The organism is Swingsia samuiensis (genome assembly GCF_006542355.1).
Classification (GTDB): Bacteria; Pseudomonadota; Alphaproteobacteria; order Acetobacterales; family Acetobacteraceae; genus Gluconobacter; species Gluconobacter samuiensis.
Window position 1 is genome coordinate 1,826,815 of sequence record NZ_CP038141.1, and the last position, 56,720, is coordinate 1,883,534.

At 45.3% G+C, this 56,720-nt stretch carries 56 protein-coding genes and 2 tRNA genes (2 of these 58 only partly in view); 28 read left to right on the top strand and 30 right to left on the bottom strand.

All coding sequences use genetic code 11. From position 1 onward, the window contains the following. Positions 1-145, top strand: the end of a protein-coding gene (locus E3D00_RS08655; protein ID WP_181441957.1) for a response regulator. The gene continues 287 nt to the left of window position 1, outside the view; 145 of the gene's 432 nt are visible here — the last part of the coding sequence; its start codon lies beyond the left edge, outside the window; its stop codon occupies positions 143-145. 11 nt (positions 146-156) lie between these two features. On the opposite strand, the gene E3D00_RS08660 is transcribed toward E3D00_RS08655, so the two are convergent. The 3 genes from E3D00_RS08660 to E3D00_RS08670 form a co-directional block, all read right to left on the bottom strand. Beyond that, positions 157-233: transfer RNA gene (locus tag E3D00_RS08660), tRNA-Arg, on the bottom strand. 33 nt (positions 234-266) lie between these two features. After that, positions 267-343: transfer RNA gene (locus E3D00_RS08665), tRNA-Arg, on the bottom strand. 60 nt (positions 344-403) lie between these two features. Next, positions 404-778, bottom strand: a complete 375-nt coding sequence (locus E3D00_RS08670) for a hypothetical protein (protein WP_141461745.1) — start codon at positions 776-778, stop codon at positions 404-406. Between the two features lie 96 nt (positions 779-874). Between E3D00_RS08670 and guaA the strand changes: the two genes are divergently transcribed. Next, positions 875-2,476, top strand: coding sequence for a glutamine-hydrolyzing GMP synthase (guaA, locus tag E3D00_RS08675; RefSeq protein WP_408909370.1), 1,602 nt, complete (start codon positions 875-877; stop codon positions 2,474-2,476). A gap of 60 nt (positions 2,477-2,536) precedes the next feature. On the opposite strand, the gene E3D00_RS08680 is transcribed toward guaA, so the two are convergent. From E3D00_RS08680 to E3D00_RS08690, 3 genes are read right to left on the bottom strand one after another with little or no spacing between them, the layout of a single operon-like run. After that, the gene (locus tag E3D00_RS08680; RefSeq protein WP_141461750.1) at positions 2,537-3,010 is read right to left on the bottom strand and encodes a hypothetical protein; all 474 of its coding nucleotides are present in this window, start codon (positions 3,008-3,010) and stop codon (positions 2,537-2,539) included. 4 nt (positions 3,011-3,014) lie between these two features. Beyond that, positions 3,015-3,488 (bottom strand): hypothetical protein, encoded by a 474-nt coding sequence (locus E3D00_RS08685; protein WP_141461752.1) that lies wholly within the window; start codon positions 3,486-3,488, stop codon positions 3,015-3,017. Beyond that, positions 3,485-4,207, bottom strand: a complete 723-nt coding sequence (locus E3D00_RS08690) for a hypothetical protein (protein WP_141461753.1) — start codon at positions 4,205-4,207, stop codon at positions 3,485-3,487. The genes E3D00_RS08685 and E3D00_RS08690 overlap by 4 nt, the downstream gene beginning before the upstream one ends. A 473-nt stretch (positions 4,208-4,680) precedes the next feature. Here E3D00_RS08690 and E3D00_RS08695 point away from each other — a divergent pair, with 473 nt between their 5' ends. Further along, positions 4,681-6,057: a DUF2130 domain-containing protein gene (locus E3D00_RS08695; protein ID WP_141461755.1), complete on the top strand. Its 1,377-nt coding sequence runs from the start codon at positions 4,681-4,683 to the stop codon at positions 6,055-6,057. 38 nt (positions 6,058-6,095) lie between these two features. On the opposite strand, the gene E3D00_RS08700 is transcribed toward E3D00_RS08695, so the two are convergent. The 4 genes from E3D00_RS08700 to argH all read right to left on the bottom strand — a co-directional run bounded on the left by E3D00_RS08700 (position 6,096) and on the right by argH (position 8,913). Beyond that, positions 6,096-6,524, bottom strand: coding sequence for a CHRD domain-containing protein (locus E3D00_RS08700; protein ID WP_141461757.1), 429 nt, complete (start codon positions 6,522-6,524; stop codon positions 6,096-6,098). 35 nt (positions 6,525-6,559) lie between these two features. Next, positions 6,560-7,132, bottom strand: coding sequence for an HNH endonuclease (locus E3D00_RS08705; protein ID WP_141461759.1), 573 nt, complete (start codon positions 7,130-7,132; stop codon positions 6,560-6,562). A gap of 203 nt (positions 7,133-7,335) precedes the next feature. Beyond that, a complete protein-coding gene (locus E3D00_RS10555) occupies positions 7,336-7,473 on the bottom strand; it encodes a hypothetical protein (RefSeq protein WP_181441958.1) in 138 nt (45 codons plus the stop codon). A 3-nt stretch (positions 7,474-7,476) separates the two neighbouring features. Continuing rightward, entirely contained in the window at positions 7,477-8,913 is a 1,437-nt protein-coding gene (argH, locus tag E3D00_RS08710; RefSeq protein WP_141461761.1) for an argininosuccinate lyase, read from the bottom strand. Between the two features lie 15 nt (positions 8,914-8,928). Between argH and E3D00_RS08715 the strand changes: the two genes are divergently transcribed. The 15 genes from E3D00_RS08715 (at position 8,929) to E3D00_RS08790 (ending at position 24,761) form a co-directional block, all read left to right on the top strand. Continuing rightward, positions 8,929-9,501, top strand: a complete 573-nt coding sequence (locus E3D00_RS08715; protein WP_141461763.1) for a TlpA family protein disulfide reductase — start codon at positions 8,929-8,931, stop codon at positions 9,499-9,501. A gap of 54 nt (positions 9,502-9,555) precedes the next feature. After that, positions 9,556-10,323: an N-formylglutamate amidohydrolase gene (locus E3D00_RS08720; RefSeq protein ID WP_141461765.1), complete on the top strand. Its 768-nt coding sequence runs from the start codon at positions 9,556-9,558 to the stop codon at positions 10,321-10,323. Then, the gene (locus E3D00_RS08725; protein ID WP_141461767.1) at positions 10,316-11,146 is read left to right on the top strand and encodes a shikimate dehydrogenase; all 831 of its coding nucleotides are present in this window, start codon (positions 10,316-10,318) and stop codon (positions 11,144-11,146) included. The genes E3D00_RS08720 and E3D00_RS08725 overlap by 8 nt, the downstream gene beginning before the upstream one ends. Positions 11,147-11,149: 3 nt before the next feature. After that, on the top strand, positions 11,150-11,755 hold the full coding sequence (gene coaE / locus E3D00_RS08730; RefSeq protein WP_141461769.1) for a dephospho-CoA kinase: 606 nt from the start codon (positions 11,150-11,152) through the stop codon (positions 11,753-11,755). Continuing rightward, a complete protein-coding gene (gene dnaQ / locus E3D00_RS08735) occupies positions 11,752-12,441 on the top strand; it encodes a DNA polymerase III subunit epsilon (RefSeq protein WP_141461772.1) in 690 nt (229 codons plus the stop codon). Before coaE ends, dnaQ begins: the two co-directional genes overlap by 4 nt. Continuing rightward, positions 12,438-13,349, top strand: coding sequence for a glycosyltransferase family 9 protein (locus E3D00_RS08740; RefSeq protein WP_141461773.1), 912 nt, complete (start codon positions 12,438-12,440; stop codon positions 13,347-13,349). The genes dnaQ and E3D00_RS08740 overlap by 4 nt, the downstream gene beginning before the upstream one ends. A gap of 64 nt (positions 13,350-13,413) precedes the next feature. Next, complete coding sequence (locus E3D00_RS08745; protein ID WP_408909371.1) at positions 13,414-14,415, top strand: glycosyltransferase; 1,002 nt, start codon at positions 13,414-13,416, stop codon at positions 14,413-14,415. Positions 14,416-14,418: 3 nt separating this feature from the next. Then, positions 14,419-16,176, top strand: a complete 1,758-nt coding sequence (asnB, locus tag E3D00_RS08750) for an asparagine synthase (glutamine-hydrolyzing) (protein WP_141461778.1) — start codon at positions 14,419-14,421, stop codon at positions 16,174-16,176. Between the two features lie 28 nt (positions 16,177-16,204). Further along, on the top strand, positions 16,205-17,524 hold the full coding sequence (locus tag E3D00_RS08755; RefSeq protein WP_141461780.1) for a dihydroorotase: 1,320 nt from the start codon (positions 16,205-16,207) through the stop codon (positions 17,522-17,524). A 46-nt stretch (positions 17,525-17,570) separates the two neighbouring features. Further along, on the top strand, positions 17,571-17,942 hold the full coding sequence (locus E3D00_RS08760) for a hypothetical protein (protein WP_141461783.1): 372 nt from the start codon (positions 17,571-17,573) through the stop codon (positions 17,940-17,942). Between the two features lie 455 nt (positions 17,943-18,397). Beyond that, complete coding sequence (locus E3D00_RS08770) at positions 18,398-19,078, top strand: tetratricopeptide repeat protein (protein ID WP_246091417.1); 681 nt, start codon at positions 18,398-18,400, stop codon at positions 19,076-19,078. After that, positions 19,078-20,460, top strand: coding sequence for a PQQ-binding-like beta-propeller repeat protein (locus E3D00_RS08775; protein WP_141461788.1), 1,383 nt, complete (start codon positions 19,078-19,080; stop codon positions 20,458-20,460). Before E3D00_RS08770 ends, E3D00_RS08775 begins: the two co-directional genes overlap by 1 nt. Positions 20,461-20,464: 4 nt before the next feature. After that, complete coding sequence (der, locus tag E3D00_RS08780; RefSeq protein ID WP_141461790.1) at positions 20,465-21,826, top strand: ribosome biogenesis GTPase Der; 1,362 nt, start codon at positions 20,465-20,467, stop codon at positions 21,824-21,826. 129 nt (positions 21,827-21,955) lie between these two features. Then, a complete protein-coding gene (locus E3D00_RS08785; protein WP_141461792.1) occupies positions 21,956-23,368 on the top strand; it encodes a sugar porter family MFS transporter in 1,413 nt (470 codons plus the stop codon). Between the two features lie 7 nt (positions 23,369-23,375). Further along, complete coding sequence (locus E3D00_RS08790; RefSeq protein ID WP_141461794.1) at positions 23,376-24,761, top strand: MFS transporter; 1,386 nt, start codon at positions 23,376-23,378, stop codon at positions 24,759-24,761. Here E3D00_RS08790 and E3D00_RS08795 read toward each other — a convergent pair. Together E3D00_RS08795 and ubiA are read right to left on the bottom strand one after the other, a co-directional pair. Next, positions 24,732-25,403 (bottom strand): class I SAM-dependent methyltransferase, encoded by a 672-nt coding sequence (locus E3D00_RS08795; protein WP_141461796.1) that lies wholly within the window; start codon positions 25,401-25,403, stop codon positions 24,732-24,734. The genes E3D00_RS08790 and E3D00_RS08795 overlap by 30 nt on opposite strands. Next, positions 25,404-26,315 (bottom strand): 4-hydroxybenzoate octaprenyltransferase, encoded by a 912-nt coding sequence (ubiA, locus tag E3D00_RS08800; RefSeq protein WP_141461798.1) that lies wholly within the window; start codon positions 26,313-26,315, stop codon positions 25,404-25,406. It abuts the gene before it with no gap. Between the two features lie 64 nt (positions 26,316-26,379). On the opposite strand from ubiA, the gene E3D00_RS08805 reads away from it, so the two are divergent. From E3D00_RS08805 to E3D00_RS08815, 3 genes are all read left to right on the top strand, one after another. Beyond that, positions 26,380-27,087 carry a 16S rRNA (uracil(1498)-N(3))-methyltransferase gene (locus E3D00_RS08805; RefSeq protein ID WP_141461800.1) on the top strand — a complete coding sequence of 236 codons (708 nt, stop codon included), beginning with the start codon at positions 26,380-26,382 and terminating at the stop codon, positions 27,085-27,087. Between the two features lie 79 nt (positions 27,088-27,166). Next, a complete protein-coding gene (locus E3D00_RS08810; RefSeq protein ID WP_141461802.1) occupies positions 27,167-28,543 on the top strand; it encodes a glutamate--cysteine ligase in 1,377 nt (458 codons plus the stop codon). Between the two features lie 41 nt (positions 28,544-28,584). After that, positions 28,585-29,217 (top strand): LolA family protein, encoded by a 633-nt coding sequence (locus tag E3D00_RS08815; protein WP_141461804.1) that lies wholly within the window; start codon positions 28,585-28,587, stop codon positions 29,215-29,217. 10 nt (positions 29,218-29,227) lie between these two features. Here E3D00_RS08815 and rsmI read toward each other — a convergent pair whose 3' ends face one another. Further along, positions 29,228-30,175, bottom strand: coding sequence for a 16S rRNA (cytidine(1402)-2'-O)-methyltransferase (rsmI, locus tag E3D00_RS08820; RefSeq protein ID WP_181441959.1), 948 nt, complete (start codon positions 30,173-30,175; stop codon positions 29,228-29,230). Between the two features lie 35 nt (positions 30,176-30,210). Here rsmI and E3D00_RS08825 point away from each other — a divergent pair, with 35 nt between their 5' ends. Continuing rightward, a complete protein-coding gene (locus E3D00_RS08825; protein ID WP_141461806.1) occupies positions 30,211-31,569 on the top strand; it encodes a penicillin-binding protein activator in 1,359 nt (452 codons plus the stop codon). A 51-nt stretch (positions 31,570-31,620) separates the two neighbouring features. On the opposite strand, the gene E3D00_RS08830 is transcribed toward E3D00_RS08825, so the two are convergent. From E3D00_RS08830 to pdxH, 7 genes are all read right to left on the bottom strand, one after another. Then, positions 31,621-31,998, bottom strand: coding sequence for a hypothetical protein (locus E3D00_RS08830; RefSeq protein WP_141461807.1), 378 nt, complete (start codon positions 31,996-31,998; stop codon positions 31,621-31,623). A 177-nt stretch (positions 31,999-32,175) separates the two neighbouring features. Then, a complete protein-coding gene (locus tag E3D00_RS08835) occupies positions 32,176-33,078 on the bottom strand; it encodes a lysophospholipid acyltransferase family protein (protein ID WP_141461810.1) in 903 nt (300 codons plus the stop codon). Continuing rightward, positions 33,075-34,058 carry a tetraacyldisaccharide 4'-kinase gene (lpxK, locus tag E3D00_RS08840; protein ID WP_141461812.1) on the bottom strand — a complete coding sequence of 328 codons (984 nt, stop codon included), beginning with the start codon at positions 34,056-34,058 and terminating at the stop codon, positions 33,075-33,077. Before lpxK ends, E3D00_RS08835 begins: the two co-directional genes overlap by 4 nt. Continuing rightward, positions 34,055-35,932, bottom strand: coding sequence for a glycosyltransferase N-terminal domain-containing protein (locus E3D00_RS08845; RefSeq protein ID WP_141461814.1), 1,878 nt, complete (start codon positions 35,930-35,932; stop codon positions 34,055-34,057). Before E3D00_RS08845 ends, lpxK begins: the two co-directional genes overlap by 4 nt. A 42-nt stretch (positions 35,933-35,974) precedes the next feature. Further along, positions 35,975-36,694, bottom strand: coding sequence for a polysaccharide lyase family 7 protein (locus E3D00_RS08850; protein WP_141461816.1), 720 nt, complete (start codon positions 36,692-36,694; stop codon positions 35,975-35,977). A gap of 76 nt (positions 36,695-36,770) precedes the next feature. Continuing rightward, the gene (locus E3D00_RS08855; RefSeq protein WP_141461818.1) at positions 36,771-37,661 is read right to left on the bottom strand and encodes a universal stress protein; all 891 of its coding nucleotides are present in this window, start codon (positions 37,659-37,661) and stop codon (positions 36,771-36,773) included. Positions 37,662-37,701: 40 nt separating this feature from the next. Further along, entirely contained in the window at positions 37,702-38,304 is a 603-nt protein-coding gene (gene pdxH, locus E3D00_RS08860; protein WP_141461820.1) for a pyridoxamine 5'-phosphate oxidase, read from the bottom strand. 245 nt (positions 38,305-38,549) lie between these two features. Between pdxH and fabI the strand changes: the two genes are divergently transcribed. Together fabI and aroC are read left to right on the top strand one after the other, a co-directional pair. Then, positions 38,550-39,401 (top strand): enoyl-ACP reductase FabI, encoded by an 852-nt coding sequence (gene fabI / locus E3D00_RS08865; protein WP_141461822.1) that lies wholly within the window; start codon positions 38,550-38,552, stop codon positions 39,399-39,401. Between the two features lies 1 nt (position 39,402). Next, complete coding sequence (gene aroC / locus E3D00_RS08870) at positions 39,403-40,479, top strand: chorismate synthase (protein ID WP_141461824.1); 1,077 nt, start codon at positions 39,403-39,405, stop codon at positions 40,477-40,479. A 21-nt stretch (positions 40,480-40,500) separates the two neighbouring features. On the opposite strand, the gene E3D00_RS08875 is transcribed toward aroC, so the two are convergent. Then, entirely contained in the window at positions 40,501-40,932 is a 432-nt protein-coding gene (locus E3D00_RS08875; RefSeq protein WP_141461826.1) for an OsmC family protein, read from the bottom strand. A 428-nt stretch (positions 40,933-41,360) separates the two neighbouring features. Here E3D00_RS08875 and E3D00_RS08880 point away from each other — a divergent pair, with 428 nt between their 5' ends. Continuing rightward, positions 41,361-43,214: a ribonucleoside-diphosphate reductase subunit alpha gene (locus E3D00_RS08880; RefSeq protein ID WP_246091536.1), complete on the top strand. Its 1,854-nt coding sequence runs from the start codon at positions 41,361-41,363 to the stop codon at positions 43,212-43,214. Between the two features lie 114 nt (positions 43,215-43,328). After that, positions 43,329-44,357, top strand: coding sequence for a ribonucleotide-diphosphate reductase subunit beta (locus E3D00_RS08885; protein WP_141461829.1), 1,029 nt, complete (start codon positions 43,329-43,331; stop codon positions 44,355-44,357). A gap of 12 nt (positions 44,358-44,369) precedes the next feature. On the opposite strand, the gene E3D00_RS08890 is transcribed toward E3D00_RS08885, so the two are convergent. Further along, positions 44,370-45,041, bottom strand: coding sequence for a tRNA1(Val) (adenine(37)-N6)-methyltransferase (locus E3D00_RS08890; protein WP_246091418.1), 672 nt, complete (start codon positions 45,039-45,041; stop codon positions 44,370-44,372). 331 nt (positions 45,042-45,372) lie between these two features. Here E3D00_RS08890 and E3D00_RS08895 point away from each other — a divergent pair, with 331 nt between their 5' ends. After that, positions 45,373-46,428: a polyprenyl synthetase family protein gene (locus E3D00_RS08895; RefSeq protein ID WP_141461833.1), complete on the top strand. Its 1,056-nt coding sequence runs from the start codon at positions 45,373-45,375 to the stop codon at positions 46,426-46,428. Positions 46,429-46,485: 57 nt separating this feature from the next. Here E3D00_RS08895 and E3D00_RS08900 read toward each other — a convergent pair whose 3' ends face one another. Both E3D00_RS08900 and E3D00_RS08905 read right to left on the bottom strand, forming a co-directional pair. Beyond that, the gene (locus tag E3D00_RS08900) at positions 46,486-47,253 is read right to left on the bottom strand and encodes a glutamate racemase (protein WP_246091537.1); all 768 of its coding nucleotides are present in this window, start codon (positions 47,251-47,253) and stop codon (positions 46,486-46,488) included. A 71-nt stretch (positions 47,254-47,324) separates the two neighbouring features. Then, the gene (locus E3D00_RS08905) at positions 47,325-48,068 is read right to left on the bottom strand and encodes an orotate phosphoribosyltransferase (protein WP_141461837.1); all 744 of its coding nucleotides are present in this window, start codon (positions 48,066-48,068) and stop codon (positions 47,325-47,327) included. 176 nt (positions 48,069-48,244) lie between these two features. Between E3D00_RS08905 and E3D00_RS08910 the strand changes: the two genes are divergently transcribed. Continuing rightward, positions 48,245-48,481 carry a hypothetical protein gene (locus tag E3D00_RS08910; RefSeq protein ID WP_141461840.1) on the top strand — a complete coding sequence of 79 codons (237 nt, stop codon included), beginning with the start codon at positions 48,245-48,247 and terminating at the stop codon, positions 48,479-48,481. A gap of 16 nt (positions 48,482-48,497) precedes the next feature. Here E3D00_RS08910 and E3D00_RS08915 read toward each other — a convergent pair whose 3' ends face one another. From E3D00_RS08915 to E3D00_RS08940, 6 genes are all read right to left on the bottom strand, one after another. After that, positions 48,498-49,802: a citrate synthase gene (locus E3D00_RS08915; protein WP_141461842.1), complete on the bottom strand. Its 1,305-nt coding sequence runs from the start codon at positions 49,800-49,802 to the stop codon at positions 48,498-48,500. A gap of 228 nt (positions 49,803-50,030) precedes the next feature. Further along, complete coding sequence (locus E3D00_RS08920; RefSeq protein ID WP_141461844.1) at positions 50,031-50,345, bottom strand: chorismate mutase; 315 nt, start codon at positions 50,343-50,345, stop codon at positions 50,031-50,033. Beyond that, entirely contained in the window at positions 50,335-51,021 is a 687-nt protein-coding gene (locus tag E3D00_RS08925) for a metallophosphoesterase (RefSeq protein WP_141461846.1), read from the bottom strand. Before E3D00_RS08925 ends, E3D00_RS08920 begins: the two co-directional genes overlap by 11 nt. 115 nt (positions 51,022-51,136) lie before the next feature. Continuing rightward, positions 51,137-55,666: an AAA family ATPase gene (locus tag E3D00_RS08930; protein ID WP_141461848.1), complete on the bottom strand. Its 4,530-nt coding sequence runs from the start codon at positions 55,664-55,666 to the stop codon at positions 51,137-51,139. 32 nt (positions 55,667-55,698) lie between these two features. Further along, positions 55,699-56,337, bottom strand: coding sequence for a thioredoxin domain-containing protein (locus tag E3D00_RS08935; RefSeq protein WP_141461850.1), 639 nt, complete (start codon positions 56,335-56,337; stop codon positions 55,699-55,701). Next, positions 56,338-56,720, bottom strand: the 3' portion of a protein-coding gene (locus E3D00_RS08940) for a thioredoxin domain-containing protein (protein WP_141461852.1). The gene runs 238 nt beyond the window's last position; 383 of the gene's 621 nt are visible here — the last part of the coding sequence; its start codon lies off the right edge, out of view; the stop codon is at positions 56,338-56,340.

Below are 56,720 nucleotides of genomic sequence, written 5' to 3' on the forward strand. Positions count from 1 at the left end.
CAAGAAATGGCCAACAATAGGAATTATATTAACAACCGGGTATGGCCTTCATCATGAGATGAAGGAGGGAGCACCGAAGCTAGCCTTCGTTCCCAAGCCCTATGAATGGGAAAACCTATATCAGGTTATTGAGAAATTGTGTTGATTTTGTTTGATTGGCGCACCCGAAAGGACTCGAACCTCTAACCCCCAGATTCGTAGTCTGGTGCTCTATCCAGTTGAGCTACGGGTGCGTATCGAATTTTAAGCTATTACATAATAGCAGTTGGCGCACCCGAAAGGACTCGAACCTCTAACCCCCAGATTCGTAGTCTGGTGCTCTATCCAGTTGAGCTACGGGTGCAACGTGAGCGGGTTTATATCGGGGGTTTAAAAATATGACAACCCCCATTAACAATATTTTTTAACGTCGGGTCATTGTAATGTGAGCCCGGCAGCTTTGTGAGCCAAAAATACCACCGATTGCTTGTCCAACAGGATATCCATTGAAAACGATAGCTGTTTGATGATGATTAATGTCTTTCATAGGGAGTTCGGCATGATAGTGTTGACTACCAGGTGTGTAGGTTCCGCGAAGAATCTGGGAATTATCTCCTGGGGTAAAAATAATTTCTTTCCCTTCAATCGCTAATGTAGAAGGTGCTGTTGTAGGGCATGATCCTTGGTCTGTAATGAGAGTGCCAGCCCAGCGTCCTTCAGGGTTTTTCCCAGGGTCTGGGGTTGCACATGCTGCGAGAAGCACCATTGTAGAGAAGGAAAGAAAGGTTGTTAAACGCATCTTATTGTTGCTCCTTGTTTGAAGAGTGGTGACGTATAGAGCACAACCGCTTATAGGGTTGCATTAAAAGTCATAACCCCCGGAACGTGTGAGGCCATTACATTGACCCAGAAGGATTCTAAATCTGTTACTAAGCTTGATGAAACCCTTCATGAAGATCGGATACTTATTCTAGACTTCGGAAGCCAAGTAACACAACTTATTGCCCGTCGAGTACGGGAAAGCGGTGTATATTGTGAAATTTGGCCTTTCACCGCGACAGATGACAAAATTAAGGAATTTAATCCTCGTGGGATTATCCTTTCGGGAAGTCCTGCTAGCGTTCATGATGAAAATGCGCCTGCCGTTCCTGAAAGTGTTTTTTCACTAAATCGACCCGTTCTCGGCATTTGCTACGGTCAGCAAGCAATGTGCCAACTCCTAGGTGGGAAAGTGGAGACACATGAACATCGTGAGTTTGGACGCGCTTATATAGATATTGCTGAAGATTGTGCTTTGTTTCGCGGGGTTTGGGCTCGAGGCAAGCGTGAGCAAGTCTGGATGAGCCATGGTGACCGTGTCACAGAACTACCTCCCGGGTTTCGTGCTGTTGCTCATTCAGAAGGAGCGCCTTTCGCTATTATTGCGGATGAGGGACGCCGTTTATATGGTGTGCAGTTCCACCCTGAAGTAGTGCATACACCGCATGGAGCGGCTTTAATACGGAACTTCACCCATGATGTCGTCGGTTGTAACGGGACATGGAGTATGGCTGGTTTCCGTGATTTAGAAATTGAACGGATTCGTAAGCAAGTTGGTGATGGAAAAGTTATTTGCGGCCTATCCGGAGGAGTGGATAGTTCTGTTGCTGCAAAGCTTATTCACGAAGCAATTGGTGATCAGCTAACGTGTATCTTTGTTGATCCGGGCATTTTAAGAGCCGGTGAAGCTGATGAAGTTGTAAAAACATTCCGTGGGAAGTTTAACATTCCTTTGGTTCATCGTGATGCATCTGATTTGTTCTTAAAGGAACTGGCGGGTGTAACCGATCCTGAAGTTAAAAGAAAAACGATCGGCCGTTTGTTTGTTGAGGTTTTTGAAGAAGAAGCTGCAAAGCTGGGTGGAGCACAATTCCTTGCTCAAGGAACGTTATATCCAGATGTTATTGAAAGTGTAAGCTTCACAGGCGGTCCATCAGTCACCATTAAATCTCATCATAATGTTGGTGGCTTACCTGAGCGCATGAATATGCAGCTTGTTGAGCCTTTGAGAGAACTCTTTAAAGATGAGGTAAGAGCTCTTGGGCGTGAATTGGGAATTCCAGAGAATATTGTAGGACGTCATCCATTCCCAGGACCGGGCCTCGCTATTCGTATTCCTGGGGATATTACAAAAGAGAAGTTGGATCTTTTAAGAAAAGTCGATGCGATTTATCTTGAAGAGATTAGAAATGCCGGCCTTTATGACGCCATCTGGCAGGCTTTTGCCGTTCTTCTTCCTGTAAGAACTGTTGGTGTTATGGGGGATGGCCGCACGTATGATCAAGCGTGTGCACTGCGCGCTGTTACCAGCACAGATGGAATGACTGCTGAAGTTTATCCTTTTGATTTTGCTTTTTTAAATCGGGTTGCAGGGCGTATTGTTAACGAAGTCCGTGGGATTAACCGCGTAACATACGATATTACGTCTAAACCTCCCGGCACCATTGAATGGGAATGATCTGATCTTTTCTAGAAGTTTTATAAAAAAGCCCGTTTTGAGCGGGCTTTTTTCGTTTATTTATCTTGGTTGAGCAAGCCATGAGATGCGTTTTGTTTTTAATGCAAAAGGGATGGAAAGAACGCTAGCAACAGAGAATTCACGAGCAATCATTACGGTAATACGAAAATGTTGTAATGTGGCTGCGTGAGGTGGGAAAAATTGGATAGAGAAAGAGATGATTAAACTCAGTAAAGAAAAAATTATCTCAAGAGACGGAAGAATTTGAAGCTGAGTTAAACGTTGAAGTCTTTTTTTGGTATCGTGAGTTTGTAAAGCACGTCTAAACAAGAATTGAAAAATGTAAACAAAGCAAAGGCTTAAAATAAACCCTGCCAATACAGAGTATTTTTTATCGTGAGGAAATATATAAGTATAAATAGTAGAACCCATGCTGATCAGAGCAAGGCCACCAGTCAATGTAATCCCTAAAGCTAAAATAAGATTTTCGCTTCGGGTCATATTGACTTGATCATCTAAGAAAATATTTTTCATTTTTTTATCTTGGTTGAGCGAGCCATGAAATACGTTTTGTTTTTAATGCAAAAGGGATGGAAAGAACGCTAGCAACAGAGAATACACGAGCAAGAAGTATGGCAAGATGAAAATGTTTTAATGTGTCCGTGTGAGGTGGAAAAAAATTGATAGAGAAAGAGATGATTAAACTCAGTAAAGAAAAAATTATCTCAAGAGACGGAAGGATTTGAAGTTGAGTTAACCGTTGAAGTCTTTTTTCGGTATCGTGAGTTTGTAAAGCACGTCTAAGAAGGAATTGAAAAGTGTAAATAAAGCAAAGACTTAAAATAAATCCTGCAAATAGGGAGTATTTCTGGTCGTTAGGGAATATATAAGCGTAAATAGCAGAACCTATGCTGGTCAAAGATAGATTGCCAGTAAAAACAATTCCCAAAGTAAAGATAAGATTTTCGCTTCGGGTCATATTGACTTGATCATCTAGGAAAATATTTTTCATTTGTGTACTGATCCTATATGGAAACCAAGTCTGTGAAGATTACGAGCAATTATATCGTGGTTTTCCGGGTTTAATTCGTCCTTCGACATGAGATAGAGGGAGGGGGGAACAGTTAGCCGAGGGGTTACTTCATGAAGCGCTAGTTTTTTCAGCTCTCGTTGAAGGGCTTGTGATTCATTAATGGCGCGTTGATGAGCCCGCTCAGCCAACTCAGCATATTTTTTGGCATATTCAGCAGAACGAGCGCGAGCAGCAGAATTGGGTGCACTATAAGATTCTTGCTGTGCTCGTGTTGCATTTTGCTCTGCTCTCTTCATTACGTTTTGAGCCGACTTAGTAGCAGTTTGAGAGGCGTTTATTATCTCAGGTACATCTTGGGCTATTTTATAGATACCAAGAGCAGCATCAGGGATGGATGCTAGGATTGCTGTCCAACGAAGAAGAGCAGTTCTTTGCTTGAATGTTTCAGCATCTTCTTCATCCCCTGAGACTTCAAGTGCCCAAGCACCTCCATCTGTGAGAAGTAAAATAGCAGCTCCTATGGTTGCCACGATAGCGAGCCAGCCAGACGCAGCGGTTATTACTCCAATAGATAAACCGACAGCAACTACGTCTAGAGCAACTCCTATTGTGTCATTTTCATCGTCATTAAATGCTCGTTTAATGACTGGGATAGAGGTGATACTTTTTGTCAAAGCATTGCCAAGTTCCATATCCATTTCACCGCGGATTCTTGATGTCTCTACTTCATCATCGATAATTTCTTGGATCCAGCCTTTTATTTTTCCCCAAAATGTGGGGTGGATAGGAGGAGTCGGTTTTGATGGAGTAGGAATGGGTTTCCATTCAACAATGACGGTTTCCCCAAAGCCGGCTCCATCGAAAAGAGGAGACCTTAAAACGCAGAGATTATCACCATTAGCCCAAGTTATTCCGACTGACCGATCTAGGGCGCTATCAATAAATTGGCTAAGTTTGGTTGTGGCAATTTGTTAAGTTTGAAAAGGTCCCCAAAGAGGGGAGTTGGATAAAGGGGGTTCTGCCATTGATTGCTGCTTTATAAATAATGTATTTAGAGAAGTAATAATGCATAATTTGTGATAAATGGAATGCGATCAGGGATAAAATATATGTGATTGCGAATTATTATTTCTTTAATAAAAGTACGTCATATAGAAAAGGTTAGATTGAAATGAATGAGATTATTTGTCCGCATTGTAAAAAAGCATTTAAGGTAGATGAAACAGGTTATGCGGATATTTTAAAACAAGTCCGAGATCATGATTTTAACGAGCAATTGCAAGAACGGCTTCGTGTGGCTGAAAAAGACAAAGAACAGGCGGTAGAACTTGCGCGTGTTCAAACAACAGCTGCTAAAGATGTAGTGATACAGGAGTTAAAAAATAAACTTCAGTCAGAGGAAAGTGAACGAAAATTTGCGCTGGCAGAAGCTTTGGGAGGGCTTGAGAAACAGCGTGATGCATTAAAAAATGAACTTGATCGTGTTAAACATGAACATCAAAATACGGCTCAATTAGCGGCGATGAACTTAGAGAATGCTTTGCAGAAAGCAGGTGCCGTTAAAGATGCAGAAATACAGGATTTGAAGGCAAAGTTGGATGCCAGTAAGGCTTCTCAAGAATTAGCACTAGTTAAAGCCGTACAACCAATTGAGAAAGAGCGGGACGCCCTGAAAACGAGCCTGCAAAAAGTAGAGTTTGAGAAATCTCTTTCTGAAAATGCACTGAAAGAAAGATACGAGCTTCAGATTAAAGATCGGGATGACGCAATCGAACGGTTGAGAGATATGAAAGCGCGTTTATCGACCAAAATGGTCGGAGAAACTCTCGAGCAGCATTGTGAGATCGAATTTAATCGCATTCGTGCAACGGCATTTCCACGGGCGTATTTTGAAAAAGATAATAATGCACGCAGTGGGAGTAAGGGAGATTATATTTTTCGGGATATGGACGAGAATGAGACTGAAATCGTCTCGATTATGTTTGAAATGAAGAATGAAAGTGATCAGACGGCTACGAAGAAAAAGAATGAAGATTTCTTTAAAGAATTAGATAAAGATCGCGACGAGAAGAAGTGCGAATATGCGGTTCTTGTATCATTATTAGAACCAGAGAATGATTTATATAACTCTGGGATTGTTGATGTGTCTCACCGTTACTCAAAAATGTATGTCATTAGACCGCAGTTTTTTATCCCGATGATTACGTTGTTACGGAATGCTTCTATTAAATCACTAGAATACAAAACCGAACTTGCTTTAATGAGAAAGCAAAATGTTGATATTACTGATTTTGAGAAGAAGCTGGATGAATTTAAAGGTGCTTTTTCAAAGAATTATGATCTGGCTTCACGGCGGTTCCAGTCGGCTATTGAGGAAATTGATAAGTCGATTAATCATCTACAAAAAACAAAGGATGCTTTATTAGGAGCCGATAGAAACTTACGCCTTGCGAATGATAAAGCGCAGGATGTAACAATCAAAAAATTGACCCGAGGGAATAAAACAATGGCGGATAAGTTTTCTGATTTAAAGAAAAGAGATTTTTAACGAAGTATGACCCGCTGGTGAAGCGGGTCATAAAGACGTTATTTTGTAGAAATTGGAGTAAGTTGGGCGCGTGCTTCACCGGTCGTGTAACGTGAAGTGTGCAGGTTGATATAGCTTTTGCCAGAGATGACTATTTTTTGTTGGTCTGGTGTCAGGTGCACGGTTCCATCCATATGGCGCCTAAAAGGGCCGGGGAGCGGGGAGATGACTTTTCCATCAATATTGGCTTCAGCGGGGCCGTGCAAATGAGCTGTGGTGATAGGACCAGATAAACCTTCGGCTTTTATGTTATACATCAAAGTGTTTTGGTCGGTATCTAATGTTGCAAAAACAGAGCCTGAAACAGGTGTCGTTGCATTATGTTCTGTTTTAAAGGGACCAAAAAGCTGGACGGTCTCAGCAGAAGCATAAAAAGGAACTGCTGCAAAACTTGCAATAAGAATTGTAGAAAATAAACGACTTAGCATGGCATATGGCCTAATTTATATGTGACATAGAAACATTATGTTTCTAGTTCAGTATTCCAATAAAGGTAATCGCGCCAACTTTCATGTAAATAATGCGGAGGAAAGGTTTTTCCATTCTCTTGTAGGCGCCGGCTACTCGGACAAATCGGTTTTTGCCGAGGGAACATTTTTATTTCTTGAGGCAGCTTAGAGCCTTTTAACAGGTTACAAGGGCTGCATGCTGTGACGACATTGTCCCAAGTTGTTTTGCCTCCTTTAGAACGCGGAATAACATGGTCGAATGTCAGTTCCTGTGTCGGGAAGTGATCATTGCAATATTGGCACGTAAAATTATCACGAAGGAAAACATTAAAACGTGTGAAAGCAGGCTTTCGAGAGGTTGGAACATAGTCTTTTAAGGCAATAACACTTGGAAGCCTCATGTTGAGACTTGGAGAGTGAACCGTTGCGTCTTCATATTCAGAAAGAACAGAAACGCGATCGAGAAAAACGGCTTTAATAGCTTCCTGCCAAGACCATACAGAAAGAGGAAAGTAGGATAAGGGCCGAAAATCGGCATTAAGGACAAGAGCCGGAAAATGCTGACTATTGGCTGACACCACGCGCATCCTTTTAATAAGGACGACACATATTTGCTCGGTGTAAAACAGTAGACCGAAAAACAGTGTCGTCGGCTTCTCTGCTGTGAGTATTTCAGTAAAATACGTTCTCGGCAAGATGGATTACAAGGGGTGAGGCTCCTTAAAGGCGTAGCTCTTTGATATGCCTTAACAAAAAAGGAGAGCTAATGAGCTCTCCTTAGAATGTTTGGCTATTGTGCTGGGTAGTTACGTGGGTAAATAACTTCAGAAGCCGGGCCCGCTGGCTCGGGTGCGTTCTTTTTTCCGCAAGCGCTGAGAGATAGACCAAGGCTTGTTAAGGCTAAACTAACAAGTAAAAGCTTTTTCATAAATTATCCTAACTTTTCGAGCCATGCTTGTGCTTGGTGTTGAACGTTTTTCGGAGCTGTTCCACCAAAGCTGGTGCGAGAGGCTAATGAAGATTCAACCGTTAATACATCAAAAATGCCAGCATGAATATTTGGTTCAACATCCTGCATTTCTTGTAACGAAAGGTCTGCTAGATCGCATTTCTTTTTCTCTGCTAAGCCGACAAGTCGCCCTGTGACGTGGTGAGCTGTACGGAAAGGAACGCGGAGTTCTCTGACCAGCCAATCGGCTAAGTCGGTTGCTGTGGAGAAGCCCATTCCTGCGACTTCACGCATGCGTGCTTCGTTTGGCTTTAAATCGCGGATCATCCCATCCATTGCGGCTAGGGAGAGTGTCATGGCCTCTGTTGCATCAAAAACAGGCTCTTTATCTTCTTGGCTGTCTTTCGCATATGCAAGCGGAAGGCCCTTCATAACTGTTATCAGGGCGGTGAAGTCACCAAGGATACGCCCAATTTTTGCACGAACCAGTTCTGCCGCATCTGGATTGCGTTTTTGAGGCATAATGGAAGAGCCAGTCGTGAACGCATCAGAAAGTGTGATAAAGCCAAAAGGAGCCGAGGCCCACATCACAATTTCTTCTGATAAACGTGATAGATGCATGGCTTGCAAGGACAGAGCAGAAAGAAACTCTAAGGCGAAGTCCCGGTCTGAAACAGAATCCAGAGAATTGGCGGTTGGGCGATCAAAGCCGAGTTCTGTTGCTGTCATCTTACGATCTATAGGAAAAGATGTTCCTGCAAGAGCCGCAGAACCTAATGGGCATTCATTCAATCGTTGGCGTGCATCATGTAACCGGGTGCTATCACGAGAGAGCATTTCAACGTAAGCAAGTAGGTGGTGCCCGAACGTAACGGGTTGAGCTACTTGCAAATGTGTGAACCCAGGCATTGGTGTTGCGTGATATTCCAAAGCGCGGGTAGCAAGGCTACGCATCAAAGCTGAGGTTTGGTCTAACAACCCGTCAATGGCATCACGAACCCATAGGCGAAAATCAGTAGCAACCTGATCATTGCGGGATCTGGCGGTGTGAAGGCGTTTTCCAGCTTCTCCAATACGCTCGGAAAGACGCGCTTCGATATTCATGTGGATATCTTCAAGCGCGGGTGAGAAAGTAAAATCACCATTAATAATTTCTTGCGCAATGTCACTGAGTCCCTGCTGAATTTCAGCAAGTTCTGTTTCATTTAAAAGGCCAACTTTATGAAGCATGGCAGCATGCGCGAGAGAGCCTTTAATGTCTTGCCGCCATAAAATTTTATCGAAACCAACGGACGCATTAATTTCCGTCATAATGGCTGCAGGGCCAGAAGCGAACCGTCCTCCCCATTGAGGATTGGCTGTATTGGCATCAAAGTTTGGAGAAAGAGCAATTTCGTTTTCGACAGGAGCGTTTTTCATGATAACCATAATAGGATGAAACAGAAGCAGATCGACCGGCGAGCTTTTCTTATTGGAGGGGCAAGCCTAGCCGCAGCGGCGCCGCTATGCAATTCCGCACATGCGGATGATAGTCAACCCAAGTCTATTTTATCTGCATTGCAGTTCAATTCGCCTTTTGTGCCTTCGTTTGACTTGGCTGTTCAAAATATAAAGGGGGAGCAAAAATTGCTATCCTCTTGGCAAGGTAAACCTTTAATTTTGCATGCATGGGCGACATGGTGTGCTCCATGTAAAAAGGAATTACCCGCTTTGGATGGCTTTATCGCCAAGTGGGGAAGTGTTTGCCCTGTGCTGCCTATTGCTTTAGCGAGTCACGATTCTCAAAAAGTATCAGAGTTTTTGAACAGAGAGGGGCTTTCCCATATTGGATCATGGACTGCTGATTGGCAGAAACTTGGCCAATGGGCGAAGGTGAGTGAGGTTAGTTTGCCAACGACCTTCCTTGTTGATGCGAAGGGGGCTATCCGGTCATCCTTTCCGGGTGATATTAATTGGGGAGTTCCAGATGCTGGAGAGCAGATTCATCAGGTTTTGAGGCAGCTCTAAGGTGTAAATTTAAATATTATTAAAGAATTTTTTCGTGATGAGATGAAGGTTTTTATGTCGAATACATTACTGAGTTCTATTGATCCTGCACCCTATTTGATGTTTCCCGAAAGGAAACCCTCTCCGTTTGTATTAGTAAGCGACCATGCGGGGCGAAAAGTCCCTGAAAAATTAGGTGATTTAGGTGTCGGTAAAGAAGATTGGGACCGGCATATAGCATGGGATATTGGCATTGGTGAGGTTGGTCAGCTTCTGCATAAAGCTCTTGGCTCCGTATTGATTGAGCAGGTTTATTCACGGTTGGTCATCGATTGTAATCGAGCGCCAGGTCATAAAACTTCAATCCCGCATGTGAGCGATGAAACGGCTGTTCCAGGGAATATTCATGCACCTGAAACATGCCGTCAGATGCGAGAGAAAGAGATTTTGCACCCTTATCATGATGTGATTGAAGAAGTGTTGTCGCAGCGTGGTCAAAAGCCAACAGCCTTAATTGCTTTGCATAGCTTTACCCCTCAATTTGGTGGTAAGAAAAGGCCATGGGATATAGGGATTTTACATAATCGAGATAAAAGAATGTCTCAGATTATGCTCAATCTTTTGCGTGAAGACCCTGAGTTATGTGTGGGGGATAATGAGCCGTATGTTTTGACGGATACAAGCGATTATACCGTTCCATATCATGCGGAAACGAAGGGGTTACCTTATTTGGAAATTGAAATCCGTCAGGATCTTATTGGAGATAAGGCTGGGCAGCATTTATGGGCAGAGCGTTTAGCCTACTTGTTGCCAATGGTTTGGGAGAGAATGGCTCATGATTGATGGACGTACAAAACTGGCGGGCGTGATGGGGTGGCCGGTGGGGCATTCTCGATCTCCTATGCTTCATAATTACTGGTGTCGTATTAATGGAGTGAACGGAGCGTATCTGCCTCTTCCCACTCAACCAGAGCATTTTAGCGCTGCGTTGAAAGGGTTGATGGCTGCTGGCTTTAGGGGGGTGAATGTTACAATCCCACATAAAGAAGCCGCGATGCGTTTATGTGATGATTTGACAGATACTGCTAAGCGGGCAGGCGCTGTGAACACGGTTTTTTTTGAGAATGGGCGTATTATTGGAGAATGTACGGATGGAACGGGGTTTTGTGAGAATTTAATTGCACACGGTGTAAAAATTCAGGGCCGAGTGATGATCTTGGGAGCGGGCGGTGCAGCGCGTGCTGTGGCAGCGGCCTTGTTGGACCGAGGGTGTGAGGTTGTCATAGCGAATAGAACGCTAGAGCGTGCCGAGGCCCTGACTGCTGCCATGCAGGGTGGAGAGGCTGTATCATGGTATGATTGGCCTGCGCTGTTGAGTGGGTGCTCGCTTTTGGTGAACGCAACGTCTTTAGGAATGGAAGGGGGATCAGAGTTTGATTGGTTGCCTTTGTTAAGTCAGGCAGGTCCCCATCTTTGTGTTGCAGATATTGTGTATACTCCTCGGGAGACACCGTTCCTGATGGCGGCTCAAAGTAAGAGATTAAAAACAGTCGATGGATTAGGGATGTTGATTTATCAGGCGCGTGTTGGTTTTCGCGTTTGGTTTGGTGTTGAGCCGAAAGTTGACGAGGACACTTTTGAGCTTCTAGCTGCGAGCTTACGTTAAGAGATGCAGGTTATTGGTCTGACAGGCGGGATGGCAGCAGGGAAAAGTACAGTTGCATCGTTGTTTCGTCAGGCACATATCCCTGTATTTGATGCGGATGCTGTTGTTCGAAAGTTACAGGGGCCAAGGGGTAGGGCCTTTCCGTTTATTGCGCAGCATTTTCCCAAAGCGGTTAAAAACAATCAACTTGATCGAACCGTTTTGAGAGAAGAAGTTTTGTCTCGTCCTGAGGCGCTTGGGATACTGGAGAAAATAATTCACCCTTTAGTCCGTCAAGAACGTGAGTTATTTTTAAGACGTTGTCGCGCAAGAGGAAAACGAGAATGTGTGTTGGATATTCCATTACTAATGGAAATAAATGCAGATCAGGAATGTGATTGGGTTGTTGTTGTGGAAGCGCCATATTCTACGCGTTTGGCGCGTATTCGACAGCGGGGTAAAGGCAATGTACGGATGTCGGAAAAGCAGGCTCAGGGTTTTTTGAAGCGACAAATGTCTGATGAGGAACGCCGCCGTCGGGCTGATTTTGTGATTAAAACAGGATTATCAAAAGCGAATACGGTAAAACAGGTTGCTCGCTTTTTGCATCATATACGAGAGATAGCATGAAACGCTCTATTTTATTTGATACAGAAACAACGGGGTTTGATCCTGAGCAGGGTGATCGGATTATTGAGATTGCGGCTTTGGAACTGATAGATGATTTGCCTTCAGGAAAACAGTTTCATGTCTTGATTCATCCTGAACGTGATATTCCTGAAGAAGCCACAAAAGTTCATGGGTTTCGGATTGAGGATTTGGAAGGGAAACCCAAATTCGCAGAAATAGCAGAAGAGTTTTTAGGCTTTATTGGAGCCTCTCCCATGATCGCTCATAATGCGCGTTTTGACTTTAAGTTTGTTAATGCAGAGCTATCACGGGCTGGTTTTTCTGAGTTGGATTATAAAAGCCGAGCGGTTGATACGGTTGAGATGGCTCGTAAGAAATTCCCGGGGCTCCCAGCAAGCTTGGATGCGTTGTGCCGACGCTTTAATATAGATCTTTCTGAACGAGGAACACATAATGCATTGCTTGACTGCCGTTTGTTGGCCGATGTTTATCTGGAATTAATTGGCGGTCGTCAAAGAGGGCTGGGCTTGTCTGGCCCGGCACGCAACAGGAGGTCCTTGCAGGGGCAAGACACTTTGAGTGATCGGATACCAAGACAGATGACGCCACCAACCGCCGAAGAAATTGCGATGCATGAAGCCTTTATTGATACGCTGAAAGACCCGGTTTGGCGTCGATCTGAATGAGAATTCTTTTTATTGCCTCTAATCGTTTAGGGGATGCTGTTATTTCGACGGGTATTTTGGATGCGTTACAAAAACGTTATCCTAAAGCGCTGTTTACCATAGTATGCGGCCCTGTCGCTGCCGGTGTATTTGAAGCTCATCCGCAATGTGAGCGGCTTATTGTTATGGAAAAACAAAAATATGATCGGCATTGGATCGATTTATGGATGCAATGTATTTCCATCGCTTGGGTTTTAACGGTTGATTTGAGGGGGTCTCTTTTAAGCGCTTTTTTATGGTCACGTCAGCGCATCATTGTAAGAGGTGGACGGCGAAAAGGACGAAAAATTGAGCAGCTTGCTCGTGCCTTGAAGTATGATACGGTTCCAATGCCACGGGTATGGATTTCACAACGCCAAAAAGAATATGCTGCCCGTATTCTGCCAGAAGGAAAGTGGCTTGCATTGGGGCCAACTGCGAATTGGGATGGGAAAATCTGGCCAGCTAATCGCTTTGTTGGGTTGGCTCAAGCGTTGCAAGAAAAGGGGTATCGTACGGTTGTGATCTACGGCCCGGGAGACCGGGAGCGTAGGATAGCACGTGCTGTTTTGCAGGATTTACCCCCAGATGCGATTGATTTAGGAGGAGACCATACAATTGGTGAGGTGGCGGCCCTTTTACAAAAATGTCAGTTGTTTGTAGGGAATGATTCAGGCTTGATGCATCTGGCCGCAGCAGCCGGTGTGCCAACGCTTGGTTTGTTTGGGCCATCAAAAATGTCTGAATACGCACCAGCGGGGGAAAGAGCGTATGCTATTGCAGCACCCGGTTTGGAGGGTGAGGCACCTATAGATGGATTGCAGATTAAAAATGTTGTGCAAGTGGCCTGCGATATTTTGAATAATCAGGCACAGTCTTTTAAAACGTAATGTGACCTAAGAGTTGATGGAAGATCAGATTTTGTCAAAACGGAGAGCCCGCGTAGCACATGTTATGGCTGGTTCAGCACATGGTGGAGCTGAATTGTTTTTTGAACGTCTGTTGGCAGCACAGGCGCAGGATCAACGGTTTGTTAAAGCTTTTATAAGGCGCAATAAAGAGCGTGAAAATCGGTTGCATGCAGCGCAGGTGACAACTCAAACATTTCGGTTTGGGGGAGCGCTGGATGTTGGGACAAAATATCAGTTAAAATCAGCATTTCATAAATTTAAACCAGATATTGCGATCGCATGGATGAGCCGTGCGGCAAAAAAAATGCCATCTGGGTCTTGGGTGACAGCTGGGCGGCTTGGAGGGTATTATGACCTATCGAATTATAAAAATTGTCGGCATTTAATAGGGAATACAAGGGGTTTGGCACGGTGGATGCGTGAGCAGGGCTGGCCATCGCAATATGTTCATTATCTGCCTAATTTTGCAAAAGATTTATCAAGAAGTGTTCCGGCGCGACCAGATTTTCTGCCTTCAGACGTTCCTTTTGTGTTGGCGTTAGGGCGCTTGCATCAGAATAAGGCTTTCGATGTTTTAATTCGAGCAATGACTTTTCTGCCCAAGGTTCATCTGGTTATAGCTGGAGAGGGGCCGGAACGAAAAAATTTAGAAGAATTAATCATGAGAGAGAAATTAGCAGACCGGGTGTATCTTCCCGGGTGGGTGCAAGACACGAGTTCTTGGTTACGTGCGTGTGATGTTATGGTATGTTCTTCGCGCATTGAGCCTTTAGGTAACGTGGTGGTTGAAGGGCTTTCGGCGGGAGTGCCTGTTGTTGGAAGTAATATTCAAGGGCCGCAGGAAATTTTAGCTGAAACAGGAGATGGTTTATTAGCTGAGGTAGAAAATGAACGATCTTTTGCTCAGCAAATTCAAAAAATCCTGCATGACCCTGTGTTGGCGCAAACACTCCGGCATAATGGTCGTGTCCGTTTTGAACGTGAGTTTTCACAAGACGTTGTTATGAAGCACTGGTCTGAATTTCTGGACAAAGAAGTGAGCTGATTAATGTGTGGAATTGCCGGAATTTCTTGTCTGCCAGGCTTTAAGCCCTCTGAAGAAGCTCTGGAGAAGATGTCTCAAGCGCTTTTCCACCGAGGCCCTGATGGGGGTGGTCGTTTTGACTCGTCTAGTGCTGCATTAAGGCACAGACGTTTGTCAATCGTTGATATAGAAGGGGGGGCACAACCTTTTTTGTATCAAAACGGTGCTCTCGTTGCGAATGGCGAGATCTATAATGATCCAGAAATTCGGGAACAATTTTCCGATAGTTCTTTTTCTTCACATAGTGATTGTGAACCCCCTTTGCATCTGATGTTAAAAGATGGAGTGGGATATACGCATGCCTTACGCGGGATGTATGCTATTGCGGCATTAAAAGACGAGAAAGAACAACATGAGTTGCTTCTCTCGCGTGACCCTTTTGGCATTAAGCCTTTATATTTTGCTCATTATGATGAGGGAATTGCGTTTGCTTCAGAAGCTCAGGCTTTGCTTGTTGCAGGATTTGGCCAAAGAGAGGTTCGGGCGCAGGCGCGTAATGAGTTGCTGCAATTACAATTTACCGTTGGGCAAGAGACAATTTTCCCGGGGATACGTCGCTTGTTACCGGGAGAAACTATTCGTATTGTTAATGGTAAAATAGTAGAAAATTATCGTCGGAAGGCTACTTCTGAAGCCAAAAAGTTTGTTGGGCCTATGTCCGATCAGCAAGCGTTGCAGGAATTGGATAAAGCGCTTCTAGATAGTGTGCATGCTCATTTGCGGGCGGATGTTCCACGAGGTTTGTTTCTCTCTGGAGGGATTGATAGTTCAGCAATTTTAGTGGCGGGCCATAAACTTGGTCTTACACATCCCAGAACGTGGACTGCCCGTTTTGATGCGGGTTCTAATGATGAAACAGAGGCTGCAGCCGCTCTTGCTGCATCTGTAGGGGCCGAGCATCACGTCTTTACGATTACCGAACAGATGGTGTGGGATAATTTGCCAGCAATTGTAGCTTGTATGGATGATCCTGTTGCTGATTACGCGATTATTCCCACATGGCTTCTTGCGCGGGAAGCTCGAAAAGCAGTTACGGTTATTTTAAGTGGTGAAGGAGGGGATGAGCTTTTTGCAGGCTATGGTCGCTATCGTCGTGCATTAAAGCCATGGTGGAAAGGCGGCCGTAAAACTTGGAAAACGGGAACCTTTGGGGCCACCTTTCCCAAGAAGGAGCGCCAATGGCGAGAAGGGCTCGCGAGAAAGGGTTTTTCACAAAAAACCTCTCGTTTGAATGCAGTTCAGGCATTGGATATTGAAGAATGGCTCCCGAATGATCTCCTCCTAAAGTTGGATCGCTGCTTAATGGCTCATAGTCTAGAAGGGCGTACTCCTTTGTTGGATCCAGTTATTGCGAAGGCAGTATGGTCATTGCCAGATCAATTCAAAATCCGAGGCAAGTACGGAAAATGGTTGTTGCGCCAATGGTTGGCTCTCAATGCTCCCCACAGTAACCCTTTTGCAGAGAAGAAGGGATTTACGGTGCCTATTGGGGTGTGGATTGAGAAGAAAGCCGCTCAATTAGCTCCATTCGTTGCGCGACATCCAAGCTTGAAAGGCGTTATGACTGAGCAGGATATAACGCAGGTGTTTGAGCGAGCCTCTCAGCGGCGTTACGGTCGCCAGGCTTGGAGTTTATTGTTTTACGTATTGTGGTTTCGTCATCATGTTGAAGGGGTTCCTGTGGAGGGGGATACTTTTGATGTGTTGTCTTGTGCGGTTTAATATTTTTTAAGAGAGATAAGGAAAAAAGATGCATTACGATTTGATCATACGTGGTGGAAAATGTGTTTTCCCATGGGGTGAGAGTGAAGCAGATATTGGGGTTCATAACGGCCGAATAGCGTCTTTATCTGTGTCGCATCAGGATGAAGCTGATCAGATTATTGATGCAAAAGGGTTACATGTTCTCCCTGGTTTGATCGATAGCCATGTTCATTTGCGTGACCCTGGGAATGCAGCTGTTGAAACATTGGAGACGGGGACCCGCGCGGCTGCATTAGGAGGGGTAACAACCGTTTTTGATATGCCCAATACGTCTCCGAGTGTGACAGATAAGAAAATGTTGGATTGGAAACGTGAGCATATTAGCCAAGTCGCTCATGTTGATGTGGGTATGTATATTGGTGCAACCCGAGAGAACACACCAGATTTAGCTATGTTGGAGCAACAGCCCGGTGTGTGTGCCATTAAGGTTTTTGCAGGGTCTTCTACCGGCGATTTAATGATTGAAGATGATGCTGGGATTGAAGCTGTTATGCGGTCTGGCCATCGTCGAGTGTGCTTTCATTCAGAAGACGAATATCGTTTGCAAGAACGCAAATCGATGTTTCATGAAGGCCAGCCTTACGAGATGCATAGTGTATGGCGGGACGTGGAGTGCGCTTTCTTAGGAACACGCCGTATTATGGCGATAGCGCGTAAGACAGGCCGTCCAGCGCATATTTTACATACATCCACGGCTGAAGAATTAGAGTATTTGGCTGAATATAGAGATGTTTCCACTGTTGAGGTGCTGGTTAATCATCTTACGCAAGTTGGGCCGGAATGTTACGAAAAGCTGGGAGGCCTCGCTGTAATGAATCCTCCTTTGCGGGATCGTTATCATTACGAAGCAAGTTGGAAGGCCGTGCAGGATGGTCGTGTGGATGTGGTTTCATCCGATCATGCTCCGCACCCTCTGGAAGCAAAAAAACGCCCATGGCCGACATGTCCCGCCGGGTTAACAGGCGTACAGACGATTGTTCCTGTGATGTTGGACCATGTGAATGCAGGGCGTTTGTCCTTGGCGCGTCTTGTGGATGTGATGGCTGCTGGTCCTGCTCGTGTTTATGGACTGCAAACAAAAGGTCGTTTGGCGGTTGGGTTTGATGCAGACTTCACTTTGGTCGATATGAAGGCCCAGCGCGAAATTACCAATGATTGGATTGTCTCCCCGGCGGGTTGGACGCCTTTTGATGGGACCACAGTTCAAGGGTGGCCTATGGCGACCATTGTTCGTGGAACGGTTGTTATGAAAAATAATGAGGTTATTGGTAACGCGACGGGACGCTTTGCCAAATTTGCGCCTTGATCTGCGCTTAGGCGCACATATTTTTGATGCGAGAAAGTAGAATATTATGATTCGACGTGTGGTAGTGGTGTGTGGATTGGCATTATTAATGTCTGGTAGTTCTTTCGCGGCCGAATCAAACTGGTCTGCCTCTAAATGTGGTGCAGAACCTGCTATGCCAGTTATTAAAGTTGGTACGGTTGCGCAGTATAATGAGAGCGTTGATCGTGTGACGGCATACGAGAAGCAGGCACGGACGTATAATGCTTGTGTTTCAACTCAGGCAAATCGGGAAGAAACCGCAATCAGCCAAGAGGCTAGTGCGCGAATCTCTCATATTCATGCAGGAAGTGCTGCTGTGCAGGCTCGCATTGCTGCAACTTTTCAAAAACTTTCTGCAACATTAACGGCGGCAGGTCGTAAACTCGGACATCATTAAGAGATTAAAGCCCCATTCTTTCTTGATTTTGTAAAGGAGTCAGGGAAGTGGGGCCTTCATAAGTTTGATGGGCAACGTTTGGCATGAGGTCTGGTCTTGCCCAACAAGTTGTTCCTTCAAAGCCTGTTGTACAGTATGGCTGTGGTGGTGGTGGCCCGACAGGGCGAGAGCAGAAGCTTTCATCGTCATAAAGATACGCGGTATTACAGTCTTTTTGCGTTAAGGCCGAAGCTATTCGGTCAGGCGCACACCCGCTTAAAGGCATTAAAAGTGCAAAAAGAGAGGGTATGGGTTTAAACTTCATATGAAAGAGTATGGGATGTAAACGTTAAAGAGTGCTTAAAATTATTTATTTAAGCATGAAATGTCGGTTTAATGCTGGAAGCGTTTGCCGCAAACGGCTGGCTCTTGTATGGTCGGCATAATTTATTGAGACTGATCCAACAGGGGACCTAGTGGCGGACGATTTCATCACCGAGGTGAACGAAGAGCTTCGACTACAACGTATTCGTGCAGCAACCCGTCGATTTGGCGTCGTTATTGCAGGCGTTGTTGTGATTGGGGCAATTGGGGGCGGCATTTGGGGGTGGAAAGTTCATTCCCAGAAACAAATGCAGCAAGTTGCCTCTCAGCAATATTTCACTGCAATGGCTTCTTTAGCGGATGCAAATCACGATAAGGCTACAATTATACAGGCTGAAAACACTTTTCAGAATCTGGCTCTTCATGGCCCGACAGGTGTTCGTTCTTACGCTGCTTTACGCCTTGCAGACTTGAAAATGCACAATCATGATTCGGCGGCTGCATTAACCATGTGGAATAATGTGGCGCATGATACGAGTGCAGAGAAACCATTGAGAGATCTGGCGCGGTATATGGCGCTGAATGCCCAAATTAATACGGCACCGGCAAAAGACTTAAGAAGCGGCTTTGAAGCTTTGATTCAGAGCGGTGGAGCATGGGTCTTTTTAGCACAGGAAGGCTTGGTTGCGTTGGACTTGCGTCCGGATGCTACCTCTGGTCAAAAGAAAGAAGCGCGTCGTTTATTGACGCAACTTGTTGAAAGTAGTGAAGCGCCTGAGGGTGTGCGTAATCGTGCACAGGCTCTTCTTGAAACCCTTGGAGATGCTGGTTGATGCGTGATCGTTCATCTATGGACCGTCGTTCATGGTTAAAAGCTGCTTGTTCAGGTGTTGCTTTGACAGCACTTGGTGGGTGTGGCCTATTTGAGAGCGATAAAAAGCCTGTATTAGCAGGACGTCGCGTTGATGTTCTTTCAACAGGTGCTGGTTTAACTGTAGACCCAGAAGACCATACCCCCATTAATCTTCCTGCTGTTCAACCGGTGGATCATTGGTTCCAGTCTGGGTATGGGGCAGATCATGAAGCGGTTAATGCTGCTGGGGGAGGGTTTCATTTAAAATGGAGCCGTTCGATTGGTGCAGAGGTTAGCCCCGATAACTTTCTCTCCAGTATTGCAATATTGCCTAATAACCGTGGGGCGATCCAATCTCCTCCTGTTATTGGGAATGGTCGTATCTTCACTACAGATGCACAAGGTGTTGTAAAAGCATGGACGTGGCCGGGAATGAACCGGTTATGGACCCGTCAGCCAGCGCCTCATGGTTCCCGTTCGACTAATATTGGTGGGGGGACCGCGCTTGATGGGGACACCCTTTATATTGTGGATGGTGTAGCCCAAGCTGTAGCGGTGGATGCAGCGACGGGTAAGCAAAAATGGGCTGTTGACCTAGGAACGCCTGGGCGCTCTGCTCCAACAGTTGCTGATGGCTTGGTTGTGTTTGGCACGATTGATGAGCGTCTTTTTGCCTTGGATGCTGCGACAGGCCGTCAAATATGGACCTATCAAGCGACGACGGCAGATACCGTCATTTTCGGTCAGTCTTCCCCTGCTATCCAGAATGGTGTGATTCTGGCCGGCTTTGGAAGTGGTGATTTAGTGGCATTGCGTGCCACCTCTGGCGAAGTTGTGTGGAGCGATAGTCTTGGTGGTTCCAATGGTATGGGAGCAATGCTTGATTTCTCCTGTATTCGTGGGGCACCTGTCATTAAAGATGGCACGGCTTATGCTATTTCCATGTCACGTGTTCTTGTAGCGATTGATATGCATTCAGGCCGCCGCTTATGGGAGCGTGAAGTAAGTGGACAGACACCACTATGCATCTGCGGTGACTGGATTTTTGTGCTTTCGACAGACCAACAACTTGCATGTCTCGATCGTTTGTCTGGGCATGTGCGCTGGATTACGCAGTTGCGTCGTTTCCGTAAGGAACAAGCTCAAAAAGGAGTTGTGGACTGGGTTGGTCCTCTCCTTGTAAATGGTAAGCTCGTTTGCTTCTCAACACTTCCAGAAGAAGGAATGGTTGTTGTCGATGCAGTGACGGGAAATATTGATTTAAAACAGAAGACACCAGCTTCATGTGAAGTGCAGCCAATCGTATGCGATGGGCTTGTTCTGGCATTGTCGCAGGATGCTGTCTTGCGAGCATATGGCTGAGAGAATGGATGCTGAAAATTTACCGGTTGTTGTTATCGCCGGTCGACCGAATGTTGGGAAATCGACACTTTTTAATCGTTTGATTGGTCGCCGGCAGGCGATCGTCTCTGATATGCCGGGTGTTACGCGTGACCGCAAAGAGGGGGAAGCTCTTATGCGTGGTCGCCGTGTACGCGTTATTGATACAGCGGGTTTGGAAGAGGCTGCTCCTGATACGCTATTTGGTCGGATGCGTTCATCATCAGAAACAGCGGTTGAGATTGCAGATCTTGTTTTGTTTTGTGTTGATGCGCGAGCTGGCATAACGCCGGCCGATGCTCATTTTGCAAATTGGTTGCGCCGACAGGGTCGTCCTGTTTTGTTGCTTGCCAACAAAGCCGAGGGTAAAGCCGGAACAGATGCCGCCTTAGAAGCTTTTTCTTTAGGGTTGGGGACACCTCTTGCTCTATCTGCTGAGCATGGTGAAGGCATCGGTGATTTGATGGGAGAGATTGTCGATCGTCTTCCTCAAGCGCCCCGTGCCAAAAGTCGTGACGAGGATGAAGAGCGCCCTGCGGGGCCTTTGCGCTTGGCAATTATCGGCCGCCCGAATGCGGGTAAATCGACTCTCTTAAATACCTTGATTGGCGAAGAGAGGATGATTACAGGCCCAGAGGCAGGTCTTACACGTGATGCCATTGCAGTTGATCTGCATGACGAGCATGGTGAGATTCGTCTTGTGGATACCGCAGGAATTAGAAAGCGAGCCAGAGTAGACGAGGCTTTGGAGCGGATGTCTGTATCGGCTTCGATTGAAGCCTTAAAAATGGCAGAAGTTGTTGTCTTAACGATCGATGCAACGCTAGGTGTTCACGAGCAGGATTTGCAGCTTGCACGCTTGATTGAAAGAGAAGGCCGCGCGTGTGTTATTGCGTTAAATAAGTGGGATGCAGTGGAGAACCGCTCCGCAACACGTCAGGCTATTGCTGATCGGTTGGAAATATCTCTTGCGCAAATGCGTGGTATTCCTGTCGTTACTTTTTCGGCGCTCACAGGTGCAGGGGTAAATAAGCTTTTGCCTGCGGTAAGGAAAGTTTACGAAGTTTGGAACGCACGTGTTACAACTGGTGAGCTTAATCGCTGGTTTGAAGAGGCGTTAGAAAAGCACCAACCTCCCTTGGTTGACGGGCGTCGGTTGAAGTTGCGGTACATGACGCAGGTAAAGTCTCGGCCTCCAACCTTTGTCTTATTCGGTACGCGTGCAGAACTTTTGCCAGATGCGTATAAGCGTTATTTAATAAACGGGTTAAGGGAAACTTTTCATTTGCCAGGCGTTCCCATTCGTTTGCAAATGCGCGGAACTAAAAATCCTTATGCAGATAAATAAGATATTTAAGGAGCTGAAATAACTTTAGCTCCTTTGCTGCGTGCGTTTCTATTGTCTTGTGAAAAGTTTTCTTTATAGAAACTCTTAAGAAGATTGATAGAATTTAATTAACAAAAGGCAAAAAAAGTCATGGTAGGGATTGCTACAGTTCGTAGTGATAGCTCTTCTGAGGATCTGCAACCTAGTACAACTAGGGCGACAATACTTGGAATTCTTGCTGCATTAGCTGGGTTGATGTTTGGTTTGGATACAGGGGTGGTTGCTGGTGCGCTTCCCTTTATCGCTACAGATTTTCATGCCAGTGATGCATTACAGGGGTGGATTGTTTCATCCATGATGGCAGGAGCGGCATTTGGCTCATTAATTGCCGGTCGTGTTTCTGCTCGTTTTGGGCGCACAGGCGCCATGTTGTTTGCCGCGATATTGTTCCTCGCTGGAACATTGTTTTGTGCGTGTGCAACTTTGCCTTCTATTTTAATTATAGGACGTATTTTCTTGGGGTTTGCCGTAGGAATTGCGGCCTTTGCTGCGCCTTTGTATATCTCCGAGATTACCGTAGAATCTGCACGCGGCGCCATGATTTCGTTTTATCAGCTCATGGTTTCGCTGGGTATTTTTCTTGCTTTTATCTCGGATAGTTTATTGGCATCCGGTGGTCATTGGCGCTGGATGCTTGGGATTATGGCAGTTCCGGCTATTATCTTTCTTGGAATTGTTTTGATCTTACCTCATAGCCCACGTTGGTTGATGATGAGAGGGAAGAAAGATCATGCGAGACGTGTTTTAAAAAGTCTTCGTTCTGATGAAGAAGTGGCCGAAGCTGAGTTAGCTGATATTCAAGCTCGTTTACAAAAGAGCAGTGATGCTGGGTGGAGACTTTTTAAGAGTAATCCAAATTTTCGTAGAACAGTTTTCTTAGGCATTCTGCTTCAAGTGATGCAGCAGCTCACTGGGATTAATGCTCTTTTATATTACGCTCCACGTGTTTTCCAAGCGGCGCATTTTGGAACGAATGCAGCTATTTGGGCGACAACACTTGTTGGTCTGGTAAATATGACGCTTACCGGGGTGGCAATTATGTGTGTCGATAAATGGGGAAGACGTCCGTTACTGATTTTGAGTTGTGTGATTGCAGGCACATCACTTTTGGGTGTGGGGGTACTCTTGGCGCTAGGAGCGCAGACTTTTAGTGCTCAGCTTGCTTTATGTGGCTTTGTTCTGCTGTTTGTTGCGGGTTTTGCTATTGGTGAAGGGCCTTTAGTTTGGACTTTATGCTCTGAAGTTCAACCGACAAGAGGCAGAGACTTTGGAATTGGTTGTTCCACGGTAACAAATTGGGTTGCTAACTGGGCTATATCGAATACATTCCCACTCGTAATGGGGCATTATGGAGCGGCTAAAACATTTATGTTGTTCGCAGCTTTTAATGGTTTGTTTGCTCTTGTTACACTAATGTTCGTTCCAGAAACCAAAGGCGTCTCTTTGGAAACGCTGGAAACTAATCTTTTTGCAGGAAAACGTCTCAGAGATCTGGGGCGTTAGAAAAGTTATGAAAACAATGCCGGCTGATCTGTCAGACGCAGCCTATGATTCGAAACGTCACGCTGGGCTTTATGGAGCTCGGCGGATAAAAGCAGTTTCAGCAGTTCTTCTGGCACTGCTTTTATCTATTTTAGATTACGCTATTGCAAATGTGGCGTTGCCGGCTATTGCCCTTGATTTTCATGAACCTTCCTCACGCGCTATTTGGGTTGTAAATGCCTATCAAATGGCAAGTTTGTCGTGTTTGTTGCCTTTAGCAGCGTTTGGGGCACGAGTTGGCTTTGCTCGCATGAGCCAGCTTGGCATTATTTTGTTTTTTATTGCATCGATTGCTTGTGCGCTTTCTCAAAACCTTATGGAGTTAATTTTGGCTCGTGCGCTTCAGGGCGTAGGCGGGGCGTGTATTATGAGTGTTAATATTGCGCTTGTGCGTTTTATTTATCCTCATTCAGAGTTGGGTAAAGGGATTGCTTTAAACGGGCTTTTTGTCGGTGTGGGTGTTGCGTTAGGCCCGGTTATTGGGTCTATGGTGCTTTCCGTTGCTCGTTGGCCTTGGATTTTCTGGATTAATTTGCCACTTGCTTTAGCTGCGTTTGTTATGGCGCATGTGGCATTGCCTAAAACCCCACGCAGTTCAGAGGCGATTGATTGGATTGGGTCAGGCGTAACTGTTGCAGCGTTTGCTCTTGTCGGCGTAGGCCTAGATAGTGTGATGCATGCTGAATTTTTATTCGGCGGCCTTCTGGTGGCGATTGGCGCTTTGTGTTGGGGCTTCTTATTACATTATCAAAAGACCAAAAGGGAGCCGATTGTTCCTATTGATCTTTTAAAGCGTAAGCCGTTTCTGCTGGCATGTATGGTTGGTTTCTTAGGCTTTGTGGCTTCTAACCTCTATATTGTTGCCATGCCTTTTACATTGGCTTTTGCTTTTCATCGGGATGACGCCACCGTTGGGCTTCTTATTTCTCCATGGGCAGTGGGGACTGCCTCTATGTCTTTTGTAGTAGGGAAGGTTGCTGATCGTTTCCCCGCATCGATTTTATCATCAATGGGCCTTTTTTTAACAGCCATTGGCTTTTTCTTGTTATGGCAGCTTCCACTGGATGCCAGTAATACGTCCATTGCGCTACGTTCATTAGTTGCAGGCTGGGGGTTCGGCTTGTTTCAACCGCCTAATAATAGAGCGATCATGGTATCTGCTCCTCCCGGGCGGGAAGGGAGTGCCAGTGGTATGTTGTCTGTCGCCCGCTTAGGAGGTCAGACGACTGGGGCTTTATTGGTCGCGGGATTATTCACAATGTTTGCGCATCCTGCTTTTGTCTGCTTGGGATGTGCAATGGTTGTTGCTTTATTAGGGTCGATACTAAGTTTGGGGCGTCGTTTTATTGCTTAAACTGAACAAGGTCGTTTTGCGAGATAACTGACTTTCAAGTTCTAGGGTTGTGGGAACATGATCTTGAGCAAGAATTTTTAATTCGAGTTTGGGAGCATAATGTCTCCCAGGGTCACATAACCATACATCACAATATTGGCTGCATTCCAAAAGCCATGGAATGATCGTATCGGCCATTTCCTTATTATAGCATACATCCCCTATGACTAATAAATCACAGTCAGGCTTAGTCCCGATGAGATTGTTTATAGTCGTTTCCAGTTGGATCTGGTTAAGGTCAGCATTGATTTGTGATGCTGTAATTGCCATTGGGTCAATATCATTCGCTAGGACGTAGCTTGCGTTAGACTTTGCTGCGGCAATTCCTGCTAACCCACACCCACAAGCAATATCCCATATCCGTTTATTTTGAACATAATGGGGATTATCCAGCATAAAACGGGCAATTAGTTGGCTACCCGGCCAAGCAAAAGCCCAAAAGGGAGGTTCAATGCCGGTTTGTTCTAGAAAACTTTCACTGGCTTGCCAGATGGGTGTGATTTCTGTGGCAAGATATAATGGAATTTCAGGAACGAGGCTTGGTGTTTCAATGATGGTATTTTGTTTGATAAAATCGAAAGGGTTGTGAAGGGCGTTTTTCATTTAAAGGCGCCCCAATATGAATGCACAGGCTATTAAAAAGCCAATAGGCACGTTCTGTCGAAACTGTGAGAGGCTTTTAGGCGCATCATAAGGATTAACCTTAGAGGCTTGAGATAATAAAAGAGCAGAAGCCGTAATAAAGAAAGGCCAAAAGAAAAGATGTAGTTTGGCATGAATGGCTGTTATGGCGAGGAGTGTAATCATGAGAACGTAGCAGACCATGATAAACGGTCTGGCTTTTTTCTCCATCAGGCGGGATGTTGAGCGTACTCCAATACGGGCATCATCTTCCATATCCTGAAAGCCATAAATGGTATCAAAGCCGAGCTGCCAGATAATGACAGCAAGGTAGAGCAGACATCCATTAAGATCGATCTTTTGAGCCGCCGCCGCATATCCCATTGGAGCGCCAAAGCCAAAAGTAAACCCCATAACAAGTTGTGGCCACCATGTGACACGCTTAGCTGCGGGGTAAAGAGCGACCAGAAGGAGAGCTAATGGAGCAAGAGCCCAACAGATTTTGGGTAAGCAGAGGAGAACACAGAGCCCGCATGTGAGGAGAAAAGCAAGAAGCTGTAGGGCCTGTTTAAGGGAAAGCGCTCCGCTGGCTAAAGGCCGTCCGGCAGTGCGGCTTACTTTTGCATCAATATCACGGTCCCATATATCGTTGACGACACATCCAGCGGATCGCATGACGAGTGAACCAAAGGCAAAGAGAGCCGTATCGATTAAGCGTGTTGTTAAGCTTGCATTTGGTGCTAAAAACAATCCCCATACGCCCGGAAGAAGCAAAAGCCATGTTCCTACAGGGCGGTCAAGGCGCGCAAGAAGGGCGTAAGAACGCCATGGTTCAGGCAGCTGCCCAATTAGGCCTTTAAGATGAATATCGGTATGGAGAATATTTTTATTCATTAATAAAGTGTGATGCTTGTTGAAAGGGCTTTCGTCAATGCCCTAAGCAGGATATCGGAAAAGAATGAGTCGATCAGATCCACGTCTTTATCTTGCACCTTCTGAAACTGTATTTAGTGAAGGGGTAAGTTTGTCTCTCATGCCTGGGCAAGCCCATTATCTTGGGAATGTTATGAGGCAGAATATTGGAGATACGCTCCGAGTTTTCAACGCTCGCGATGGGGAGTGGAGCGCTACGATAGATGCTTTGCGTAAACAGCAAGGGCAGATTGTTTTGCAATCTCTTGTAAGGCAGCCTCAGGCGACGCAAGGGGTTGAGCTTCTTTTTGCGCCATTAAAGCGTGATGCAACTGAACTCGTTATTCGGATGGGGACAGAGCTTGGGGTTACTTCTTTTCGACCTGTGGTGACAGAGAGGACAAATACTCATCGTTTAAATTTGGAGCGTTTGTCTTTAATTGCGACAGAAGCTGCAGAGCAGTGTGAACGGTTGGATGTCCCTGAGATTTTTCCTTTGGTTCCGTTAAAGGAAGTTCTTTACGAATGGCCTGAAGAAAAGGTTTTGTATGCCGCATTGGAGCGCCGTACGGGAGAAAAAACGGGAGTGAAAGCATCAGCTCTTCTGATTGGGCCTGAAGGCGGGTTTTCCGATCAGGAAGCAATTATGTTAGAACAGCATCCTGCGGTAAGATCTCTTTCTTTAGGTTCTCTGGTGCTTAAGGCAGAAACAGCCGTTTGCTCTGGCCTGTCACGATTAAGTGTCAATTTGTGAACAAATGTGACAGTATGATGAGAACTGTTATAAGTTTAATCATGATCGAACAACGATTTTAAGCTGAGGCTCAACCATTATGTCCAATCCTGGTACATCTAACAGCTCACCGATTGAAAACCGGGCACAATTGGTTGAAGTTCTGGAAAGAGGGTGCAAACCTAAATCCGAATGGAAGATCGGAACAGAGCATGAAAAGTTTGGCTTTGTTCTTCCCGGGCAGGCAGATGGGCGGGAGCCTCTGTCACCTCCGCCATATGCTCCACAAGGGATTGGAGCAATTCTGAAGGATATAGAAGGGGATGATTGGGCGGGTGTATATGATGGAGATGCACTCATTGGCCTTGCTGGACGGAATGCACAAAAAGGACGCTCGTTTTCGCTAGAGCCTGCTGGCCAGTTGGAGCTGTCGGGTGCCCCTTTGGTATCGTTGCATGATACTCAAAAAGAGATGGAGGAGCATTTTGATTTAGTCAAAAGCGCCTCCTCTAAGCTTGGGCTAGGTTTTTTACCGTTCGGTTTTCAGCCTTTGTGGCCACGTGATGCTATGCCATGGATGCCGAAAAGCCGTTACGGTATTATGCGAAAATATATGCCAAAGGTGGGTACTCTTGGCCTTGATATGATGACCCGGACTTGCACTGTACAAGTTAATCTTGATTTCAGTGATGAAGCAGACATGGCGCGAAAAATGCGCGTTTCTTTGGCTTTACAGCCATTAGCGACAGCCATTTTTGCTAACTCGCCGTTTGTTGAAGGAAAAACAAATGGCTATCAATCCAACCGAGCCCGTATTTGGCTGGACACGGATAATGAAAGAGCAGGGCAGCCTTTTCTCTTTTTCCAAGAAGATTTTAGTTTTGAAAAATACGTGGATTGGGTTTTGGATGTTCCCATGTATTTTGTATCACGTGATGGTAAATACATTGATGCCAGCGGGTGCTCGTTCCGCAAATGGCTCAATGGTGAATCTCAAAGTGCTCTGGATGGTCTAATCCCAACTATTGGAGATTTTGAAGATCATATAACCACGGCTTTTCCGGATGTTCGTTTAAAGCAGTTTTTGGAAATGCGTGGCGCAGATGCAGGACGGCCAGAGATGATGGTTGGTCAATCTGCGTTCTGGGTCGGTCTGCTTTATGATCCAGCAACGCTGGTGGAAGTAGAGAAGCTGGTAAAAGAACAGCCGTGGGAGGTTTATCAGCAGTTGCGCTCAGATGTTCCTCAAAAAGGAATGCATGCTGATTTTCCGGGAGGATTAAAAGCACTGGCAAAACGGGTTGTGGCCTTGGCAGAGCAAGGATTGCGGGCTCGGGTCCGGAATGAAGCCTCATTTTTGGATCCGATTCATCTGATAGCAGATGGAGGCCCTAATCAGGCGGAATATTGGCGCGCTCTATATGAGGGTGCGTGGGGAGGGAATGTAAAACCCCTTTTCAAGGAAGCTTCAATTTAAGCGCGAAGATATTTTGTTTGTCTGAAGGGAATGGCAAGAAAATGATAAAGAAAAATGTGATGAAAGCTGCTTTGGCGTGTGTTTTGTTAACTGGAGCGGCTTTGCCTTCGGTTTCTTGGGCGCAAGCTGTTCCTGCACAACTACGTCCGACCGACCAAGGGTGGATTGCACGCATTCAAGATCAGTTGGGTGAAATTGTAACATTACAGGCCCGTTTTCAGCAGACAGCACCAGATGGAAAAGTAACGACAGGAATAGCTTTCTTAGACCGCCCCGGCCGGATGCGGTTTGCTTATGATAAGCCTAGTCCTTTGTTGCTTGTCGCTAATGATGGCAAGGTCGTTTTTCAAGATAAAAGCATTGATCAAGTGACAGCAATGCCGCTGAATCAGACGCCTTTGGGCTTGCTTCTAAGGCCTGATCTGAAATTATCTGGAGATGTAACGGTGTCTGGCTTTATTCATCAAAATGGCCAGATTCATCTTCAGCTTCAAAAGACGTCCTCCCCAGGAGAAGGGACGTTAACGTTACAGTTTTCAGAAACCCCGCTTGCTTTTCAGGGATGGACTGTTGTCGATGCACAAGGGCGTATGACCCGTATTGCTCTGTCTGATATTCATACAGGCGGCACTCTTTCACAATCTTTGTTTAAGCTGCCAAAAGCAGAGAATTAAGAGTAGAAATTTAGCTCTTGAGCTCTTTGGAGAGTTCAAGAGCGCGAGCATATACAGTGCGTTTTGGGAGTTTTATAATTCCTGATACTAAAGTGGCTGCATCTTTGACGGAATGGGTCCTTAACGCTTCGATGAGGTGTGTATCAAGGTCTTGAGCGCTGCTGTCAGTCTCATCTGCTGGGCCAAGAAGGAGGGTAATTTCCCCTCGAGGCGCGGTGGATTGGAAGTGAGCTAAGACGTCTGCAAGGCGACCGCGGATCATTTCTTCGAATTTCTTGGTTAATTCTCGCCCTACAGCAGCTTCACGGTCAGAACCAAAAACGTCGATCATATCGGTAAGTGTATCAATAAGACGGTGCGGGGCTTCATACCAGATGAGTGTTGAGCTGAGGCCGGCTTGTTCTACAGCGCGCAAAGTAAGAAAGCCATTTTTGCGTGCATCGCTGCGTGGAGGCGGAAACCCTAAAAATGTGAAAGGTTGAGGTGGTAGGCCAGAAAGAGTAAGTGCAGTTATAACTGCATTTGCTCCGGGAATAGCTGTTATTGTAATGCCTGCGGCAATAGCGGCGCGCACAAGGCGATAACCCGGATCTGAGACAAGAGGTGTCCCTGCATCAGAAACGACAGCGAAACGAGCACCATTAAGGAGTTTTTCGACAAGGAACGGAGTTCTGTCTTGTTCGTTGTGGTCGTGGAGTGTTCTTGTTGGTGTTGTTATATTGCGTGAAAGAAGAAGTTTTGCTGTCACGCGGGTATCTTCACAGAGAATAGCTTCAACAGAATTCAAAGTGTTAATAGCGCGTTCGCTTATGTCGGAGAGGTTGCCGATTGGTGTTGCAACTAATATCAGTTCTCCGCCATTTCTTGAGCAAGAGTTCGAAGGAGACGCTGTTGTTTCAGTGTCAGCCATATCGATAAAGGGAGTTTCAGGGGAATATGATTTTTCGGACATTTGCATCCTCGGCAACACACATAAAAGGACATGTGCTCTCAATGAGGCATATACGCAAGGGTGTTAGCGCTGGATTTGCTACCGGGGCTATTTTTACATTGGCTGCATGTTCTTCTTTTGGAGGGGGCTCTGCTTCGCCAGATGTGGGGAACGGACAAGTAGGACAAGCATCTTTGCCTGGCGCGCATGATGTGGGATTGATTATTCCACTAACAGGACGTTATGCCCCTATCGGAATGCGAATGAGAGATGCTGCCAAATTGGCTTTGGCAAAACAGGGCTCTCCGGCATTGGATGTTCATGATAGTAACGCAGCAGGAGGGGCCGCAAAGGCCGCAGAGGATGCCATTTCGCGTGGCGATGCGATTTTGCTTGGTCCGTTAACCGCAACGGATACTTCTGTTGTAGCACCGCTGGCCATAAACGCAGGCACGCCTGAATTGGCATTTACGAGTGATACGACTTTAGCTCGGCCGGGTGTTTGGGTGATGGGACTAACCCCAGAGCAGCAAGTACGGCGTATGGTTGATGCAGCGAAGGCCATTGGAAAGACGAGCTTTGCTGCATTCTTGCCAGATAATCCTCTTGGGCATGCAATGGCAGAGGGTTTGCAGCGCGCCTGTAGTGATGCAGGTTTAAAAGAGCCGCAAATTGCTTTTCATGCTACAGATGGAAAAGATATTGATGATGGCTTGAAAACATTATCTGCTATTGCGGATCGTCAACAGACAACACCTTCTACACCGGCTGTGCCTGACGCAAGTTCATCCGCGCCTTCAACTGGACCGTCGGCAATTGATCCAACTGCTGAAATATCTAGCAATATAGGGAAGGATGCCACAGCTTCGATTCCGCCTGCTGGTACCCCTTCAACGAGTGGGACGAACGCGGTATCTCCACCAAAAGCGACCACAAAAACCGCACCACCACCGTTTGATGCACTTGTGCTGGCTGATACAGGGTTACAGTTAGGTAAAGTGATTAAAGCGTTGCAGGCCGATCATATTAATTCCACTCAGGTGCAAATTATGGGGCCTGCTTTGTGGAAAGCTTTTGATGGGAAGTTGGGAGCGCTTCACGGGGCATGGTATACGGCACCCGATTCGCAGTCTCGTAACGGATATGTTGCTCAGTATAAGGCGGTGTATCATCAGTCACCTTCTCCTGTGACGGACTTTGCTTATGATTCGGCAGCTTTAGCAGGTGTCGTGATGGCGCAAGGAGCGCCAACTCAATCTGCTTTGACACGCTCAGATGGGTATATGGGAGTGGATGGATTGTTCCGCCTCAGAGCGGACGGTCATGTAACGCGTGGATTGGCTGTTTTTCAGATTCAACGTGGAGGTGGAGCACATATCATTGTGCCTGCATCACGTGAGATTGGCTCTCATCCAAGCTAGATCCTCATTTTAAAGGCATGCATTTAAGGTAAATGCGTGCCTTTAAATATTTTAGGCTGCGTACGTATTGGAAATAGGAAGAACCGGACGAATAGTATGTAAAGCATGCTCAAAGCTAGCGTAACTTCCCAGTTCGTTATCGCGAAGTTGGTCAACCAGAATCCAGCGCATACCTTGAGGGCGTAGCAAATACGCAGGGTCTGGATTTTCCCTAACCCAGACGAGCACATAGTCGATTGCTTTTGAGTGATCGACGCTTTTGTCAGTTTCTACGATTTCAGCATCAAAAAGGCCCATTCGGGTACCAGCTTCTAACCAACGCGATAAATATTCGCGGTGTCGGGGAAGGACGCTTTGCCGCAGAGGAATAATATTTAAACCTGCAGCATGAGTACGGGAGACATCGTGAGGGAGAGTTGCCTGCGCCATCAGGAAGTCCTCATCAAAGCGGGGTCAGGTGGTGACCCGGTGATTACGATAAGGATAGGCTAAGGTCTAAAACAGAAGATACACAACTCTTAATTCTGTGAATAAGGCTTATTTTTGAATAAAGGCTATACAGTGTGACAAATCTGCCATGCATTTTATGCATGGCTTGGGGAAATGCTAATTTCTCTTATAAAGCGATTTGTCCCATCTCCGATGAAGCCATAGCCATGATCCCGGGTTTTCTTCAATCCATTGTTGGAGACGATCATTAAATTGTTGGGTAAGGGCCAAGACATCTTGTTGACGGTTTGACGAGATGGTTGGCTCCAAAGGTGGGTCCACCACCAGAACTAATCGGGCAGGGCCTTCTCTACGGACGTGCCCGGTGATGATAATGGTATTATGGCGCAGAGCGAACACGGCTGCGGCAGAAGCTGTCATGGTGGGGAGATTAAACAGCTTAGCTTGTATCCCATCGTTCATTTTTTGATCTCCCAAGATACCTAAATGATTGCCTTGAGAGATATGTTTAAGAGCAAGCCGCGCTCCTTTTGCTCCTTTGGCAAACATAGGGACATCTTGTTGCATAGCTTGTGTGCGGAGGTCCTTAATGAGGGAATCAATAATTGGATTGCTGGCAGCGCGATAAAAAGAAGCAAAAGGCATCCCATATCGAGCGACAACAGGTGGCATGAGCTCCCAATTTCCAATATGTCCTGAAAAAAATATGACAGGCCGGCCAGTGGCGTGAGCAGCAATAAGGTGCTCCTCGCCTTCAACTCGCCAGCCTGGGCCAGATGTCGTGTTTTTTTTCAGGTAACCAATATGTGGAAATTCTGTAACTGTTCTGCCGAGGTTTTCCCAACATTCTTTAATAATTTTGTGTCTTTTTTGTTTAGACAGGTGTGGAAAAGCTAATTGTAAGTTGCGGTTTGCAATGTGAGATACGGGAAGCAAAGGCCCTATAAAACGAGAGATATAACCACCAAGATTAGAGGCATATGCGGGAGGTAAAGCGCGTATCCCACGGATAAGGCTTTTGGCAATAAAGCCTTCAATTTTATACAAGAAAGAAGTCATGAATTTTCAAATAATAAATCTAGAATATGATCAGGAGCAGTTGGCTCCTGCCAAAGGAGTTCAACATTCACAACAGAGATCTTGTCCTGAAGAGAGGAAGGGAGTTTGACAGCATCCTTAGCTGTCGTCACGAGTGTGGTTCCTGATTCGTTGCTGAGGTTTTCAAGGCGTTGAATGTCAGTTTTAGAGTACGTATGATGGTCCGGAAAAGAGAGAGAGCGGATAGGGGGAACCCCTGCGTCTTTTAGCATATTAAAGAATTTTTCCGGATGCCCAATGCCAGCAAAAGCGATAATGCGTTGTCCTAAAAGATGCCGAATTTCAGGCCCAGGGATGAGCTTTGCTTGTGCGACAAAAATAGACTGAGGAAAAAGACTTTTCAGATTATGAATATCGTCGCCTAAAATAACGGCGGCTTTAATTCGCTTTAGAATATCGTCAATTGGTTCACGTAGGGGGCCAGCCGGTAGGACTTGTCTGTTACCTAAGCCAGTTGCTCCATCAAGAACAAGAATAGATAAGTTTTTGAAAAGGCTTGGATTTTGGAGCCCATCATCCATTACTAAACAATCAGCCTTATCTTTAATCGCTAATTGTGCTGTTTGGGCCCGGTTCGCTCCTACCCATGTGGGCGCTGTGCGTGCGAGGAGTAGTGGTTCATCACCAACCATTTGTGCGGTTGAGGTCTGTAGATCAACACGCATATTTGCATGTGAACGTCGTTTGTAGCCACGACTAAGAATTTGAGGGTGATAACCTCGTTTTTGAAGGCGTTCTGTCAGGTCGATGGTAAGAGGGGTTTTCCCTGAACCACCTACAGTGATGTTTCCGCAGCATAAAACGGGGACGAGAGAGTGGTAACCGTTTCGGCGAAGTCTTTTGCGTGTAATGGCTGTAACGAGAAGAGAGATAGGTCGAAGTAAAAGAGAAATAGGCCCAACATTTGGACGAAACCAAAAATGAGGAGCGTGAAGCCTCATCCCTTTATTGTCTCCATAATACGTGAACTCAGCTTGGGGACGACAGAGTCAGATAATTTGCTCATAGAATGTTTAGAATGCGTCTGGATCATCCAATTAGCAAGGTCTGTTACATTAGAAATAACATGAATCTGATCTTTGAGGAGAATAAGGCTCTCTCGCCAGTTATCCATTAACGGTCCCGTTGCGGTAGGGGTGCCCAGACGGAGAGGTTCAAAAGGGTTATGTCCTCCGCCTTTGCCTGTTAGCGAATTTCCAATAAAGCAGGCATCTGCTAGTCGATAAAAAAGACCAAGTTCTCCGAGAGTATCGGCCAGCAACACAGAGGTATGGTTATCGGGGGTGGCTTTCTGAGAACGCTGCGGAAGGTTGAATTTTTTCGCAAGTTCAGCACCGCGAATAGGATGGCGTGGAATGAGAATAGTAAGAAGGTTAGGCTTGGTCTGACGCGCTATTTTCGCGGCATCTAAAATAATTTCTTCTTCACCAGGATGAGTGGATGCAGCGACAAATATTGGGCGCACACCAATGAGTTCTTTGAGGCGATGAAACTCCTCCTGATCATAAGGCAAAGGAGGGGCGTCTTGCTTTAGATCTCCAAATTCATAAACCTGACGGGTGCCGAGCTTTCGAAAACGTGCGGCATCTTCTGGGCCACGGGCTGCAACCCATGTGAATTTTGTGAAAATATTTCGTGCAAGAAAGTTTGCGCGCTCCCATCTTCTGCTGGAACGGTCAGATAATCGCCCGTTGATCACCATGATGGGAATATTGCGTGTGGAACAAGCAGTAATAATTCCCGGCCAAATCTCACTTTCGATGAAAACAGTCCCACTAGGCTTCCATCGTCTCATAAAGCGGTTGAGCCAGCGTGGAACATCATAAGGGATAAAGCGGTGAAAAATACGTTTTTTGAAAAGGGGGTGCTTTTGAATAATCTCAGCGCCCGTGACGGTTGCTGTTGTAAAAAGGATGTAGAGGTTAGGATTCTGCTCTAATAGAGACGTGATTAATGGTTGAGCCGAAATGCTTTCTCCAACGCTTGCTGCGTGCACCCACAATAAAGGAGCTTGAGGACGTTTAGCATGATCGATCCCCATACGCTCATGTAAACGACCGGGGAGTTCGCGTCCTTTTTTAAGACGAAATCGGATTAATATTGTTAAAGCAGGAGCAATGAGTAGCCCAGAAAGGGCCCACAACAAATTAGGAATTCTTTTAAGCAAAGAAGCTTTCTGTTGAGTAAACTCCTCCTCTGCTTGCCGAGAAACATCGTCTAATGCTTGTTTTAATGTGGCTTCGTCTGGCTGATATAGAGGAGGCCCTGCCACCATGGTTCCTCGTCCGAAAGGGAGAGGGAAAAGCAGGCGGTCCCAAGTGGGGAGCCGCCATGAAGAACAATGAAGCCCCATAGGGACGATAGCACTACGGGTTAAGCGTGACAGGGCAATTGCACCGGGTTGAATTTGTTCGGCAGGGCCTCGTGGACCATCAGGGGTGATTGCAATGAGAGAACCGTTTTTGAGTTCTTTTATAGCTGTTTTTAAAACAGCCACGCCGCCTTTGTTTTTTCCCTTTCGTGCAGTGGACCCGTGGATGCCAATAATATCCCATGGTCTGACAGCATCTGCGATAAGCTTGCCGTCTGCATTGCGGGAGATAAGAACTTTAAGTTTAAGATCAGGCTCAATATGACGAGCCCAAAACCATAAAGCAGGGCTTAAAGTTAAGGAGCGGTGCCAAAATGCGACAACTGTTCCTTGGTGCGCTTGTGTTAAAAGATTCTTGGATGCGAGAGATCCCCTCACGTGCCAACGTGTTGAGCGTAGGCACAACCCGAGCCAAAGATGGATAAGGCGAGCAGGTGAGATCATGTAACTCCAATATGTTTGGTAAAAGAAAAAGTGTCTTTTTAATTAACGTATAATGTCGTGTGTGATGTGAAGTTGCGAAACTGTCATTTGAGCAACGTCAGTATGAGATTTTGCATATCGTCCCTTGGGAGAAACAACAGCTTCAAACCAGAGGGCTTGAGTGGTTGCTGCGGAAGGTAAAGAGAAAACATTTTTTGTGCCGTTGGCGGTTATATTCAGTAAGCCACTCGGTTGGGTATGGATTGAAATTTGGATGTTTTTATCCGCTAGAACACTACCGATTGTGACACGGCTTTGATTGAAGCCGTTATTAAGAGTGGCAGTAATTCGATTGCCATCTGTATCAATCTCTACCGTTGGATGGTTCGCGCTCATAAGACGCGCGATAACCATATGTCCGTATTTAGGCAGTTGATCAATATGAAGTGCTACATCAATGGAAGAAGGAGTTTGCTGAAAATACCACGCACTATTCTCACGCAAAACAGTTTCTGGTGCTGTTTCCCCCCGAATAATAGTTGCCATTCCATCGGTTCTAAGAGCAACGCTCCCCGAGGCCTCATTTTGATTATAAAACGGGCTATGATAGCCATTCACCAGTTGAGTTGATGGAACAAGATGTATCTTTAAGCGGCCTTGGGCGGGTTCTTGAAGGGTAAAGTTGCTAATATCTGGCGAAGAGGGGCGGTCCAGAGAGTAGGCAGAAAAAGGAGTAGCCAAGGCGAGAGCAGTAATGAGTGATCGTAAGGATTTTGTTAGCATATTACTGACCTCGCAGGCTTATTATAGGGTATCAGAATGACTATTGAGTGCGATCAATAGCCATTTTCATAAAAAATTATCGGCTCATTAGGACCGTCATGTTCATATTTTCAAGTATATCACGTGTAACACCACCTAAAAACATTTGGCGTAGTCGAGATTGGGAATAGGCCGCCATACCTAAGAGGTCAGCACCGAATTCTTCTGCAGCACGTAATAAACCAATACCAACTTTGCCATCGACATTGCCAAAAGTTTTCAGCGAAGCAGAAATGTTATGCATCTGGAGATAACGGATAACGCTTTCGCCTGATGGGCCACTTCTTTGATACTCGTCGTTAACAAAAACCTGAACGGCTTCAGCGGTTTTTGCCCAAGGTAGAATGCTCCGTAAAGCCAGCGCGGCTTCTGCCGTTCCATTCCATCCAATGGCAACACGATTTCCAATAGACTGAGGCGTTTGTGGTGGCGCAATGAGTAATGGCCGGCCACTATCAAAAAGGATAGCGTGCAGGATTTCAGAAGAGCGCGGGTTAGACGATGTAATCAGGTTGGGAACTAATGTCATATCCGCAAGGCGAGAATGCCAGGTTAATGCATTTTCTTCTGAACTATCTAACGCTTCGAGGCTAATGGTAATAGCATCGTCCTGATTACGTTCACGGCCAACGGCTGATGATGGAATGTATTTAACATTATGGGTGGTGATGAATTTATTGAAATTTTGACGAATTTTTAAAATACATTCCTGAGCTTCAGACTCTGCGGAATCGATAATGTCGCTGACCAAATTTGCAGAAACATTTTCGCTTGCAAAAGCTGCGATCTCTGAAGGGTCTGCTTCAATAATCACAGTAGATAAATGTGCGTGGAACCGCTGAGCAAAATTAAGAGCAACAGAGGCAACTGTGTTCAGATCATCAGAATGACTTACGGGAAGGAGAATATTTTTAATTTCACTGAACATAATCGGTAACTCCCGAAAGATCTGGTTAATAAGTACATTATTAAGGGTAAAGGCGGGTAACAGTCCACTTTTTTTCCGTAAGGGTCCAAACCGCTCGATCATGTAACCGGAATGGGCGATCTTGCCAGAATTCGATTGTTTCGGACTTTACACGGAAACCATGCCAGTTTTGAGGCCGAGGGATGGGTTTATCTTGATATTCCAGTTCCAGAGCTTTGAGGCGTCCTTCAAAGGTTTCACGGTGATCCAGTGGATGTGATTGATTGGATGCAATTGCCCCCAAGCGAGAGGTATGCGAACGGCTGGCAAAATATTCATCCGCTTCGGCGGGGCTCACTTGCGATACGGCACCTTCAATCCGAACTTGTCGCTTAAGAGATTTCCAATGGAATAAAAGAGCGGCAAAAGGGTTGGCCAAGAGTTCTTGGCCTTTGCGGCTATTTAAATTCGTATAAAAAACGAAGCCACGTTCATCAAAGCCCTTTAGAAGAAGCATACGAACGGAAGGTCTTCCGTCAGGCGTAGCGGTTGCAACGGCCATAGCGTTTGGGTCGTTGGGTTCACTTTTTGCGGCTTCCTCCAGCCAGTGAGAGAATAACACAAAAGGATCTGCCGTGAGATCAAGGAGTGGGGGGAGAGACATTTTTGCTCCATTTATGAAAGAGGTTGGAGAAGATATATTCTTGTAGTGTGTTGTGAAAAAATATTTATATTAGGAATGGTCTACCTTTTGATTGTGAAGACGTTCATAAATTAGGTAATCAGAGAAAGATAATTGGATTAAAAATAGCGGCAAAGTAAAGGTAAGATTGGATCCTAACTCTTGTTTGTCTTCCATTCTTATGCAACCACGTCGCACATTAATGTGAGAATGCTTTAGGAATTATCATGTCAGACACTGAAGATCATATCCCCGCACCCGAGCAAGGAACGCTCATGAAGGGTAAGCGCGGCGTTATCATGGGCGTAGCGAATAAGAATTCAATCGCTTGGGCTATCGCAAGCGCATGTGCTGCACAAGGGGCAGAATTAGCGTTTACATATCAAGGGGAGGCTCTTGGTAAGCGTGTGCGTCCGCTGGCTGAAGGCGTGGGCTCTGATCTGGTTTTGCCGTGCGATGTCAGTGATGATGATGCCATAAATGCAACATTTGATGAAATTGAAAAAAAATGGGGCAAAATAGATTTTGTGCTCCATGCGATTGGTTGGGCGGATAAGCAGTTTCTGCGTGGGCGGTATGTCGATACACCGCGGCAGGCTTTCTTGCAGGCCATGGATATTTCCTGCTTCTCATTCACGGCCGTTGGTAAACGTGCTGCAGCGATGATGAACCCCGGTGGTTCTTTGTTGACGATGACATATCTTGGGGCAGAGCGTGTTATGCCTCATTATAATGTCATGGGTGTTGCGAAAGCTGCTCTTGAGGCTTCTGTCCGTTACATGGCGACAGATTTGGGGCGTGATGATATTCGGGTGAATGGTATTTCAGCCGGACCAATTATGACTTTGGCTGCCAATGGAATTGGTGATTTCCGTTATATCCTGCGCTGGAACCAGCTTAACTCTCCTATGAGAAGAAACGTCTCATTAAAAGATGTTGGTGGGTCAGGCTTGTATCTTCTGTCAGACCTATCCAGCGGTGTAACGGGGGAAGTTCATTACGTAGACTGTGGTTACAACATTGTTGGCATGAAAAACCCGGATGCTCCGGATATTGCTGTTGTAAGCTCTGGGGACTGATATGTCAGATAACAGCTTCGGAAAACTATTTCGTGTTACGACGTGGGGGGAAAGCCACGGCCCGGCAATAGGCTGTGTGGTGGATGGGTGTCCTCCACGGTTGGAACTTTCTGAAGCTGATATTCAACCTTGGCTTGATAGACGTAAACCGGGCCAATCCCGGTTTACGACGCAGCGTAAAGAAGCGGATCAGGTGCGTATTTTATCTGGTGTGTTCGAAGGGAAGACAACAGGTACACCGATTTCTCTCATGATCGAAAATACAGATCAGCGCTCCAAGGATTATGGTGAAATTGCTCAGCAATATCGTCCTGGGCACGCTGATATTGCGTATGATCTGAAATATGGCATTCGTGATTATCGTGGGGGAGGACGGTCTTCTGCACGTGAAACGGCGATGCGGGTGGCGGCGGGAGCGGTTGCTCGTGTAATGTTAAAAACACTGTTGGGAGCTGACGTAAAAATTAGAGCGGCGCTTACCAGTGTTGGCGGTCAAATGATTGATCCTGTCCGATGGGATTGGGACGAAGTTGAGCGCAATCCATTGTGGTGCCCAGATCCACAAAGTGTTGAGCCTTGGGAGGCCCTCATTGATTCGGTGCGTAAAGATGGATCATCCATAGGGGCAACGGTAGAGGTCGTGGCTGAAGGTTTGCCTGCCGGCTTAGGTGCGCCGGTTTATGGCAAATTGGATGGTGACATCGCTTCTGCCTTGATGGGGATTAATGGGGTTAAAGGTGTTGAGATAGGAGACGGTTTTGCTGTTGCTGCTCTAAGAGGTGAGCAAAATGCAGACCCTATTAAGCCCGGCCCACAATTTGAATCGAATCACGCAGGTGGTATTTTAGGGGGTATCGCAACGGGGCAGCCTATTGTTGCACGTTTTGCAATTAAACCAACGAGTTCTATTCTTATCCCTGTCCCGAGCATAAATAGTGTGGGGGACGCGGTGGATGTGCGTACAAAAGGACGGCATGACCCTTGCATCGGGATTCGTGCTGTGCCTGTTGCAGAGGCGATGATCGCCTGTGTGCTGGCCGATCATCTTTTAAGGCATTACGCACAGTGCGGGTGGTAAGCACCACCCGACTCTGAAATCTTAATTCTCTAATTTTGCGTCTAACGTAATCTCAGCGTTAATGACTTTAGAGAGAGGGCATCCTGCTTCGGCTTTTTTCGCTGCTTCGAGGAATTGTGCTTCTGTCGCATTTGGAACGATGCCGCGAAGTGTGAGGTGAGCTTTCGTGATGGAAAAGCCCTCTCCATCCTTATCGAGAGAAATAGTCGATTCTGTTTTGAGAGAGGTTGCCGTTAAGCCTGCTTCTCCAAGAATAAGAGAAAGAGCCATGGCAAAGCAGCTGGCATGTGCTGCGCCGAGAAGCTCTTCAGGGTTTGTGCCAGCTTTGCCTTCAAAGCGTGTATTAAAGCCATAAGGTTGATCTTTTAAGGCACCGCTTTGTGTTGAAACAGTTCCTTTGCCTTCTTTTATGCTGCCGCTCCAATGAGCAGATCCTGTTTTTTTAATTGTCATGATTTGGGGACCTTTCTGTTAAGACTCTGAATGGATCAAGTTAATGACTATTGGGTTGGTTCTGTCAAAAAATATATGTGTGAATTATGTGCGTACGGCCGGTCTGGTATGCGCTGTAATATGAAAAAATGATTGGCGGTTTTCTGCCGCAAGTACCATATATAGGGTCAGATTGTTTGTTGTGACCCTAGATATTGAATGATGCCATTCACAGCTTATAGAATAATGCAAGCAATCTTATTGCTTGCGAAGCAGTGGGGGAATGTGGTTTTGGAAGACTTAAGAATTCAAAAAAAGATTGTTATTGGAGAGAACGAATGACACTTCGTGATGTGATGATGGAGACGCCTGATACGGCTGACCGCGTGCATGATGTGTTACCCCCCTCCAGCCATACCGTAGATGCAGAAGACACATCTGAGCCGGATATGTTTGATGATGTTGTGCAGCTTCCTGGGCATCATGCGGTGCGCGTTAATCGTTCGCGGGATGCCCTTTTAACAGATTTTGGAAAAGCCACACTTGATAATCGGTATTTGATGCCGGGTGAGCGCTATCAGGATCTTTTCGCGCGTGTTGCTTCTTATTATGGAGCCGATGCGGGTCATGCCCAGCGTATTTATGATTACATTTCACAACATTGGTTTATGCCGGCAACGCCAGTTCTTTCTAACGGAGGAACATTACGCGGGTTACCGATTTCGTGCTTTTTGAATGAAGCAGAAGATAGCCTTGAGGGTATTGTTAATCTTTGGAACGAGAATGTCTGGCTTGCTTCTAAAGGCGGTGGAATAGGGTCGTATTGGGGTAATCTACGCTCAATCGGTGAAAATATTGGACGGAATGGCAAGACTTCGGGTGTAATTCCTTTTATCCGAGTGATGGATAGCTTGACCTTGGCTATTTCCCAAGGTTCGTTACGGCGTGGTTCCGCTGCTGTTTATTTGCCAGTCTGGCACCCTGAAATTGAGGAATTCACTGAGATTCGTCGTCCGACGGGTGGGGATCCAAATCGTAAAGCTCTCAATTTACATCATGGCGTCTTGATTACGGACGAGTTCATGCGTGCTGTTGAGAAAGACGAAGAATGGGCTTTGATTTCTCCTAAAGACCATAGCACGATCAGAAAAGTGTCTGCACGTGGCTTGTGGATCAGAATTCTGACGGCACGTATGGAGCAGGGTGAGCCATATATTGTTTATTCAGATCATGTGAATCGTGCTCGGCCAGAACATCATAAACTTGCAGGGTTGGAAGTAAAAACCTCCAATCTGTGTGCAGAAATTACCTTGCCGACCGGTATTGATCATCATGGTAAAAATCGTACGGCCGTATGCTGCTTATCGTCATTGAATTTGGAAACATGGGATCAATGGAAAGATAATCCTCAGTTTATTGAGGATGTTATGCTGTTCCTTGATAACGTTCTGCAAGATTTTATTGACCGTGCCCCTGACGATATGGAGCGTGCAAAATACGCTGCTGAACGTGAACGATCTGTTGGCCTTGGAGTGATGGGCTTTCACTCTTTCCTTCAGGATAAAATGATTCCGTTTGAAAGTGTGATGGCAAAGGTTTGGAATCGGAAGATTTTCCAGCATATTCGTCAACAGGCGGATGCCGCTTCGCGGAAGCTGGCTGAAACGCGCGGAGCATGCCCGGATGCGGCCGAATATGGCATTATGGAACGCTTTTCTCATAAACTGGCTATTGCCCCAACAGCATCAATTTCGATTATTACAGGGAATGCTAGCCCAGGGATTGAACCCATCAGTGCGAATGTTTTCTTACAGAAGACATTGTCAGGGTCTTTTTCTGTTCGGAATCGTCACTTGAAGAAACTTCTTCAACAGCGGGGAAAAGACACAGAAAAAGTTTGGTCTCAGATTACGTTGAATAAAGGTTCCGTTCAGGATCTTGATTTCTTAACTCAGGAAGAAAAAGACGTTTTCAAAACAGCGTTTGAGCTGGATCAGCGCTGGGTTGTTGAACATGCAGCGGATCGTTCTGAGTTCATTTGTCAGGCCCAGTCCGTTAATATCTTTTTACCAGCCGATGTGCATAAACGGGACTTGCACCAAATTCATTATCAGGCATGGAAGAAAGGGCTAAAATCACTGTATTATTGCCGTTCATTATCTATCCAGCGTGCTGATGCAGTTTCTACACTTGCTTCTAAAAAAGATATTATGGAAGACGAGGAAGATATTCCAACCCCAACAGTTGCGCCGCGTGGTCCTGCAACAACAGGAGATTATGACGAGTGCCTAGCTTGCCAATAAAGCAAGCAGCGGGTTGATTGAAAGAATGAAAGTAAGGACAGGCTCGTCTCTAGTGTTTGTCCTTAAAGAAACTAAAGTGTCTTTAACCAAAGCGTGAAAGAGGGAATAGAGGGTATGAGCGAACGTAAAACGACAGAAAACTCTAATCCGTCAGTAGATCAAAAATATGATTTGATGACAGCAAACCCCGTTTATAAGCCATTTCATTATCCATGGGCTTATGATGCGTGGTTAACACAGCAACGTTTGCACTGGCTGCCAGAAGAAGTGCCGTTAGCAGAAGATGTAAAAGACTGGCACAAAAATCTGACCGAGTCAGAACGGCATCTTGTTACACAAATATTCCGTTTCTTTACGCAGTCTGACGTAGAAGTTAATTCGGCTTACATGAAGTACTATAGTCAGGTTTTTAAGCCGACTGAAGTGCTGATGATGTTGTCCTGTTTCTCAAATATTGAGACGATTCATATTGCAGCTTATTCCCACCTTCTTGATACTATTGGGATGCCTGAGACAGAGTATTCAGCATTCCTGAAGTATAAAGAAATGAAGGATAAGTATGATTTCATGCAATCCTTCAACATTAATAACAAGCGTGAAATAGCTAAAACCATGGCAGCGTTTGGTGCTTTCATGGAAGGTCTGCAGCTTTTTGCGTCTTTTGCGATTTTGTTGAACTTCCCACGCTTTAATAAGCTTAAAGGGATGGGGCAGATTGTTTCATGGTCTGTGCGTGATGAAACATTGCACTGTCTTTCCATGATCCGTTTGTTCAGAACATTCGTTCGTGAAAATAGTGAAATCTGGACAGAAGAGTTTCGGAAGGAGCTAACGCATATTTGTCGTGTCACTGTTGAGCACGAAGATGCGTTTATTGATTTGGCGTTTGAAATGGGAGCTGTTGAAGGGCTCTCTGCGGAAGATGTGAAGAAATATATTCGGTTTATTGCTGACCGTCGTTTAACTCAGCTTGGTCTTGATCCGATTTATCATGAGGAAGAGAATCCTCTTCCATGGATTGACCATATGTTGAATGCTGTTGAGCATGCGAATTTCTTTGAAAATAGAGCGACAGAATATTCTCGCGCATCGACTTCGGGAAGCTGGGAAGAAGCTTTTGAAGATCATATTTTCGAAAGTTGAATCTTTGTATTCTTAAAAGACAAGCGCTTTTCCGTGGCGTAGAATTTGATCGGCAGCTTCTGTGAAGCTGCCGTTTTCTTTATGTAGGATTAAACCGGCATGAAGTTTAAAAACACCACGGCCTTCATAAATTGCTTTTATGAGAACCAGCTTTGATTCTTTGCCCTGTTTGGGCCAGAAGGGATAAACCTCTAAAGAACCACACTTATTTTCTAATAAAGCCTGACAGACCTGATCTGTAATGGCCGTTGATACGATAAAGGTGAGAGATCCTTTAGGAAGAACCCATTGGGTTAAAGATTTCACCCATTCCTTGGGATCATTTTCGTAGGTGCTGAGAGCTAAACGCCTTCGGTGATCTGGAGATAAAGCACCATGAGGGCTATGCCAAGGGGGATTAGCCATAACATGGTGAAAGCGACCATTGGGTGTTGGAGCTATAGCACGTAAAGATTTCGGTAGATGGGGAATGTGTGCTTGAATAACGGAGAGGTTCTGCGCACTAGGAAGATGTTGATTTTGTAAAAAATTGTAAGACGCCAATTCGGCTGTATCAGGGTCTTTTTCGATTCCTATCCCATGAATATTAGGAAGGCGGGCTGCCAGACAGAGAAGAGCGGCTCCCGCTCCACATCCTCCTTCCAGAATAGTCTCGCCAGGTTTTGCGCGAATTGACGCCGCCATAAGAACGGGTTCTATCCCCGTGCGGTATCCTCGTGAAAATTGCTGATAAAAGATATGTCCATTAAGAAGCGAACTGTGTTTTTTATGTTCCATCGGTGATGAAGTACTCTCTGTTAAAAACTTCTCTCTTTGCAATGGCTTGACCACCATCTCACAGCCGCTCATATGTTCATACTAATATTGTTTTATTAATTGGCCATCTTGCTAAGCATTTCTAACCTTTCGTTTCGAAGGGAGGAGAGGCTAAGGTGCCATTATATGTTACACCTTTTATATGAGGCCTTTGAGTATTCTTTTTAGGCATCATTATTGGGAACTGGAGTAAAGAGCCTTGGATTCTGCCAAACCGGATACCGCCTTAACTGTAGATAAAGCTGTGGTAAAGGGAGCAGAAGGGGAGAGTGCCCTCTCTGCACTTGCGGCCTATTTGCATGAAGATATGCTGGCTTGTAACCGCGCTATTATCGAACGGATGGAAAGTCCGGTTCCCTTAATTCCACAATTAGGGGCACATCTTGTTGCAGCAGGTGGGAAACGTCTTCGGCCACTATTAACGTTAGCTTCCGCGCGTTTGTGTGGATATCAACCTGGTCCGAATCACCAACGACATGTTGGTTTGGCAGCGTGTGTGGAGTTTATTCATACAGCAACATTGCTACATGATGATGTCGTGGATGAGAGCACGTTGCGTCGTGGCCTTGCTTCGGCGAATGCTGTGTTTGGAAATAAAGCATCTGTTTTGGTCGGGGACTTTTTGTTTGCTCGTTCCTTCCAGTTGATGACGGCAGATGGTTCTTTAAAAGTGATGGCCATTTTGTCCCAAGCATCCGCCACCATTGCTGAAGGCGAAGTGCTACAGATGGTGGTACAGAATGATCTTTCCACACATATAGATCGTTATCTGGAAGTCATTCATGGCAAGACAGCAGCATTATTTGCGGCAGCGTGTCGTGTTGGCGCGGTCGTAGCGGAGCGGCCCGAAGAGGAAGAAGAAGCATTGGAACGCTTTGGTACGAACCTTGGAATGGCCTTCCAGTTAGTTGATGATGCACTTGATTACGCTGCAGACCAACAAGTGTTAGGTAAAACAGTTGGGGATGATATGCGAGAAGGGAAGATAACTCTTCCCGTTCTTGCAGCTTATGAAGCCGGGACAGCCGAAGATAAGGCCTTCTGGGAGCGTGTTATTGAAAAAGGCGAACAAACAGAAGCTGATTTGCCTCATGCATTGAACTTAATTGCCAAAACAGGTGCGATTGAAACAACCATCGCGCGGGCACAAACCTATGCAGATGCAGCGGTCGAAGCGTTGTCTATTTTTCCCGACAATGAATTACGGAAAATGTTGATTGAAACCGTGCAGTTTACAGTTAATCGAGGACGTTAACGCTTCGTAGAGTAGGCAAGATAACAGCCTGAAAGAAGATTATTTTCAGGCTGGATTTCAAGGTGCTGTTTTAAAAATTTCCCAATGCTCGAACTTTAGCTTTTGCATGGCGAGTTTGAGTTTATTTATATCTGTAGGTTGGCTTGTTGTGAAAACCGTTGCAGGTCGGATCGGTTGCTGTGTGGATACAGGAAGCCCTTCTAAAACAGTTTGTAATTGACGAGCGACGGCTGGCGCTGGGTCAAGCCATGTTATGCTTGGTTTAGCGAGTTTTTGTAAGGCTGGAAGTAAGAATGTATAATGCGTACAGCCTAATCCAATTGTATCGATTTCTTGGCCATGTGGATGGTGAAACAAGCTATCAAGTTCGGCTTGTATTTCCACATCGTCAATTGGATCACCAAGGAAAGCTCGTTCCGCTAAATCCGCAAGTTTGCGGGCTCCATGTATGATAAGATGGCAATCGGATGCGAATTCACGGTGCAAATTAAGCACGTAAGGCCTTCGGGCTGTCGCCGATGTTGCTAGAAGGCCGATGGTCCGTGATTGGGATACTCTTCCTGCCCAACGAATGGGGGGAACGCAGCCGATAACAGGAACGGAAAGCTTTTCTCTTAAGGCCGGTAAGGCAATGGTGCTTGCTGTATTGCATGCAATGACAAGCGCATTGGGAGAAAGCGCCTCACAGGCTTGAGAAAGCAAATCAATAATGCGAGGAGCGAGAACCTCATCGGCTTGTTCCCCATAAGGGAAGAAAGCCGTATCAGCGAGATAATCAAGTTGCAAATGGGGGTAAGAGTTGCGCAAAGTCTGCACAACTCCCATTCCGCCAATTCCGGAGTCAAAAACGAGGCACCGAAAAGAAGAAGGAGCTGGTATGCTCACGGTCGTAGCCTTTAAGCCTTCTTTGACTTGAATGCGATGGCTTCTTCTGCGCTTCCTACTCCGCCGTGTTTTTGGGACCATTCACATGGGTTTTCTAAGAACCGGCGTACTTCTGCACTATCTTTTTCTGAGAAATAATTTTCTCCAGCACACGCTTCCAGAACATCCCACCATGTGCAGAGCGAGTGCAGGGAAATATTCATATCCGATAGCGTTTTATGTGCTCCCGGGAAAACGCCGTAGAAGAAGATAACAAATGTATGGTCTACAATTGCGCCTGCCTCACGCAAAGCATTAGCAAACTGGATTTTAGAGGCGCCATCTGTGGTTAGATCTTCTACCAAGAGGGTACGCATACCTTCTGGAACATCACCTTCAATTTGGGCATTGCGTCCAAAGCCTTTTGGTTTTTTACGTACATACGCCATCGGCGTCATCATACGCTCGGCAATCCAGGCTGCGAAAGGGATTCCAGCTGTTTCGCCACCGACGATGGCGTCTAGGCTTTCATGGCCAATATGACGTTCAATTTTTTCAACTGCGAGCTGCATAATTTTAGCGCGTGCTCGAGGATAAAAAATGATTTTTCGACAATCAATGTAAACAGGGGATTTCCAGCCAGAGGTTAAGGTGTAAGGCTCATCGGGTCGAAAATTAATAGCATTAATTTCTAATAGAATACGCGCAGTTGTTAGAGCGGCATCGCGATCCCATGAGGTGCGGCCAGCTGTAGCGCTTTCTCCAAGTTGTGTCATCTTGATCTCCACGGATATCTTTTCTTGTGGTTTACCGATCGAAAGCCCAGAAGGGTAGGGGGTATTTTACATTGTTATTATAGCTGTGATCGATCCAACTAATCTTCTAGCTTGCACTCTTGCTCAAGGAGGCTTACATGAAGAGAAGTTGAGAATTATTCTAAAGCAGGTTCCGAGTGAGCGTTGAAACCAGTAAAATTGGTCGCAAATGTGAGCGCGCAGTGATTACAGCGTATCAGGAGCTACGTGAGGTAGGCCAGCCTGATATGCAGGCTTTTGCCGCCTGCACAACGCTTTATAGAATACATCATCCAGAATCTTCCTTAACAGAAGCAAGACGTTTGGTGGCCGAGTGGATCGACCATCATATTGTTCGGAAAGCTAAAGGAAAGACACCGGGCTGTAATTGCTGAGCAGCTAGGCTCAATATTACCCTCTTTCATGAATGGGGGTAAATTTTCTTCTGTTAGATCCGATATAAAGCTGTCTTGGCCTAACGATTCGGGCTGTTGGGTCTTCAATCATTTCTTTCCATTGGCTTACCCATCCAACAGTCCGTGCAACAGCGAAGAGAACTGTGAACATATTTTCTGGGATGCCAAGAGCCTTTAAAATCAGGCCTGAATAAAAATCAACATTGGGATAAAGACCACGTTTGATGAAATATTCATCATGTGTGGCGACTTTTTCCAGTTCCATGGCGAGGTCAAGAAGAGGGTCTCTCTCAAGGCCAAGTTCAGCAATAACCTCCCGGCATGTTTCTTGTAAAATTTTGGCGCGAGGATCAAAATTTTTATATACGCGATGACCAAATCCCATGAGACGCACGGTAGAGTTCCGGTCTTTTGCTTTTTCTAAAAAAGCGGGGATTCCATCGCGAGTTCCAATTGATTTGAGCATGTTGAGAGCCGCTTCGTTCGCTCCACCATGGGCAGGCCCCCATAACGCAGCAATGCCAGCAGAGATACATGCATAAGGATTGGAACCGGTAGAGCCGACTAACCGTACGGTGGTTGTTGACGCATTTTGTTCATGGTCTGCATGCAAAACCAGAATACGATCAATGGCACGGGCTAAAACGGGATTGACTTTGTAATGATTACCCGGCCGTGCAAAGAGCATGTGTAAGAAGTTTTCAGAAAAACTCATTTCTTCATCAGGATAGATGAAAGGCTCGCCAATAGAGTATTTGTAGGCCCATGCAGCAATCGTTGCAGTCTTGGCAATGAGCCGCCGGGCTGAAAGATCACGATCTTCAGGTTGAGAAATATTTAAACCATCATGATAAAATGCAGAAAGGGCGCTGACAGTGCCGCATAAGATGGCCATAGGGTGAGCATCGCGGCGGAAACCATTAAAAAAATTACGTATTTGTTCATTTAATAGACGATGGGTGTTCATATCCTTTTTGAAGACATGGTACTGCTCCAGAGTAGGAAGCTCACCATAGAGCAACAAGTAGGCTGTTTCGGTAAAATTTGCATGTGTTGCAAGTTCTTCAATCGGGTACCCACGATGAAGAAGAATGCCTTTTTCTCCATCAATGAATGTTATTTTGCTTGAACATGTCGCTGTCCCTATTAAGCCCGGATCAAAAGAATAGAGGCCCAAATTTTGAGGCATACTACGAAGATCAATAACATCAGGACCCATCGTGCCTTGAAAAGAAGGAGCCTGCATAGAAGAAGAGTTTGTTTCGATCGTGACGGTGTTTTTATTCGTATTATGATTCATTTGAATGCGCCTATCTGGGGCCGTGTAAAAATTACTGAATGGACAAGTGGATGGAGTGATCGTGCAGGTTGCCCATGGAATGATCGTATCTTAAAAAAGATTTTTTATGAAATGATAATGGCGTATTTATTAAAAGAAAAATTTAAACTCTTAGTGTGTTTTGAAATAAAATCATAAAATCAAGAACAGCCCCTTATTATGAGGTAAAGGGGCTGCCGTTTAAAATGGTTAGAGATTTACATGAGTGCTTGCGGCGATAGCCTCATGGTGGCGTATGACTTCTTTTATGACGAAAGCTAAAAACTTTTCAGCAAAATCTGGGTCTAAATGAGCATCACGCGCAAGGCGGCGTAAGCGTTCGATCTGACGTGTTTCACGTTGAGGGTCTGCTGCCGGAAGCTTTGCTTTTGCCTTAAGTTCGCCCACAGCTTTTGTGCAGCGAAAACGTTCGGCTAACATATGGATAAGAGCCGCATCAATATTATCAATGCTTGTTCTTAAATTTTCCAGTTCGTGGAGTGCTGTCGAGTGATTAGAAGTCATTAATATCCACCCATGCAAGATGTCCGCCTTTTCCAGCGCCTAAATCCATAAAAATAGCTGTCCCCCCTAATCTGCCTAAGCATTTCCACGGGCGCCCATTTGTTGAGCGACGATCATGCCCAACATATACCGTCATGCCATCAGGAATACGATTGATCCAGCTTAAACGGCGTTCAGGATAGCCATCAGGCTGCATCCGTCCAGTGGTTTCTCCGAACAACGCGCGTGATAGAGGAGCTGTAATTTCACCTAAACCGGGAAGAGGGGGCTGAGAGAGCATAGCGGTATGAAAACCACCATGAACAAAGAAGGTCCGCTCAATTCTAAGCCAGGTGGGGGCAGAGGCAATCGCTTTATAAATATTGGGGATTAAAGAGGCGTATTCTGGCTGGGCAAGCTGGCTCAGTGTTTCTTCAAGAGGGGGATCTTTACGCAAACGTCGTCCTTCTAGAGCGCGGCCTAATTTACGGTCATGATTGCCAAGAATGAATAAGCCTCGTTTGTATTCAAGCAAATCCAGCATAAGTTCCAGAACGCCAGCACTATTAGGACCGTGGTCGATGAGATCCCCAAGCTGAATGATAAAGCGATCTGTTGCTGTGGCATGTTGGAAGGCATTGAGATCACCATGCACGTCTCCCACTACGCGAATCCCGTAAGTTTGGATTCGCTCTATAATGGAATCAGTAAGAGGTGGCTCAGCAAAAATGGTTCTATCTTTCGTTTTTTATATATAAAAAAGCTTATAGTGGCGCACGTCAATTTACTTATTACAGAAAAATGAAAAAGAGTTAGTGATTAACGAATGTCGTTGCCTGTCCAAGGTCAACAGACAAGACACGACTAACCCCACGTTCCTGCATTGTGACACCATATAATCGGTTCATATGAGCCATGGTTAATTGATGATGAGTAACGACGAGAAAGTGTGTGCCTGTCTCTTTGGTCATGTCTGATAGAAGAGAACAAAAACGCTCAACATTGGCATCATCAAGTGGTGCATCGACTTCATCAAGAACGCAGATGGGGGCAGGGTTACAGCGGAATGTTGCGAAAATAAGCGAGAGAGCAGTAAGAGCTTGCTCTCCTCCAGAAAGAAGAGAAAGAGTTGAAAGCTTTTTTCCCGGAGGCTGTGCAAATATTTCTAGACCCGCTTCTAATGGGTCGTCACTGCCAACCATCCCCAAATGAGCACGCCCTCCACCAAACATACGAGAGAATAAGGATTGAAAATTACGGTCTACTTCTGTGAAAACAGCAAGCAGTCGTTCACGGCCTTCACCGTTAATAGTATGAATGCCCTGTCGAAGCTTTTGGATGGCAGTGGTTAACTCGTCATGTTCTTTGGCGATTGTTTCTGCGGTTTGCTTTGCTTCTTGAAACTCAATTTCGGCTCTTAGATTGACTGGACCAAGGTCCTCTCGTTCTTTGGTTAGTCGATTGATTTGGCGTCGGATGGAGGATTCGTTGTGTTCGGATACATCCAAGGGAGTTGAAGCAGAATCAGGAAAAGGAATTTCTTCTTGTAGTTTGATATAGGCGGCTTTGGCTTGCTCGGCTCTTTCTGAAAAACGAGCAATATTTGCTTGTGCAGCGGAGAGTGTTGCGTCAGCTTTGCGCCGCCGTTCTTGAATGGTTTGTTCAGCCGAATGAGCCGCTTTGTTTTTTAAAAGAGCCTCTTCATATTCTGCGCTTGTTTGAGCAAGAGCATTTGTAAAAGACGTATAATGCGTTTCAAGTTCGAGGATCTGACTTTGTGACTGTTGTATGGTTTCTTTTATGGCATTTTGACGAGAGTTAAGCTCGTCTGATCTGCTTTGTGTATCATGAATTTGTTGTTTTAAATCATCAATACGGCTTTCTTGAGCGGATATATCACCTGCTAAGCGTGTTTTTTGAATGGCCGTATGGGAAAGTTGATTTTCTATATTTTTCAGTCGGCTGCGTGTTTCTTCTAATTTAGAAGCATAGTGACTGATTTTTTGTTCTAAAAGGCTTAAATCAGGACATTCTGATAATGTATTTTGATGGTGTTCTCGTTCTTTTTGTAAGTTTTGGAGGAGTGTCTCTAATTCTTTCCGACGTGCTAATAAAGATGAAATATGAGCATTAGTTTGTGTTTTGAGCTGCTCAATTTGACGTAAATTTGTATGTAAAAGCTCTTTATTTTCTTGAGCTTTTAATAAGTCTTGAGACAGGATTTGTAATTGCTTTTCAGAATCAGCGTAAGATTTTTGGGCGTTTAAAGTAGTCGTGTTTAAAAGTTCAAGATCTGGTTTGTTTTGATTGTCGCTTACTCGACTAATTTCAGATTGGAGGTTGTTGCGTTCTTTTGTCATATGCGTGATGTGTGATGATATTTCTTTATCACGCGTCTGAGCAGATTGGTGCTGTAAAAGAGCTTGATCTAAAAGACGTGTATGATTTTCAACTTCTTTTCGGCATGTTTTGAGAGCCAATGAAGTTGCTTCTAATTCTTTGCGTTGTAATGTGACTTTTTCTGATAATTTCTGAGATTTTTGAGAAAATTTTTCTGGATTTTCAAAAGCTGTATAGTCTTCTTCCAGCGAGGTCCAATCAGATTTAGCGTGTTGAAGGTTTTGCAACGCCTCTTCTAAACGTTTTTGACTTTCTTCCCATCGGCTTTGAGCAAGATCAGCACGTTGCTCCAGTTGAGCCATATGGGCTCGTTGTTTATTGAGACTATGTTCAATTTCAACACTTTTCTGCCGATATAACTGAAGGTCTTTTTCTATTTTTTCTCGCTGTTCACTTTGGTTCTGAAGAGTAACAACAAGGTCAGGTAAATCTGTTTCGTGTTGTGTGATTTGGAGAAGAATATCGTTCAAACGGTTTTTTTGTTCCAGCCGGACGGCTCCTGTATCTGCTGCATGGGCTGAACGAATAAAGCCATCCCAACGCCATAAAGCTCCATTTTCACACACAAGGATTTGGCCGGGAGAAAGTTTTTTTTGTAAATCTTTTGCTAGGCTTTGATCTGCTAGTAAAAAAGCAGATTGAAGGCGCCGGTTCAATGCGGGAGGTGCCTCAATTAAGTTTGAAAGAGGCTCACCAAAAGCAGCTTCTGCTGAGAACGAAATATTTGGAAGTTCCCGCCAACGTTGGGTAGCTGGCGTTGTTTCATCAGCTAATGAGGCATTGAGGCCGTTTGCAAGAACTGCTGAAACAGCTCTTACAAGGTGAGGAGGAATATTCAAACTATCTTCAAGGGAGTTAGGCTGTTTTTCAATGGCATTCAAAGAAATCTGAAGGCTTTCTTGTTCGGTCTTTAGACGTATAATTGCATTTTCAATTTGAAAGACAGACTGTTGTGTTTGTTTTTCACCTTCTAAAAGAGCGAGCAAATCTTTTTCTGTTTTTTGGATATCGCTTTGTGTCTTGCTTAAATGTTGGGAATGTTTTTCTGTTGTTTCTCTAATGGAGGTTAATTCTTCCGCAGGGATAAGGGCTTTTTTGTCACGCTCAAGATTTTCTTGCGCGAGTGTAACTTTCTTTTTTGCCTCATTCATTACTCTTTGGGCTGTATCACGAGACCGGATGATCGCTTGGTAGCGTTGTATTTGCTCTTCTGCTTGAGCGCGGGCTTCTAACCACTCTGTATTGGTTTGGCTTAAATCGTTAGATTTAGAGATTTCTTCACGCTCTAACTCATTCAATTTATTCTTCAGAGTGTTATTATTTTTTTGAAGTTCATTTTTTGCGTTATCATCAAGTATATTCTTTTTGTTTTGATAAAAAAGATCATGATTTTCTTGTAGTTGGGTCTCAATATTCTTTAAACGATCCTGCAAGTCCTTTTCCATGCGTAAAATATTTTCAAAACGTTTGGTCTCTTCTTCAAGAGTACGTTTTGAAAGTTCTGATTGTAATAGTTTTTCTTGCAGATCTTTCTGATGTTCCGTGAATGTATTTTGAATATGAGAGCAGTAAAGATCAGCTTCTTCTGATTTGTGTTGAATTTCTAATATGGCATCTTCTTGTGGGAGAGTTTTATCAAGTTCGCTGATTTCTAATGCGGTTTTATGATAATTCTGGCTTTCTGTATCAATTCTATTCTGAATATTCTCTATTGTGAGAATGATATTTTTTAGTGCAGCACTTTCAGTGTCTCTTTGCTGGGTCGTTTGATCCAACTGCTTTACAATAGATTGCTGCTCCTCAGAAAGTTTCTGGGCTTCTTTTGCGAGCTGCTGTTCTTGTTCTGGTAATTCTTGGATTTGCTCTTGAAATAAGATTAGTTTTTGTTGCGTTTCATCATAGGAAGCGCGGTATTGAGTAAGGCGCTGTGTGTTTTGTAAAAGATCCGATTCAATTTGAGAAAGGTGATTTTGAGCTCCTTTCTCATTTTCTTGAGCCCGAAAAAGATCGGCTCGGAGTGTTTCTTGCTTGATTTTATGATGTTCAAGCTGGCTGCGTAATTTTTCAATATTTTCGTGCAGGTGGGGGGAGGCTTGGCGTGCTTCAAACTCAGCAATAGCCGCTTGCTCAGCATCCATTTCAGCAGCTTGAAGTTTTTCTTTTGCGCTTTTCAGATCTTGGAGGCTTTTTTCAACTGCTAGCTTTCCTTTAGCATGGAGAAGATGGTGAAGAGTATTTTCAGTTTCTCGTAAAAGTTCAGAGAGTTCTCGGTATTTGCGTGCTTGTGAAGTCTGAGTGTTTAAGCTGCTTAAGCGTTCTTCTATTTGCAGGCGTAAGTCTTCTGCTCGCGATAGATTGGCTTCTGTTTGGCGTAATTTTAATTCTGCATCATGACGTCTTGTATGAAGGCCAGTAATCCCAGCAGCTTCTTCTAAAAGAAGGCGTCGCTCTTCGGGTTTAGCTGCAATGAGTTGGCTAACACGATTTTGGCTAACAATCCCCGAACTGCGAGCTCCTGATGAGAGGTCTGCAAAAAGAGTTTGTATATCGCGTGCGCGGACAACGCGGCCATTAATACGATATTCGCTGCCTGCTCCTCGTTCTATACGACGTGAAATTTCCAGTTCGTCGGCATCTTGAAAGGGAGAGGGAGCTAGTCCTTTTGTTCCACTCAGTCGCAACATGACTTGAGCAATGTTACGAGCAGAACGAGCCCCGGTCCCTGCAAAAATAAGGTCATCCAGCTCTCCACCACGTAAGGAGCGAGCAGATGTTTCTCCCATAGCCCAACGAAGTGCTTCGACGACGTTGGACTTTCCACAACCATTAGGACCAATTATTCCTGTGAGGCCAGGGAGAATATTGACCTGAACCTCATCAGCAAAACTTTTAAATCCTGTAATAGTTAGGCCAAGAATGGTTGCGTTCTGTTGGGAGGACATACGGGGCGAAAGATTTTCTTTACAGAAGGTATTTAAGAGGCCTTAGCGACAAGGTCGGCAAATTTGTCATACGTCTCTGGGTCTTGGCCATAGTGGGTACTGTTGAAAAGGAAAAATGGTGTGCCTTGGATGTTATATTTTTCAGCATCTTGCTGAATTTGATTGAACATACTTTGCATGAAGCCTGTATCGTTCGCGATGCTTTTAAACTGATTTGCAGAGATGCCGGCTAGAGCAGACATTTGTTGCAAACGTTCCATCGGGTCACCGCCTGAGGCGAAAGCCCATTGCATTTGACTGGAGAACAAAGCTTCAAGAAAAGGAACATAGCGTTCTTGTGGCAATGAGCGTGCAACCATAGCCGCTGTTAGTCCTACGCGATCGCCAGAGAAATCATGGAATTGGTAACGAATCTTACCAGTATCGATGAGTTTCTCCTTAATCTTCGGGAATTCTTCGGTGGCGAAATGAGCGCAATGTGTACAGGTTAAAGAGAACCATTCTTGCACTAGGACTTTGGCGTTGGGGTTTCCTATAATACGAGGGCCCATTCTGGGGTCGCTTGTTACTGCAGAATTATCATCAGCCCGGGCTCCTGCTGCTGCGCTGAGGGCAACGGCAGGCACAGACTTTAAGAGAACGCGGCGAGGTAATGAAAAGCGACTATTCATTTAAAGAGCCTTTGTGATAGTTTGAAGAAATTCATCATATCCTAAGCCAATATTAGGCGCAGGACGATCGTTAACACGAAAATATGGCGTTCCTTGGATATGAAGAAACGCATCGTCTTTATCTTGGCGATTAATGATTGCTTCTTTCAAGCTTTGATTATTTTTAATGTTCTCAAAGCTTGCATCAGAAATACCCGCAAGGATTGCATATTTTTTTAATTCGCTCACGGGATCGATATCTTGAGAGAATGCCCACTGATCTTGATTTTTGAAAAGAGTTTCAAGGAAAGGGGCATACTGTTCCTCAGGTAAAAAGCGCGCCACCATAGCGGCTAGTAACGCAACCTGATCTAAAGGAAAATCATGAAATCGAAAGAGAATTT

Bases quoted from the DNA above. Each gene is read 5' to 3' on its own strand.
- E3D00_RS08670 (WP_141461745.1), bottom strand. From the start codon at position 778: ATGCGTTTAACAACCTTTCTTTCCTTCTCTACAATGGTGCTTCTCGCA.
- E3D00_RS08680 (WP_141461750.1), bottom strand. From the start codon at position 3,010: ATGAAAAATATTTTCTTAGATGATCAAGTCAATATGACCCGAAGCGAA.
- E3D00_RS08685 (WP_141461752.1), bottom strand. From the start codon at position 3,488: ATGAAAAATATTTTCCTAGATGATCAAGTCAATATGACCCGAAGCGAA.
- E3D00_RS08690 (WP_141461753.1), bottom strand. From the start codon at position 4,207: ATGGATATGGAACTTGGCAATGCTTTGACAAAAAGTATCACCTCTATC.
- E3D00_RS08695 (WP_141461755.1), top strand. From the start codon at position 4,681: ATGAATGAGATTATTTGTCCGCATTGTAAAAAAGCATTTAAGGTAGAT.
- E3D00_RS08700 (WP_141461757.1), bottom strand. From the start codon at position 6,524: ATGCTAAGTCGTTTATTTTCTACAATTCTTATTGCAAGTTTTGCAGCA.
- E3D00_RS08705 (WP_141461759.1), bottom strand. From the start codon at position 7,132: ATGCGCGTGGTGTCAGCCAATAGTCAGCATTTTCCGGCTCTTGTCCTT.
- E3D00_RS10555 (WP_181441958.1), bottom strand. From the start codon at position 7,473: ATGAAAAAGCTTTTACTTGTTAGTTTAGCCTTAACAAGCCTTGGTCTA.
- argH (WP_141461761.1), bottom strand. From the start codon at position 8,913: ATGAAAAACGCTCCTGTCGAAAACGAAATTGCTCTTTCTCCAAACTTT.
- E3D00_RS08715 (WP_141461763.1), top strand. From the start codon at position 8,929: ATGAAACAGAAGCAGATCGACCGGCGAGCTTTTCTTATTGGAGGGGCA.
- E3D00_RS08720 (WP_141461765.1), top strand. From the start codon at position 9,556: ATGTCGAATACATTACTGAGTTCTATTGATCCTGCACCCTATTTGATG.
- E3D00_RS08725 (WP_141461767.1), top strand. From the start codon at position 10,316: ATGATTGATGGACGTACAAAACTGGCGGGCGTGATGGGGTGGCCGGTG.
- coaE (WP_141461769.1), top strand. From the start codon at position 11,150: ATGCAGGTTATTGGTCTGACAGGCGGGATGGCAGCAGGGAAAAGTACA.
- dnaQ (WP_141461772.1), top strand. From the start codon at position 11,752: ATGAAACGCTCTATTTTATTTGATACAGAAACAACGGGGTTTGATCCT.
- E3D00_RS08740 (WP_141461773.1), top strand. From the start codon at position 12,438: ATGAGAATTCTTTTTATTGCCTCTAATCGTTTAGGGGATGCTGTTATT.
- E3D00_RS08745 (WP_408909371.1), top strand. From the start codon at position 13,414: ATGGCTGGTTCAGCACATGGTGGAGCTGAATTGTTTTTTGAACGTCTG.
- asnB (WP_141461778.1), top strand. From the start codon at position 14,419: ATGTGTGGAATTGCCGGAATTTCTTGTCTGCCAGGCTTTAAGCCCTCT.
- E3D00_RS08755 (WP_141461780.1), top strand. From the start codon at position 16,205: ATGCATTACGATTTGATCATACGTGGTGGAAAATGTGTTTTCCCATGG.
- E3D00_RS08760 (WP_141461783.1), top strand. From the start codon at position 17,571: ATGATTCGACGTGTGGTAGTGGTGTGTGGATTGGCATTATTAATGTCT.
- E3D00_RS08775 (WP_141461788.1), top strand. From the start codon at position 19,078: ATGCGTGATCGTTCATCTATGGACCGTCGTTCATGGTTAAAAGCTGCT.
- der (WP_141461790.1), top strand. From the start codon at position 20,465: ATGGATGCTGAAAATTTACCGGTTGTTGTTATCGCCGGTCGACCGAAT.
- E3D00_RS08785 (WP_141461792.1), top strand. From the start codon at position 21,956: ATGGTAGGGATTGCTACAGTTCGTAGTGATAGCTCTTCTGAGGATCTG.
- E3D00_RS08790 (WP_141461794.1), top strand. From the start codon at position 23,376: ATGAAAACAATGCCGGCTGATCTGTCAGACGCAGCCTATGATTCGAAA.
- E3D00_RS08795 (WP_141461796.1), bottom strand. From the start codon at position 25,403: ATGAAAAACGCCCTTCACAACCCTTTCGATTTTATCAAACAAAATACC.
- ubiA (WP_141461798.1), bottom strand. From the start codon at position 26,315: ATGAATAAAAATATTCTCCATACCGATATTCATCTTAAAGGCCTAATT.
- E3D00_RS08805 (WP_141461800.1), top strand. From the start codon at position 26,380: ATGAGTCGATCAGATCCACGTCTTTATCTTGCACCTTCTGAAACTGTA.
- E3D00_RS08810 (WP_141461802.1), top strand. From the start codon at position 27,167: ATGTCCAATCCTGGTACATCTAACAGCTCACCGATTGAAAACCGGGCA.
- E3D00_RS08815 (WP_141461804.1), top strand. From the start codon at position 28,585: ATGATAAAGAAAAATGTGATGAAAGCTGCTTTGGCGTGTGTTTTGTTA.
- rsmI (WP_181441959.1), bottom strand. From the start codon at position 30,175: ATGCAAATGTCCGAAAAATCATATTCCCCTGAAACTCCCTTTATCGAT.
- E3D00_RS08825 (WP_141461806.1), top strand. From the start codon at position 30,211: ATGAGGCATATACGCAAGGGTGTTAGCGCTGGATTTGCTACCGGGGCT.
- E3D00_RS08830 (WP_141461807.1), bottom strand. From the start codon at position 31,998: ATGGCGCAGGCAACTCTCCCTCACGATGTCTCCCGTACTCATGCTGCA.
- E3D00_RS08835 (WP_141461810.1), bottom strand. From the start codon at position 33,078: ATGACTTCTTTCTTGTATAAAATTGAAGGCTTTATTGCCAAAAGCCTT.
- lpxK (WP_141461812.1), bottom strand. From the start codon at position 34,058: ATGAGGCTTCACGCTCCTCATTTTTGGTTTCGTCCAAATGTTGGGCCT.
- E3D00_RS08845 (WP_141461814.1), bottom strand. From the start codon at position 35,932: ATGATCTCACCTGCTCGCCTTATCCATCTTTGGCTCGGGTTGTGCCTA.
- E3D00_RS08850 (WP_141461816.1), bottom strand. From the start codon at position 36,694: ATGCTAACAAAATCCTTACGATCACTCATTACTGCTCTCGCCTTGGCT.
- E3D00_RS08855 (WP_141461818.1), bottom strand. From the start codon at position 37,661: ATGTTCAGTGAAATTAAAAATATTCTCCTTCCCGTAAGTCATTCTGAT.
- pdxH (WP_141461820.1), bottom strand. From the start codon at position 38,304: ATGTCTCTCCCCCCACTCCTTGATCTCACGGCAGATCCTTTTGTGTTA.
- fabI (WP_141461822.1), top strand. From the start codon at position 38,550: ATGTCAGACACTGAAGATCATATCCCCGCACCCGAGCAAGGAACGCTC.
- aroC (WP_141461824.1), top strand. From the start codon at position 39,403: ATGTCAGATAACAGCTTCGGAAAACTATTTCGTGTTACGACGTGGGGG.
- E3D00_RS08875 (WP_141461826.1), bottom strand. From the start codon at position 40,932: ATGACAATTAAAAAAACAGGATCTGCTCATTGGAGCGGCAGCATAAAA.
- E3D00_RS08880 (WP_246091536.1), top strand. From the start codon at position 41,361: ATGTTTGATGATGTTGTGCAGCTTCCTGGGCATCATGCGGTGCGCGTT.
- E3D00_RS08885 (WP_141461829.1), top strand. From the start codon at position 43,329: ATGAGCGAACGTAAAACGACAGAAAACTCTAATCCGTCAGTAGATCAA.
- E3D00_RS08890 (WP_246091418.1), bottom strand. From the start codon at position 45,041: ATGGCGGCGTCAATTCGCGCAAAACCTGGCGAGACTATTCTGGAAGGA.
- E3D00_RS08900 (WP_246091537.1), bottom strand. From the start codon at position 47,253: ATGGGAGTTGTGCAGACTTTGCGCAACTCTTACCCCCATTTGCAACTT.
- E3D00_RS08905 (WP_141461837.1), bottom strand. From the start codon at position 48,068: ATGACACAACTTGGAGAAAGCGCTACAGCTGGCCGCACCTCATGGGAT.
- E3D00_RS08915 (WP_141461842.1), bottom strand. From the start codon at position 49,802: ATGAATCATAATACGAATAAAAACACCGTCACGATCGAAACAAACTCT.
- E3D00_RS08920 (WP_141461844.1), bottom strand. From the start codon at position 50,345: ATGACTTCTAATCACTCGACAGCACTCCACGAACTGGAAAATTTAAGA.
- E3D00_RS08930 (WP_141461848.1), bottom strand. From the start codon at position 55,666: ATGTCCTCCCAACAGAACGCAACCATTCTTGGCCTAACTATTACAGGA.
- E3D00_RS08935 (WP_141461850.1), bottom strand. From the start codon at position 56,337: ATGAATAGTCGCTTTTCATTACCTCGCCGCGTTCTCTTAAAGTCTGTG.